The sequence below is a fragment of the Butyricimonas hominis genome (assembly GCF_014287455.1).
In the GTDB taxonomy this organism is placed as follows: Bacteria; Bacteroidota; Bacteroidia; order Bacteroidales; family Marinifilaceae; genus Butyricimonas; species Butyricimonas muris.
The window spans coordinates 519,044-562,550 of sequence record NZ_JACOOH010000003.1 but is presented as its reverse complement, the minus strand read 5'-3'; the positions used below and the strand labels follow the sequence as shown (position 1 = coordinate 562,550).

Annotated in this window: 37 protein-coding genes and 1 tRNA gene (1 of these 38 only partly in view); 25 read left to right on the top strand and 13 right to left on the bottom strand. The window is 46.4% G+C overall.

Annotated features, from left to right (window positions below):
* Positions 1-84: 84 nt before the first annotated feature.
* Positions 85-169: transfer RNA gene (locus H8S64_RS09155), tRNA-Ser, on the bottom strand.
* 214 nt (positions 170-383) lie between these two features.
* On the opposite strand from H8S64_RS09155, the gene H8S64_RS09150 reads away from it, so the two are divergent.
* The 5 genes from H8S64_RS09150 (at position 384) to H8S64_RS09130 (ending at position 6,763) form a co-directional block, all read left to right on the top strand.
* Positions 384-2,492 (top strand): heavy metal translocating P-type ATPase, encoded by a 2,109-nt coding sequence (locus H8S64_RS09150; protein WP_222621165.1) that lies wholly within the window; start codon positions 384-386, stop codon positions 2,490-2,492.
* A 71-nt stretch (positions 2,493-2,563) separates the two neighbouring features.
* Positions 2,564-4,042: an amino acid adenylation domain-containing protein gene (locus tag H8S64_RS09145; protein WP_186975809.1), complete on the top strand. Its 1,479-nt coding sequence runs from the start codon at positions 2,564-2,566 to the stop codon at positions 4,040-4,042.
* 10 nt (positions 4,043-4,052) lie between these two features.
* Positions 4,053-4,295, top strand: coding sequence for an acyl carrier protein (locus tag H8S64_RS09140; protein ID WP_099293168.1), 243 nt, complete (start codon positions 4,053-4,055; stop codon positions 4,293-4,295).
* Between the two features lie 3 nt (positions 4,296-4,298).
* Positions 4,299-5,738 (top strand): MBOAT family O-acyltransferase, encoded by a 1,440-nt coding sequence (locus H8S64_RS09135; RefSeq protein WP_186975808.1) that lies wholly within the window; start codon positions 4,299-4,301, stop codon positions 5,736-5,738.
* 2 nt (positions 5,739-5,740) lie between these two features.
* Positions 5,741-6,763: a histidine kinase gene (locus tag H8S64_RS09130; protein WP_186975807.1), complete on the top strand. Its 1,023-nt coding sequence runs from the start codon at positions 5,741-5,743 to the stop codon at positions 6,761-6,763.
* 169 nt (positions 6,764-6,932) lie between these two features.
* Here H8S64_RS09130 and H8S64_RS09125 read toward each other — a convergent pair whose 3' ends face one another.
* The 4 genes from H8S64_RS09125 to H8S64_RS09110 form a co-directional block, all read right to left on the bottom strand.
* A complete protein-coding gene (locus tag H8S64_RS09125; RefSeq protein WP_186975806.1) occupies positions 6,933-8,129 on the bottom strand; it encodes an FprA family A-type flavoprotein in 1,197 nt (398 codons plus the stop codon).
* Between the two features lie 120 nt (positions 8,130-8,249).
* A complete protein-coding gene (locus H8S64_RS09120) occupies positions 8,250-9,455 on the bottom strand; it encodes a C1 family peptidase (protein ID WP_176555106.1) in 1,206 nt (401 codons plus the stop codon).
* A 113-nt stretch (positions 9,456-9,568) separates the two neighbouring features.
* A complete protein-coding gene (locus H8S64_RS09115; protein WP_186975805.1) occupies positions 9,569-10,501 on the bottom strand; it encodes a CPBP family intramembrane glutamic endopeptidase in 933 nt (310 codons plus the stop codon).
* A 79-nt stretch (positions 10,502-10,580) separates the two neighbouring features.
* Entirely contained in the window at positions 10,581-13,097 is a 2,517-nt protein-coding gene (locus H8S64_RS09110; RefSeq protein WP_186975804.1) for an FtsK/SpoIIIE family DNA translocase, read from the bottom strand.
* 308 nt (positions 13,098-13,405) lie between these two features.
* On the opposite strand from H8S64_RS09110, the gene H8S64_RS09105 reads away from it, so the two are divergent.
* The 4 genes from H8S64_RS09105 (at position 13,406) to H8S64_RS09090 (ending at position 17,332) form a co-directional block, all read left to right on the top strand.
* Positions 13,406-14,875 carry a trypsin-like peptidase domain-containing protein gene (locus H8S64_RS09105; RefSeq protein ID WP_227215556.1) on the top strand — a complete coding sequence of 490 codons (1,470 nt, stop codon included), beginning with the start codon at positions 13,406-13,408 and terminating at the stop codon, positions 14,873-14,875.
* 99 nt (positions 14,876-14,974) lie between these two features.
* A complete protein-coding gene (locus H8S64_RS09100) occupies positions 14,975-15,835 on the top strand; it encodes a sigma-70 family RNA polymerase sigma factor (protein WP_026207779.1) in 861 nt (286 codons plus the stop codon).
* A gap of 144 nt (positions 15,836-15,979) precedes the next feature.
* Positions 15,980-16,531, top strand: a complete 552-nt coding sequence (locus tag H8S64_RS09095) for a DJ-1 family glyoxalase III (protein ID WP_186975802.1) — start codon at positions 15,980-15,982, stop codon at positions 16,529-16,531.
* On the top strand, positions 16,532-17,332 hold the full coding sequence (locus tag H8S64_RS09090) for a DUF4846 domain-containing protein (protein WP_186975801.1): 801 nt from the start codon (positions 16,532-16,534) through the stop codon (positions 17,330-17,332).
* Here the strand turns inward: H8S64_RS09090 and H8S64_RS09085 are convergent.
* The 8 genes from H8S64_RS09085 to mce all read right to left on the bottom strand — a co-directional run bounded on the left by H8S64_RS09085 (position 17,322) and on the right by mce (position 24,013).
* Positions 17,322-18,110, bottom strand: coding sequence for a TIGR02757 family protein (locus H8S64_RS09085; protein WP_366482567.1), 789 nt, complete (start codon positions 18,108-18,110; stop codon positions 17,322-17,324). The two genes, H8S64_RS09090 and H8S64_RS09085, sit on opposite strands and share 11 nt — an antisense overlap.
* Positions 18,111-18,121: 11 nt before the next feature.
* The gene (gene mnmC2, locus H8S64_RS09080; RefSeq protein WP_366482566.1) at positions 18,122-18,784 is read right to left on the bottom strand and encodes a tRNA (5-methylaminomethyl-2-thiouridine)(34)-methyltransferase MnmC2; all 663 of its coding nucleotides are present in this window, start codon (positions 18,782-18,784) and stop codon (positions 18,122-18,124) included.
* Positions 18,784-19,806, bottom strand: a complete 1,023-nt coding sequence (locus H8S64_RS09075; RefSeq protein ID WP_366482574.1) for a threonine aldolase family protein — start codon at positions 19,804-19,806, stop codon at positions 18,784-18,786. The genes mnmC2 and H8S64_RS09075 overlap by 1 nt, the downstream gene beginning before the upstream one ends.
* A gap of 130 nt (positions 19,807-19,936) precedes the next feature.
* Positions 19,937-21,202, bottom strand: a complete 1,266-nt coding sequence (locus H8S64_RS09070; RefSeq protein WP_186975799.1) for a sodium ion-translocating decarboxylase subunit beta — start codon at positions 21,200-21,202, stop codon at positions 19,937-19,939.
* 21 nt (positions 21,203-21,223) lie between these two features.
* Complete coding sequence (locus tag H8S64_RS09065) at positions 21,224-21,649, bottom strand: acyl-CoA carboxylase biotin carboxyl carrier protein subunit (RefSeq protein ID WP_099293105.1); 426 nt, start codon at positions 21,647-21,649, stop codon at positions 21,224-21,226.
* A gap of 12 nt (positions 21,650-21,661) precedes the next feature.
* Positions 21,662-22,000 carry an OadG family protein gene (locus H8S64_RS09060; RefSeq protein ID WP_186975798.1) on the bottom strand — a complete coding sequence of 113 codons (339 nt, stop codon included), beginning with the start codon at positions 21,998-22,000 and terminating at the stop codon, positions 21,662-21,664.
* Between the two features lie 14 nt (positions 22,001-22,014).
* On the bottom strand, positions 22,015-23,574 hold the full coding sequence (locus H8S64_RS09055) for an acyl-CoA carboxylase subunit beta (RefSeq protein ID WP_099293101.1): 1,560 nt from the start codon (positions 23,572-23,574) through the stop codon (positions 22,015-22,017).
* A 34-nt stretch (positions 23,575-23,608) separates the two neighbouring features.
* Complete coding sequence (mce, locus tag H8S64_RS09050) at positions 23,609-24,013, bottom strand: methylmalonyl-CoA epimerase (protein WP_099294652.1); 405 nt, start codon at positions 24,011-24,013, stop codon at positions 23,609-23,611.
* A gap of 267 nt (positions 24,014-24,280) precedes the next feature.
* On the opposite strand from mce, the gene H8S64_RS09045 reads away from it, so the two are divergent.
* The 16 genes from H8S64_RS09045 to H8S64_RS08970 form a co-directional block, all read left to right on the top strand.
* The gene (locus tag H8S64_RS09045) at positions 24,281-24,697 is read left to right on the top strand and encodes a hypothetical protein (RefSeq protein ID WP_186975797.1); all 417 of its coding nucleotides are present in this window, start codon (positions 24,281-24,283) and stop codon (positions 24,695-24,697) included.
* A 473-nt stretch (positions 24,698-25,170) separates the two neighbouring features.
* Complete coding sequence (locus H8S64_RS09040) at positions 25,171-26,562, top strand: aminopeptidase P family protein (protein ID WP_186975796.1); 1,392 nt, start codon at positions 25,171-25,173, stop codon at positions 26,560-26,562.
* A 19-nt stretch (positions 26,563-26,581) separates the two neighbouring features.
* Positions 26,582-27,706 (top strand): DNA polymerase III subunit beta, encoded by a 1,125-nt coding sequence (gene dnaN, locus H8S64_RS09035; RefSeq protein WP_099293095.1) that lies wholly within the window; start codon positions 26,582-26,584, stop codon positions 27,704-27,706.
* A 116-nt stretch (positions 27,707-27,822) separates the two neighbouring features.
* Positions 27,823-28,599 (top strand): 3'-5' exonuclease, encoded by a 777-nt coding sequence (locus H8S64_RS09030; RefSeq protein WP_099293093.1) that lies wholly within the window; start codon positions 27,823-27,825, stop codon positions 28,597-28,599.
* Between the two features lie 258 nt (positions 28,600-28,857).
* Positions 28,858-29,904 carry an efflux RND transporter periplasmic adaptor subunit gene (locus tag H8S64_RS09025; protein ID WP_255469486.1) on the top strand — a complete coding sequence of 349 codons (1,047 nt, stop codon included), beginning with the start codon at positions 28,858-28,860 and terminating at the stop codon, positions 29,902-29,904.
* Positions 29,905-29,913: 9 nt separating this feature from the next.
* Positions 29,914-32,949, top strand: a complete 3,036-nt coding sequence (locus H8S64_RS09020) for an efflux RND transporter permease subunit (RefSeq protein ID WP_186975795.1) — start codon at positions 29,914-29,916, stop codon at positions 32,947-32,949.
* A gap of 48 nt (positions 32,950-32,997) precedes the next feature.
* A complete protein-coding gene (locus tag H8S64_RS09015) occupies positions 32,998-34,254 on the top strand; it encodes a TolC family protein (protein ID WP_255469485.1) in 1,257 nt (418 codons plus the stop codon).
* Positions 34,255-34,481: 227 nt separating this feature from the next.
* Positions 34,482-36,269: an arginine--tRNA ligase gene (argS, locus tag H8S64_RS09010; protein ID WP_099293089.1), complete on the top strand. Its 1,788-nt coding sequence runs from the start codon at positions 34,482-34,484 to the stop codon at positions 36,267-36,269.
* A 49-nt stretch (positions 36,270-36,318) separates the two neighbouring features.
* Positions 36,319-36,822 carry a flavin reductase family protein gene (locus H8S64_RS09005; protein WP_099293087.1) on the top strand — a complete coding sequence of 168 codons (504 nt, stop codon included), beginning with the start codon at positions 36,319-36,321 and terminating at the stop codon, positions 36,820-36,822.
* Positions 36,823-36,825: 3 nt separating this feature from the next.
* A complete protein-coding gene (locus H8S64_RS09000; protein ID WP_186975793.1) occupies positions 36,826-37,677 on the top strand; it encodes a histidinol-phosphatase in 852 nt (283 codons plus the stop codon).
* A 3-nt stretch (positions 37,678-37,680) separates the two neighbouring features.
* The gene (locus H8S64_RS08995; RefSeq protein WP_099293083.1) at positions 37,681-38,688 is read left to right on the top strand and encodes an FKBP-type peptidyl-prolyl cis-trans isomerase; all 1,008 of its coding nucleotides are present in this window, start codon (positions 37,681-37,683) and stop codon (positions 38,686-38,688) included.
* A 31-nt stretch (positions 38,689-38,719) separates the two neighbouring features.
* Positions 38,720-39,721 carry an FKBP-type peptidyl-prolyl cis-trans isomerase gene (locus H8S64_RS08990; RefSeq protein ID WP_186975792.1) on the top strand — a complete coding sequence of 334 codons (1,002 nt, stop codon included), beginning with the start codon at positions 38,720-38,722 and terminating at the stop codon, positions 39,719-39,721.
* A gap of 10 nt (positions 39,722-39,731) precedes the next feature.
* Positions 39,732-40,505, top strand: a complete 774-nt coding sequence (locus H8S64_RS08985) for an inositol monophosphatase family protein (RefSeq protein ID WP_186975791.1) — start codon at positions 39,732-39,734, stop codon at positions 40,503-40,505.
* Between the two features lie 130 nt (positions 40,506-40,635).
* Positions 40,636-41,205 (top strand): RNA polymerase sigma factor, encoded by a 570-nt coding sequence (locus H8S64_RS08980; RefSeq protein WP_186975790.1) that lies wholly within the window; start codon positions 40,636-40,638, stop codon positions 41,203-41,205.
* 89 nt (positions 41,206-41,294) lie between these two features.
* A complete protein-coding gene (locus H8S64_RS08975; protein ID WP_186975789.1) occupies positions 41,295-42,425 on the top strand; it encodes a FecR family protein in 1,131 nt (376 codons plus the stop codon).
* A gap of 141 nt (positions 42,426-42,566) precedes the next feature.
* A protein-coding gene (locus tag H8S64_RS08970; protein WP_227215572.1) for a SusC/RagA family TonB-linked outer membrane protein crosses the window boundary here: on the top strand, positions 42,567-43,507 show its 5' end (the start). Its footprint extends 2,641 nt past the window's final position; 941 of the gene's 3,582 nt are visible here — the first part of the coding sequence; the start codon lies at positions 42,567-42,569; the stop codon falls past the right edge of the window.

Here is a 43,507-nt window from a genome sequence, read left to right as displayed (position 1 = left end):
ACTTTCGGGCAATAAAAAAAGCCACAAATCATTGATTTGTAGCTTTTTGTCCGTTTGCTGACCATTTCTGTCCAGCACGTTCAGCGGAGAGGGAGGGATTCGAACCCCCGGTACCTCGCAGTACAACGGTTTTCAAGACCGCCGCAATCGACCACTCTGCCACCTCTCCAAATGCGGATGCAAAGATAGAGGAAATTTTGAATCTGCAAAAAGAAATAAAAGGCTTTTTTCAAAAAAGATCTATTTGTGGTCAGTAAAGTCTATAGACTGTAGGTATTCTTCAGACAGTGTTTACGGACTTTACGGACTAAAGAGCCTTCGACTCGAACAAAATAACCTCTTTATTCGTTAAAATTATTAGTGAAACAATTAAGTAGAAAGTCATGAAAAAACAAGATATAAACACGGAACACGGGGGACAGATGCCGGGAATGGATATGTCTGCCGGGCATGGGACGATGGAGCACATGCAACAAACGGATATGAAAGATGGTCATAGCAAGCAAATGAATATGGCGGGTGGGCACATGATGCACATGGGGAATTTGCGGCGGAAATTTTGGGTATCGTTGGTGATAACGATCCCGATCTTGTTGCTTTCCCCGATGATGGGGATGCACACGTCGTTTCAGATCACGTTCCCCGGCTCGGAATGGGTGGTGCTGGCGTTGGCGACTTTTCTGTTCTTTTATGGCGGACGCCCTTTTCTGTCCGGTGCGGCGATGGAGTTGCGGATGAAGAGGCCGGCAATGATGACATTGATTGCTATGGGGATAGCGGTGTCATACGTGTATAGTCTTTACGCTTTTATCGCCAATAACCTCGTACATGCTTCTGGACACAAGATGGATTTCTTTTGGGAACTGGCAACGCTGATAGTGATCATGTTGCTGGGGCATTGGATTGAAATGCGGGCGGTCGGGAACGCGGGGAACGCTTTGCAGAAGATGGCGGAGTTGTTACCCGGCAGTGCGCATCTCGTGGGGGCGGATGGTGAAACAAAGGATGTTCCTCTCCAACAAGTGGAAGTCGGGCAGCAGGTTATGGTGAAGCCGGGAGAGAAAGTGCCTGCTGACGGGACGGTGGTATCGGGAGAAACGACGGTCAACGAGGCCATGGTAACGGGTGAGGCGAAGGACGTGGAGAAGAAGGCGGGGACACGGGTGATAGGCGGTTCGATCAACGGCAACGGAACGATAGTGGTGAAAATCACGGGTACGGGTGAGTCCGGTTATCTGGCACAAGTGATGAAACTTGTCGGCGAAGCGCAACAAGAAAAATCACGGGCGGAATCCGTTTCCGACAAGGTGGCAAAGGCATTGTTCTACGTTGCCTTGTCGGCAGGTATTATCGCTTTCGTCGTGTGGCTGATCGCGGATGGTAGTCTGAATATCGCTCTTGAACGTATGGTGACGGTTTTTATTATTGCTTGTCCTCACGCTCTGGGGTTGGCAATCCCGTTGGTGGTAGCGCGTTCTACTTCGTTGGGTGCGGCACGCGGGTTGCTTATCCGGAATCGTAATGCGCTGGAAAAGGCACGGCGGATAACCGTGGTGACGATGGATAAGACGGGGACACTGACCGAGGGAAACTTCCGGGTATCCGCCGTGCAGGCATTGACGGAGGGTTGGAATGAAGCGAGAGTGTTACGGGTTATGGCGGCGCTGGAAACGGGTTCGAATCACCCTCTGGCGGCAAGTATTATTGCCGAGGCGAAGGAGAGAGGGATTCCGATGCCGCGTGTCGAGAACGTGACGTTGATAAGCGGTACGGGCTTGATCGGTGTGGTTGACGGGGTGACCGTGGAGATCGTGACGGCGGCATTCCTCGACAGACGGAAAATACCCTATGACACGGAATTGTTTGCTCGTTTGGCAGGCGAGGGAAATTCGGTGAGTTTTCTCGTGGTGGAAGATACTGTTGTCGGGCTTGTCGCTCAAGGCGACCGGATAAAACCGGAGGCTGAAGCTGTCGTGGCGGAATTGCAGAAGGAACACGTTCGCCCGGTGATGCTGACGGGAGATAACGAGGCAGCCGCCTCTGCAATAGCTGCCCGCTTGGGAATTACGGACGTGCATGCCTCACTTTTGCCGGAAAACAAAGATCAGGTTGTGATCGCGTACCAGCAACAAGGAGAGAAAGTCATGATGGTCGGTGACGGGGTGAATGATGCCCCGGCGCTTGCCCGCGCGGATATAGGGGTTGCTATCGGGGCGGGTACCGATGTGGCGATAGATTCTGCCGACGTGGTACTGGTGCGCAGTAATCCTTATGATATAGTTACTTTCCTTGCTCTTGCCAAGAGTACTACCCGTAAAATGGTACAAAATCTGTGGTGGGGTGCGGGATATAATATTCTTGCCATTCCTTTGGCGGCGGGAGTGCTTGCCCCGGTGGGGATTATCCTCAGTCCGGCGATAGGAGCGGTGCTGATGTCATTGAGTACGGTGATCGTGGCAATAAACGCCATGATGTTGAGAGTGAAAAAATAATGTCTATTTTGTAGAGTATTGCGAAAGGTTTTACTTAAATTTGTCACCGCGTTAGTAAATAGCGAAATTTTATGGATGGGATGAATATATTAAAGGATATAGTCCGGAGTGCCGGAATGTATCCCGGTAAAACGGCTTTTGTGATTGACGGCATAGCGTATTCTTACAAGGAATTGTTCGCTTGTGTCAACGGTATTCACGCTTTTTTGGACGGGCGGGAGGAAGAGGTTATCGGGGTTGTGGCGGAAAACCGGATAGAAACGTATGCAGCCATCCTTGCGGTGTTGCTGTCCGGGAAAACGTATGTCATACTGCACCCGCATTACCCGGACAACCGGAATAACAAGATTCGGGAAGCGGGAGATATAGGGGTGGTGTTGTACGCTGACGAATGTGATATGGCGAAGGCGATGCCGGAAAGTATGGCTTTTGTTTCTACCCGGGAACTTCGGGGTGAAGAACACGCCGAGTACAATTACGGGAGCGGGGACACGAAAGCGTATATTATTTTCACTTCCGGCAGTACCGGAGAGCCGAAAGGAGTGCCGATTACCCGGGACAACCTCAACGCGTTCTATACGGCTTATTCCGCTTTGGGATGGAACCTTGGGGCGGATGACCGGATGTTGCAGATGTTCGAGTTGACATTTGACGTTTCGGTGGTTTCGACGTTGTTCCCGTTGACGGTGGGTGCGGCTATCTACACGGTGGGACCGGGTGAGATGAAGTACACGAAAGTGTACGAGTTGCTGGAGGATGAGCGATTGACATTCGCGGCGATAGCTCCCTCGTTACTTCAGTTTTTGTCCCCTTATTTTGACGAGATCCGTTTACCGGATTTAAAATACCTGATCGTCACGGCAGAGGCAGCGCAGGCAGACGTGCTGGCTCGTTTCCGGGCGTGTGCCCCGAATGCTGAATTTGTGAACCTGTATGGTCCCACGGAAGCAACGATATATTGCACGGCTTATCGTATCCCTCGTGAAGAATGCAAGCATTATCACGGGATGATCGCGATCGGCAGACCTTTTGAAGAAATGGAAGTCGTTATTGCCGACGAGGACGGGCAGGCGTTGAATACCGGAGAGAAGGGAGAATTGTGGGTGAGCGGACCGCAGGTGATGGCGGGATACTGGAAAGACCGGGAAAAGTCCGAACAGGTGCTGGTGCGTCATAACGGGCGTGTGTTCTATAAAACGGGTGACTTGTGTTACATGGATGCCGACGGGGATATCATCTATTGCGGCAGAAAAGATTACCAAGTAAAAGTGCAGGGCTTCCGGGTGGAGTTGAACGAGATCGAGTACACGGCGAGAAAATTCTACCGGGAGGAGAAGAATGTTGTTGTCGTGGCGAAAAAAGACGATGACGGGGGATGCCGGTTACACTTGTTTATCGAGGCGGCAGAGTGCGACACTCCCTCGTTGCTCGAATTTATGAAAATGCATTTGCCCGTGTACATGTTGCCCGCTCGCGTGCATTGTCTGGAGGTCTTCCCGTTGGGGACGAGTAATAAGATTGATAGGAAAAAATTATTGTCACTTGTATAAATATAAAGCTATGGAAATTCAGGAGATATTGGACGAGATTAGTGTTATTTTTCGGGATATACTGAAAAACAATGACATCGTGTTGAAAGAAGAAACGGTGGCGTCGGACGTGCAGGGATGGGATTCTTTGACGAATATGCGGTTAATCACGGCCGTGGAGAAGCATTACGGGATACGGTTTTCATTGCGGGAAGTGTTGAAGTTTAAAAACGTGGGTGACCTGTGTCGTGTCATTCAAAATAAGGTCGGGTAGCGTATGATGTTTACTTCATGGGAGTTCGTTCTCCTGTTCGTGTGTAGTGTCGTGTTGTATTACACGCTGCCCCGGAAATTCCAGAAGAGCGTGCTGTTGCTGGCGAGTTTTTGTTTTGCCGCTTACTTTAACCTGATGTTCTTGGTTATCGCTTTGGCGATAACCGGGGTAACCTTTTACCTTGGAAAATTTATCGGCAGACAGGAGAATGACGTCACCCGGAAACGGATATTCTGCGCGGGTATGGTCTTTCTGATTCTTTTTCTGGCGGTGTTCAAATATTTGGGATTTATCGAGAGTAACCTGCAATGGTTGCTGGGCTTGGTCAGGATTTCGGTTGAATTTTCTACTAAAGGCTTCCTGTTCCCCTTGGGCATCTCGTTCTACACGTTTCAAGCACTGTCCTATTTGGTAGATGTGTACTGGGGTGATGAGAATCCGGAGAGAAGCCTGCCGGATTTCACGCTGTACATGTTATTCTTCATGAAATTCCTGTCGGGCCCGATCGAAAGGGCAGGGGATTTTCTGCCGCAGTCGAAGGAGGGAAAGGCTTTTGACTACGAGGGCGTGACCTACGGGGTGAAGCTGATGTGTATCGGTCTGATGAAGAAAATGATTATTGCCGATCGGTTGGCTCCTTACCTGAACGATATATTGGGTTCCGTGGAGAGTACCAGCGGCGTGCAGTTGCTGTTGGCGGGATTGCTTTACCCGATAGAACTTTACGCGGACTTTTCCGGTTACACGGATATAGCGATAGGGGGTGCGATGGTATTTGGTTACAAGCTGTCGCCTAATTTTAATCGACCTTTCACGGCGAAAACGATTACGGATTTTTGGCGGAGATGGCACATGACCTTATCCTTTTGGGTGAGGGATTATCTCTACCAGCCGATTGCCGCCAGTAAACGCTATTGGGGGCAGTGGGGGATTGTCTACGCATTGATTATCACTTTCGTTCTGTTGGGATTGTGGCACGGCGGGGGATGGAATTTCGTTATCTACGGTTTGATACAGGGACTATATATCAGTTACGAGATGCTTGCCGCCGGATTCCGGGGAAAGTTGGAGAAATTCACGGGTAAGAGCGTGTTCGGGGTATATTCCGTGGTGAGGACTTACCTGTTGTTCGCTATCTCGCTCGTGTTTTTCAGGTTGGATACGCTGTCGGAAGTATGGTACATGTTCAGTCATTTATCGTTGAGCCTGCCGCACGGGATAAAAGAACTTCGCATGGGAATGCCGGATCATGATATTATCGTGCTGGTTGCCGCCATTGTTCTTTTGTTCGTGTACGAGTATTTTATGTCGAAACGGGATTTGTTGAAAGCTGTCAGTCGGCAACGGGCAGTGGTTCGCTGGGGAATCTATTATTTATTTATATTCCTTTTCCTTGTGTTCGGCGAGTTCGGGAGTAAAGATTTTATCTATTTGCAATTTTAGCCATGAAGAAGACGTTTGCCTTATTTTTGTTGAAATGTGTATTGCTGATTTTGCCCTTTCTTACTTTATTGGGATTGTATTTCTATGACGATCCCTTCGAGGTCTTGCACGAGTATAAAGATTATTATAAATCCCCGGTGGCGGTGAACGAGGGATACGTGGGATGGCAATATTACCGGATGCAAAGGGATTCCGTGAAATATAATTCTTTCCTTTTAGGGAACTCCTGCACGATGGCTTTTCAAGCCAAGGATTGGGAGAAGTATATACCGGGAGGGCGTGCTATCCGTCTTTACGGTAGTGCCGAGCGATTGGGGAATATATATAGAAAAGTGCGGGCGTTGGATGCGGTGCAGGATTCTATCGCGAATATGATTATCCTGTTGGATTACGCGACATTGAAACAAACACAAATAGGTAATATATCCACCCATGTCCTGCACCCGGAAGTGACGGGGCAAAGTAACTGGGAGTTTCAGATGTGTTTCTTGCAAACGTTTTTTAATCCGGATTTTTGGGTGCCTTACGTGGATTATCGTGTTACCGGACGGTATAAACGTTACATGAGAGGAGTGATCAACAGGGAAGAGGTGGAACGGAATTGCAGGTCGAATGACGTGTACAATCCGCGGGAAAAGGAGATAGCGGATTATGGTGAGTTGTACTGGGAAAGACACAAGAAAGAATTTCCCGAGCGGGATACGGTACGGAAAGTTTCTCCGCCGATTATCATGAAAAAACAATTTGATATGCTTTCGGAGATGAGGGATATTTTCGTGAAACACGGTACGAATTGCAAGATTTTAATCAACCCGAAATATGACCAAGTCCGATTGAATCCGAGCGATTTGAAACAACTGCAAGATATATTCGGTGCAGCGAACGTGTTTGACTTCTCCGGGGTGAACGAATTTACTTCAGATGTTCACAATTATTACGAGAAAGGACATTATCGTCCCTTGTTGGGAAGAAAGATTCTCGAAGCGATGTACGGGAAAAGGGATACAATAGGGATTATCCCATGATTGGTGATGATTGCTCGCCAGCATAATCTTTTTATCTTCGAAGCATGAACGTAGCAAAAACGCTCCCGAGCGTCTTTGCTACGTTCATGCTTCGAAGATGCTACGTTCTTGGTATAGGGAAACGTGGAAGAAGGTAGCAAAAAGGAGTAGCTCATGGGCTACTCGTCTTTTAATAAAGCTCGTCCAACTTGTCAGCCATCGCGTAAGCGATATTGCGGCAAGTTTCGAGATCATCGTCTTTCGGGGAGCCGCATGCTTCACAAGCGGGAGCGACTACTTCCCATTTGATCTTTTCGGCAAACTGGTTGAAACGGGGCATTGCACCGCCTGCCCATGCTTTTCCGGCGAAGAATGCCGTTACATGGTTTTTCACGCCCATGTGTTCGAGTTCCGTCAAAAGGGTTTCCATTGTCGGGAAAGCGTTGCCGTTATACGCGCAGCTTCCGAAGATTACCCCGCGATAACGGAAAATATCGTTGATAATATATGACGGGTGTGTTTTGGAAGCGTCATGGATACGGATTTTCTTGATACCTCTCTCCGCAAGGAAACGGGCGATGACATCCGCCATCTTTTCGGTATTCCCGTACATGGAACTGAAGACGATAACAACACCTTTGTCTGTTTCGTATTTGCTCCACTTGTCGTATTTGGCTACAATTTCTGCAATATGCGAACGGCGGATGGGACCGTGGGTGGCACAAACCATGTTGATAGGAAGTCCGCCCAGTTTCTTTAAGGCTGTCTGCGCGGGTTGACCGTATTTACCAACGATGTTGGAGTAATAACGGCTAATTTCTTCTTCAAGGTAATCCAAATCCAGTTCATCGTCAAAGATACCGCCGTCAAGAGTCCCGAATGCCCCGAAAATATCGCCACTGAACAAGATGCCTTCCGTGGATTCGAAAGTTACCATTGTTTCCGGCCAGTGGAGCATGGGCGCCATGTAGAAGTTCAATTTATGTTTGCCCAAATCAAGAGAGTCACCTTCTTTTACCTCTATAAGATTCTCGTGTACGCCGTAGAAGTTTTTCAGCATGGGGAACGTTTTCGCGTTGCCGATGATTTTCACGTCCGGGTAGCAGCATAACAGGGCTTTGATAGCTCCCGTGTGGTCCGGTTCCATGTGGTTTATCACCAGATAATCCACTTTCCGCCCGTTAAGGAGTTTCTCGATATTCTCGACGTAATCGTCCATTTTGCTTCTTTCGATCGTGTCGATAACAACCACTTTTTCATCCACGATAATATAGGAGTTGTAAGCGACACCTTTGGGAAGCGGCCAATAATTCTCGAAAATATGAGTTCTACGGTCATTGACTCCAATCCAATAAATGTCTTTCTTGATCTCTCTTGCTAAATTCATAGTATATTTTAATTTATGTGATTTACTTTGATTTTCGCGAAAATATGAAAAAAGGCTGTCAATCACTAGGGATGACAGCCTTTTTTTTATAGGTTTTCTCTACCGTGTGATAGAAAGGATTTATTTGATTCCAAGTTTCTTTTTAATATCCTTCGGAATAGAGTTTTTATGCACGATGATGTTCATCGTTTTGTATTTCATGAAGGGATAAGAAGCGTAGAAATATCCCCCGAATTTATTGTACTTGTTCCAAGAGTTCTTTACGATAAAGTAAACTGTACCGTTTTGATCTTTTGCCTTACCGATCACGTGCATACCGTGGTCATCCGTCGTCAGATAGTTGTCAAACTCTTTTTGTCTTAATTCTTGGGTGATTTCTTTTTCCGGGGCAGGTCCTTGTTTGAATGCGTCTGCCGTTTGTTGTCCTTTAGGCATAGCTTCCCATTTGGCAATCTCGGCACCGCTCATCTCTTTCGTGTCGTTGGTCGGTACTACGGCAACTCCCGGGTTAACGGTTTGGAATCCTTTCTCGCTCACGTCGGAAGCCCACGCGAAAGTGTACCCGTTATCGATAGCGTTGTCCATAACTTTGATTAGTTCATCCAACGGCAAGTTGTATGACAATCCCCACAACCAGTTGTCGGGTACTTCGATAGCGAATTGGGTATAGAACGGGTGGTGAGTGAATGAAGTCAAGCTCACGTAGTCGTCCATGTTCAAACCTACTACCTCGTCAGCGAAGGTTCTCGGGGTATATTCTTTTCCTTTGTATTCGAATTTTTCAGGTTCCGGACCGAGATACGCGTCCAAAATACCTTCATATCCGTTTTTCCACGCGGTACTCAATTTTTTGTTTGAATTTTTGATCACGGCATTGATATATCCGGCAAGAACGTCGTCGATTTCACCGAAAGCGTGATTCGGTTCGCCGTAATTCAATCCCATGTACACGTCCATCGGAACGATACCGTAATTTTTGATCACGTGCATCACGTCGCAAAAAGCTCCACCCACGGCAAAGTTCATGTTACCATGCAAGCGAACGAATTTGTCGGCCTTGTCGCTATACGCGTGTCTTACGATGTACATGGCAGAAAGATCGATAGGCTCTTTACCCATGCGAATCATTTCAGACTCGAAGAAAGAAATTCCTGACCATGACCAGCAAGTACCTGCACGAGCTTGATCTTTTACTGAAGTTGTCGGTAATCTTTTGATATCCGTGAATTGATATCCTTTCGGTTGGTCTTGTTTCGTGTTTTGCGCGTTACCCAAGAAAGATAATGCAAAGACGAAAACAAACATGAATGATGTAATTTTTCTCATTTTGTTGAAGCTTCGATTTATTTGATTAATTAATTATTTCTATTTTTTGAACGCTGCCAAAGATACTATTTTATTGGCAATGTAATCAATCCCTCTCGAGTATTAAGAAAATTTTAAGAGTTGAAAGATTCATCCGGTTGCTCCACTTTTCCCCACAGGTTGATTTTCGAGAGGAATTTATATTTCCGGTTACATACCCAAATGAAAATGATTCCGCACGCAAGCATCACGAGGGTATCCATGTGCGAGGCTTGCGGGTTGATATCCCGGAACAGGGCGTGAGTTTGCAGGGCGGAAGATTCGTGCGTTACGACGATGGATGAAATGACATTGTTTGATAAATGTAATCCCAAGGCGAGTTCAAGACCGTCGTCCATGATGGCCACGAATCCCAGAATCAGTCCCATGAGGATATATTGCGGCATGGCAATCCAGAACCCGAAACGTTCCACCTCGGGATTGCTGGCATGAAGCAGTCCGAATATGCAACCCGTGATCAGTAAGGCTACCCACCTGTATTTGAAAAGTAGCACGCTGCCTTGCATGAGGTATCCCCGGAAGATAAATTCTTCAAAGGCGACTTGAAAGGGTATGAATATCAGGATTACGATGCACATCATGAAGAAATTGAACGGTTCGAATTGGAAAACCAAGTTGGAGGTATCACCGAAACCGTATTGCGCACCCAGTAACACGAATGACAGTATCCCCCAAATCAAGGCGCCGAAAAGAGTACGTTTTATATCAAAGCGGTTGCGTCCCGTGAGAATATCCAAGGGTTGTTTGTGATGAAGCCACTTTACGCAAAGAAGTAGAGCGATAACTCCCGCCGTGAAAGTAAACAGCATGAGAGCTAACCCGAGGTTCGTGTTCGTGATGGCTAACAGGTTATTGGCATTTCCCGATAAGGCCGCTTGCGGGTCTTTGAGAATGTAATACAACGCGAGCGGTAAGGATGCCAATTGCACTGCCGCGAAAACGATAATCAACGTGAGCAGGTAAAAATACCATTTGTTGTTTCCTCTGTACGCTTTCTCTAAAAACATAACGTGTTAATTTTGGATTTTAAATTTTAGATTTTAAATTGTATGATTCCCGAAGCAAGATAGTATTCATTCTAAATTTTTAAAATTGTTCTTGGACGGTTTTAAGTATATGTTCCAGACTGTACTCGTCGGGAATCAGTACTTGACGGGCTTTGCTGCCTTCGAAGGGACCCACGATTCCGGCGGCTTCCAGTTGGTCGATAATTCGTCCGGCACGGTTGTAGCCGATCGAGAAACGACGCTGTATGGATGAAGTCGAGCCTTGCTGTGTGTTCACAACCAGACGGGCAGCTTCCTCGAACAAGGGGTCTTTCATGCCTAGATCTACGTCACTGTTGATACCGTTCTCCGTGTCGGAAACGTACTCGGGAAGCATGTAGGCTTCCGGGTATCCCTGTTGGTCGGCGATAAATTTCGTGACTGCATCCACTTCCGGCGTGTCGACAAAAGCACATTGCACGCGTACCATCTCGCTATCCTTGGAGATCAACATATCTCCCCGACCGATAAGTTGGTTCGCTCCTGGTGAGTCGAGAATCGTGCGCGAGTCTATCATGGAGGCAACCTTAAAGGCTACACGCGCGGGGAAGTTTGCCTTGATCACACCCGTGATGATATTTGTCGAGGGACGTTGCGTAGCGATAATCATGTGTATTCCCACGGCACGGGCTAATTGTGCTATACGGGCAATCGGTTGTTCCACCTCTTTTCCGGCGGTCATGATCAAGTCGGCAAACTCGTCGACCACGACCACGATATAAGGTAGATAGCGGTGTCCGTTGTTCGGGTTCAGTTGCCGTTTCACGAACTTCTCGTTGTATTCCTTGATATTTCTCACGTGAGCCAGTTTCAACAAGTCGTAACGGCTGTCCATCTCGATACACAAAGAGTTGAGCGTGGCGACCACCTTGTCGTTGTCCGTGATGATAGCTTCTTCCGCATCCGGGAGTTTGGCAAGAAAATGTTTCTCGATGACCGAGTAGATACTTAATTCTACTTTTTTCGGGTCTACCATGACAAACTTCAATTGTGACGGGTGTTTTTTGTACAATAACGAGGTGATAATCGCGTTCAAGCCGACGGACTTACCTTGTCCCGTTGCCCCGGCAACCAAAAGGTGGGGCATTTTAGCCAAGTCGAAAGTGTAAGGCTCGTTCGAGATGGTACGGCCTAAGGCGACGGGAAGGGCGTATTTGGATTCTTGGAACTTCTTGGAAGCGATAACACCTCGCATGGAAACGATTTCCGGCTTTTGGTTGGGAACCTCGATGCCGATTGTTCCCGCCCCGGGGATCGGGGCGATAATGCGGATACCTAATGCCGCCAAACTTAAGGCGATGTCATCTTCAAGGTTTTTGATTTTGGAGATCTTGATACCGGGGGCGGGTACAATCTCGTAGAGAGTGACCGTGGGACCGATCGTTGCCTTGATTTTAGTGATTTCTATTTTATATTGCCGTAAGGTTTCGACAATGGTGTTCTTGTTTTCTTCCAGTTCCTCGGCGGTTACCTTGGAGGCATTGGAGGCATATTCTTCCAGCAAATCCAGTGGCGGGTACTGGTAATTGGATAAATCCAATGTCGGATCGTATTCCGTGTCCGGCATCAGGTTTTTGGTCAATTGCTCTTCCAGTTTGTCCGCCATGACGGTTAATTCGATATCGTCGGTCGCCGGTGGGGTAATCGTTTCCGTGTCTTGCCTGATGTCCTCGCGGTCTTCGTCGTTCAACGGTAATTCCACTTGATTGTTGACGGTTACAAGAGAGGTGATTTCTTCCGTGTCGTCCTCTTCGATGGACTCTTTTTCCGTGACATAGGAATAGAACTCGTCTTCTGTCGGGGCTTCCGTGATGATTTCATTTTCCGGAGACAAGTTTGTGTCCTCGGTTTCGTTTTCCGGCTGTTCCGTTTTCATTTCCCGTTGGGCTGCTGCGGCCTCTCTGGCCATCCTTCTCTCTTCTTTGCGTTGTGCCTTGCGGGCGAAATAAGCCTTGACCATTGTCACGCATTTATTAAAAGCATTTTCAAACCCGAAGAACAGGATAACGGCAAACGATACCAGTAAAAGGAAAAGAGTCCCGATTTCACCGATAAACGAATTTAACCAGAAACACACGAAATAACCGTGCGCCCCGCCGGGGAAGACATAACCGGATGGAACGAAATTGAAGATATATCCTAGTAATAAAGAGATCCAGATGACAAGCACGAAGCTAAGGATGATTTTCTTCCCGAGGCTTTTCAACGGACGTCCCATGATGCCCAGACCGATGATAAACAGCAGGTAGCAGAATATAAATGAAGACACGCCGAACCAGCGGTTCACGAGCAAGTCGGAGAGATAAGCTCCCAGCTTCCTGCCGGGATTCCCCACGACAATATCGGGATTCGTGACGAGTTCCCGCGTTTCTTTGTCTATCAGGCTTTGATCCATGCCGCCCGTGAAGAAAAAGCCCGCGAGTGACACGAAAAGATAGACGGAAAATAACATGAATATCAACCCTACAACTACACGGGTCCGGGGATCTCTGAGGAAACCAAGGGAAAGCGAACCGCGCGTCTTTTCGTTCTTTTTACTGTTTATACGTGTTATCATTTTGAATAGAAATTAATCGAATATCGCAGGTACAAATGTATCTATTTTAGATTTTAGATTTTAGATTTTAGATTTTAAATTTTAGATTTTAGATTGAAATGATAAAAGAATCGACAAATCGGACAGATGAGGATAACTTGCAACTTGTGAACCTGTAACTTGCAACTCGCCGCGGGCGAAACAAGGTTAAGGTATCTTAATTAAGAATTTCTTAATATAGAGTTGGCAAGGATATTGCTAATATTGTAGTATCCAAACAAATTGAATAGTATTTACGTTTAATGAATAAAGGAGATAAAGATATGACCATGAAGAAATCATTAGCGAATTTAGGCTTGGGAGTCATTGGCGGTTGTCTCGCTTTCGTGGCGATAGATGCCTTCCGTGGAGAGAGTGAAAATACGGTTCCGCGAATGGAGATTGCTTCTCCGGCGGCAGTGCGCCCCGTGGCGTTGACTTCCGAAGCCGCGCTTCCCGCGGGAGGTGCCGGTAGCGTCGATCTGAGGGAGGCTGCCAAAAAGACAGTCCCGGCTGTTGTTCATGTCAAAACGGTACAAATGGGACGAGAATATATAGGTAATCCTTTCTGGGATTTTATATACGGGAATGCACCGCGTACACGCGAGGCTCCCCAGAGAATGGGTATAGGTTCGGGTGTAATCGTTTCTGCAGACGGGTATATTATCACGAACAATCACGTGATTGATAATAGCGATAAGATTGTAGTGACCTTGAATGATAAAAAGGAGTATGAGGCACAGGTTGTCGGTACCGATCCGAACACGGATATCGCTTTGTTGAAAGTCGAGGCAACCGGATTGCCTTACCTCGAGTACGCCAATTCGGACGACGTAGAGTTGGGCGAATGGGTGCTGGCGGTAGGTAACCCGTATAATCTGACTTCAACCGTTACGGCGGGTATTATCAGTGCCAAGGCGAGAGAATTGGGTATCAACCGAAACCGGATGAGCCTCGAGTCATTCTTGCAGACGGATGCCGCCGTGAACCCGGGTAATAGCGGGGGAGCGTTGGTGAACGCCAAGGGGGAACTGATCGGTATCAATACGGCGATAGAATCGCCCACGGGTTCCTATTCCGGGTACGCTTTCGCGGTGCCCTCGAATATAGCGAGAAAGATAGTGGGTGACTTGAAAGATTTCGGTACGGTACAACGGGCTATGCTGGGAATTTCAATGCCGAACGAGGAATTGTCACCTTCTGTGGCGAAGAAGCTGGGAATAGAGGAAACGAGCGGTATTTACGTTTTCGAGGCAATCCCTGACGGGGCAGCCGCCAAAGCCGGGATGAAGAAAGGTGACGTGATTAAGGCTATTAATGGTATCGAGGTGAAGACTCGTCCGGAATTTCAGGGACAGTTGGCTAAATACCACCCGGGAGCCACGGTGAAAGTTACCGTGAGTCGGGGAGGCAAGTTGAAGGACCTTGACGTGGTATTGCAGAACACGTATGGCGATGTATCTCTCGTGGATAAGAACTACACGGGTATTTTGGGTGCAACTGTCGAACCGCTGAGCCGTGAAACGCGTTACCGTTACGGTTTGAACGGCGGCGTGCAGATTACCGATATCAAGAACGGTCCGTTTAAAGCGATCGGGCTGGATAAAGGGTATATTATCCTGAAAATTAATAACACGGTTATTTATGATAAGGATGACTTGGTACGGGCACTTAAAACGGCCGAAAACGAGGGTGTTCTTGTGACAACTGTTTCGCCGAGAGGACGCATCGAGTACTATGCTTTACCGCCACAAGATTAAAAAAAGTTAATAATAGAAAGGTGTCGATTTTAACATATTGGTATATGGATAAATTGTTCTACCTTTGCGACATATTTGGGGGAGAATTTAAGAACGACTATGAGACAGCTAAAGATAACGAAATCTATAACGAACAGAGAGAGTGCTTCTCTCGACAAGTACTTGCAGGAGATTGGTAAGGAGGATTTGATTACCGTGGAGGAAGAAGTTGAGTTAGCTCAACGAATCCGCAAGGGTGATCAGAGAGCGTTGGAGAAATTGACGAGGGCGAACTTGAGGTTCGTGGTTTCCGTTGCAAAACAGTACCAGAATCAAGGGTTGAGTTTGCCTGACCTTATCAACGAGGGGAACTTAGGTTTAATCAAAGCAGCTGAGAAATTTGATGAGACGAGGGGATTTAAATTTATCTCCTATGCCGTATGGTGGATTCGTCAGTCTATTTTGCAAGCGTTAGCGGAACAATCGCGTATTGTACGTCTGCCGTTGAACCAAGTAGGCTCACTGAACAAGATCAACAAGGCATTTTCCCGCTTCGAGCAGGAACATGAACGCCGTCCGTCGCCGGAAGAGTTGGCGGAGACATTGGATTTGCCGGCAGAGAAGGTGGCAGATACCCTACGTGTTTCCGGACGCCATATTTCCGTGGACGCTCCTTTCGTGGAAGGAGAGGACAACAGTTTGCTTGACGTGCTGGTAAACGACGACTCGCCTGTTGCCGACAAAACGTTGATCAACGAATCTCTATCCACTGAAGTGGAACGTGCTTTAGCAACATTGACTGAACGTGAACGCGATATCATTCGTCTTTTCTTCGGTATCAACTGCCAAGAGATGACCTTGGAGGAAATCGGCGAGAAGTTCGGTTTAACCCGCGAACGTGTTCGCCAGATTAAAGAAAAGGCTATCCGCCGCTTGAGACATTCGTCAAGAAGTAAATTGCTGAAGACTTATCTGGGATAAAAGAAAGGTATCCTTTTTTAGACAAGTTTATAAAAGCATAAAGAAGCCATTCGGGAAGTAAAATCCGGATGGCTTTTTTCATTCTCATAGACATTCTGTAATTTTTTTCTTAACTTTGGAGAATCAATTAAAACTAGAAGAATTATGAAGAAATCATTTTTATTTTTGGCAGATGGATTTGAGGAAGTGGAAGCACTTGGAACGGTAGATGTATTGCGTCGGGGGACGGTAGAGGTAAAGACGGTTTCGATTTCCGGGAAGAAAGAAGTAACGGGAGCGCATGGAGTTCCTGTATTTGCCGATCTTTTGATAGATGAGGTGAAGGAGGAAGAGGCTGAATTTTTGATTTGTCCGGGAGGGATGCCGGGTGCGAAGAATCTGGGTGACTGTCCGGCTTTAGTGCAATTGATACAAAAGCATTTTGATAAAGGGGGATACGTGGCTGCAATCTGTGCCGCTCCGGCTTTGGTGTTGAGTAAGATCAAAATGGACAGGAAACGGCAGGTGACTTGTTACCCGGGATTCGAGGAGTATTTGCCGGAGGCGGATATACAACCTCATGGAGTGGTTGTGGACGGAAACCTGATTACAGGCAGAGGTCCGGCGTATACCTTTAAATTCGGTTTGGCAATCCTTGAACAATTGACTTCGAAGAAAGTCGCGGAGGATGTGGCTGCCGGAATGTTACTTGACTAGATGAAGTATTTTATACTTTTCGGGATATGCTGTTTATTTGCCCTGCAAGGGGTGGGACAGGGAACAACACTTGGAACCCGGATCGCACCACCTTCGGGGTATACTAGAATAAACGCGGGGGAAGATTCTTTCGGGGCTTATCTGAGGAATCTTCCTTTGCGTCCTCGTGGAACCAAGGTCCGTTATTTTGATGGGCGGGAAAAACGGGACACGGGGGTATATTGTGCCGTGGTCGATATGGAGATCGGCAAGCGGGATTTGCAGCAATGCGCGGATGCCGTGATTCGTTTGCGGGCAGAATATCTTTACAAGCAAAAAGCGTATGATAAGATACATTTCAATTTCACGAACGGTTTCCGTGCGGACTATGCCAAGTGGGCGGAAGGATATCGGATAAGCGTGAAAGGAAATCAGGTTTCGTGGTACAAGGCGAAAGAAAAGGATTATTCTTGCAAGACTTTCCGGGCTTATCTGGATATCGTGTTTGCTTATGCCGGAACATTATCTCTTTCCAAGGAATTGCAGCCCGTACCGGTTTCTTCCATGCGGATCGGGGATGTTCTTATTCAAGGCGGTTCGCCCGGTCATGCCGTGGTTGTGGTGGATATGGCGGAAAACCCTTCTACCGGGGAAAAGCTGTATCTGTTGGCACAGAGTTATATGCCGGCACAGGATATACAGGTATTGAAGAACCCGAGAGAACCCAAAATCTCACCTTGGTATTCTTTGAAATCCACGGGGAATATCATCACTCCCGAGTGGGGATTCACGTCTTCCGATTTGAAACGATTTAAGGAATAATGTGATTATATTTTTCAAAAGCCCCCAATCCGAATAAGGAAAAATCATAGCGTATCGGGTCTATCGGGTCCAGTTCCCGAAGGCGGGCGGTAAGTTCTTCCACGGCTTTGCGGTCGTTCTGGTTGCGGGTGAGCAGACCGAGTTGACGACTGACGTTGCCGGTATGGAGATCCAGCGGGATGAGTAGGGCAGAGGTGGGAATGTTTTTCCATAACCCGAAGTCGACTTCCCCATCGCGACGAACCATCCAGCGCAGGAACATGTTTACTCTTTTGGCGGCGGAACCTTTGTCCACGTTGGCAATATGGCGTAGTACACGTGGTTCGGCGGGGAGAGAGGTAAAGACGGTATGCCATTCCCGCAAAACGTCGAACATATCCCCGTGTTTCCGGTAGGCTTCCGTGAAGACGTTCTCCAGTCCCCCGCGGTTACGATAGATGTTGGCAAGAGATTGAAGAAAATAGACACAATCATAGCTGTTGAACGTGCGATGTTTGAAGTTACGGAATCGTTCGTAATCAGCGGCGTCGGCGTGCATCACGAAATCGTACGGGGCGTAGTCCATGAGTTGCATGAGTTCCTTGCATTTCTTGATAATCGTGGGGCGTTGTCCCCACGCGAGAGAGGCGGCAAGGAAGCCCGCTATTTCAATATCTTCTTTCTCTTCAAAGCATTTGGGAATCTGGATCGGGTCAGTCTCGATAAAAAATTCCGACTTGTTGTATTCCACGTATTTTTCGTCCAGTAACTGTTTTAATTCCTTGGAAAACATAATCATCAATCGTAAATCTAAAATTTCCCGGCTCTCAGCATCTCCCTTTTTCCCGGTGGTCCCGGAAGACGTTTCAAGCTGAACCCGACTTCCCGTAAGGCTTGTTTAACGATTCCTTTCACGCAATATGTCACTAGAATCCCGTTAGGTTTAAGAGCTTGATAGAATTTGGACAGGATATCCGCGCTCCACAAATGAGGTTGGACATCCGGCGCGAAAGCATCAAAAAATACGATATCGAATTGTTCGGTGAAACAGACATCTGAAAAGTCGGCCTCGTGTTTATGCAACGTGAAGTAAGGGGTGATTTCAACTTCTTTTTCCCAAGGCGAGCTATGTATCTGTTTGAATAAGGATGCATCTTCCGCGGGGGAAAAAGTCGTGTAGTTCAAATTAGCCAGTTCTTCTTTGGTTAGCGGGTATTTCTCGAAGCTGTGGAACACGACATTCCGTTGGTTATCCTTCGCGTTCAGCAGGGTTAAAAAAGCATTTAACCCGGTACCGAACCCTGCTTCAAGAATGTGGATGCTGTTTTGCCCGTAATACTCGATTCCGGCTTGGATAAAGATATGGCGGGATTCTTGTATCGCGCCGTGGACGGAATGGTAGTGTTCATTCAGTTCCGGTACGTGTAACGTGGTACTCCCGTCTTCCGTTGTGATAATCTCGCGGTGCATCATCAGCACAATTCCTGACGTAATAGGTTGGCAAATTCGACGATATCGTTTTCCGTCGTGTCGAACGAGCATACCCATCTCACTTCGGCGGCATCTTCATCCCAAACGTAGAAGAAACATTCATCTTGCAGTTTTTGGATTTTATCTCTTGGGATAATGGCAAATACTTCGTTGGCTTCCACTTTTTGAGTGAGAGTCACGGAAGGTATTTGTTCCGCTGCGTTTGCGAGGTTCTTGGCCATGGCATTGGAGTGGGCAGCGGCTTTCAACCAAAGGTCATTTTTCAGCACGGCAGAAAATTGTGCGGCGATGAATCTCGTTTTGGAATGCAGTTGCATCAATTGCTTGCGGATATACTTCACCTCTTTCGATATTCTCGTGTTAAAGAAGATTACTGCTTCCCCGAACATCATCCCGTTTTTCGTGCCCCCGAAACTCATGACGTCGATACCGACTTCTTTCGTTATGCTTGCCGGGGAACATCCCAAGTGAGCGATGGCATTTGCCACGCGTGCCCCGTCCATGTGGACGTACATGTCGTGGGCGTGAGCGAAGTCACATATCTCTTTTAATTCGTCACGTGAATAAACGGTTCCTAATTCCGTGCATTGCGTGAGTGAAATCACTTTGGGTTGCACGTGATGTTGGTCACCGAAGTGGTGCATGTGGTTCTGGATTAACCCGACATTCAATTTCCCGTCGAACGTGGGCACGGTCAGTAATTTGCTTCCTGTTTGTTTTTCGATAGCTCCGCATTCGTCCACGTTGATATGTGCTGTTTCGGCACAGATGATGGCGTTGTATGAATTCGTGAAGGCGGACAGGCTCAAGATGTTTGCCCCGGTACCGTTGTACACGAAATATACATCGATGTCTTCCCCGAATATCTCTTTGAAGTCGGCAACAGCCTTTTCCGTGTAAGAGTCTTCTCCATAGGAGTGAGCGTGCCCGTATGCGGATTCTTCCAGTGCTTTGAAAACCTCCGGTAGTACACCTGAAAAGTTGTCGCTACCGAAACCTCTAATACCCATAATTGAACTAATTTATTTATAATTGTTTGGACAAAAATAGTGATTATTTATATTATCGGGAAATAAAATGAGGCTATCTCATTTTTATTTGAGATAGCCTCTGTTATTTTGAATATTGATTGTCTTATCCCAAGAACGATAACAGGATACCGGCGGCAACGGCAGAACCGATAACTCCCGCCACGTTTGGTCCCATGGCATGCATCAGCAGGAAGTTGCCGGGGTTGGCTTCTTGTCCCACGTTTTGTGACACGCGGGCAGCCATCGGAACGGCAGAAACTCCGGCAGAACCGATCAACGGGTTAATCTTGTTTTTGGTAAACAAGTTCATGAATTTTGCCAGTAATACACCACCGGCACTACCCATGCTGAACGCCAAAATACCGATTACCAGAATTGCCAACGTCTGGAAATTCAAGAATGCCGCCGCGGTAGTAGTCGCTCCCACGGAAATACCGAGGAATATGGTAGTGATATTCATTAACTCGTTTTGAACGGTTTTACTCAATCGATCCACGACACCGCTTTCACGCATCAGGTTACCCAACATTAAACAACCGATTAGCGGGGCTGCCGATGGCAATAACAAGGACACGAAGATAGTTACCACGATAGGGAACACGATTTTCTCTTTCTTGGAAACTTTACGCAATTGTTGCATCACGATTTCCCGTTCCTTTTGGGTTGTTAACGCTCTCATGATGGGCGGTTGAATCACGGGTACCAGCGCCATGTACGAGTAGGCCGCAACTGCGATAGGACCAAGCAATCCCGGTGCCAGTTTCGAGGTCAGGTAAATTGCCGTCGGTCCGTCAGCACCTCCGATAATCCCGATGGAACCTGCTTCTGCGTAAGTGAATCCTAACGCCAAAGCTCCAAGGAAAGTAGCAAAGATACCGATCTGTGCAGCTGCCCCTAGAAGAAAACTCTTCGGGTTTGCTAACAGCGGTCCGAAATCGGTCATGGCACCTACACCGATAAAAATAATACAAGGATATATACCCAATTTAACACCCAAATAGATGTAGTCCAATAGCCCGACATTATTAGCATCCGCGAAATCTGCCCAATGTACATGCCCACCACCGAATAGTTCCGGGTGATATAATCCGGCTCCGGGTAGGTTGGTCAACAACATACCGAAAGCTATAGGTAATAATAACAAGGGCTCGAATTTTTTCACGATTGCTAGGTAAAATAGTACGCATGACACTAGTATCATTATGATACATAACCAGTTCCCGTTCGCGAAATGAGCGAATCCCGTGTCATTTATAAACTTCATTACCTTTTCTCCCATATCAATCTCTTCCGCGCTCGCGCTAAACGGAAGAATGAATAACCCGAGTAATGTCGCTATGCTTAAAAGATATTTCTTTAATTGTTTCATTGTTAACAAGTTTACGATGAATTAAGCCAAATCAACAAGCGAATCCTCTTGGGAAACAGACTGTCCGACAGTCACATGGATAGCCTTCACCTGTCCATCGTTGTTAGCCATGATGTTGTTTTCCATCTTCATCGCTTCCATCACGAGTAAAGTATCACCGCGTTTCACGCGGTCGCCTACTTTCACGTTAATGGCAGAAATCGTACCGGGAAGCGGGGCTTTGATTGAAGTTTTGTTAGATGAAGTGTTGGAGGATGAATGATGTACCAGTGTGGCGGCAGGGATGGCTGCAGCTTTACGAGCAACGGGTGTTGACGTTGTGTTCTTGCTCTCGTAAAGTACATCATATGAAATCCCGTTTACCTCAACAGTAGCCTTGTTATGATCTGTTACGCTCACGGTGACATCGAAATTATTCTCGTCTATAGTGATTTTAAATTTGTTCATAATCTTTAATTGTTACTTGGTAAGATTTCTCATGCTATAAATTTTAGAACTCCACGGGGAATAGCGTCTTTCTACCTCCTGTATCGTGATGACGTGGGGTTCTTCATCATGCGAGTCAAAGTACAGGTGCATAGCCATGGCAATGGCAGCCTGTTCATGTGGCGTCGGATGAGCATCGGTTGTTACCGCGGGTGCCGTAACACTGGGTTGGGGTTTCACTTGGTCTTCCAAACGATCCGTGATTTTTGTTTGTAAATTAATGATCCAAATCAAAATAATCAACAACAAAAACACGGTACCCATCCCTATCCCGGTAACGAGGAGCGCGTAGCCCCAATTGATAGCTAACATGGTCATATCTTAAATTATAAAGGTATATTAGAATGTTTCTTCATCGGGTTGGTAACACGTTTGGTCTGCAACGACTGGAAGGCTCTAATCACGCGGAAGCGAGTGTTACGCGGCTCGATAACATCATCAATATACCCGTAAGAAGCAGCCTTGTACGGGTTGGCAAACGCCGTGTTGTACTCTTCTTCTTTTGTCGCGATGAATTTGGCTTTCTCTTCGGCGTCAGTGATAGCCGCCAACTCCTTACCGTACAACACCTCGATAGCACCCTTGGCTCCCATAACGGCGATTTGTGCCGTCGGCCAAGCGTAGTTGAAGTCACCTCGCAATTGCTTGCATGACATCACGTCGTGAGCCCCACCGTAAGATTTACGCAAAGTCACGGTTACTTTAGGAACGGTAGCTTCCCCGTAAGCGAACATCAGTTTCGCGCCGTGAGTGATGATTCCACCATACTCTTGCACGCGTCCGGGCAAGAATCCCGGCACGTCAACCAACGTTAATACAGGAATATTGAAACAGTCGCAGAAACGCACGAAACGTGCAGCCTTGCGTGATGATTCTATATCAAGCACCCCGGCATAGAAGTTCGGTTGATTGGCGATAACCCCGACAGAACGTCCTCCCATGCGGCAGAAACCGACAATAATATTGCGGGCATAACGTTTGTGTACTTCAAGGAATTTGCCGTTATCCACGATAGCCTCGATAACTTCCATCATGTTGTACGGGTGGTTCGGGTTGTCCGGTATCAAGCTGTTCAGCTTGTCTTCCAAACGGTCGATAGGATCATTGCATATCACCATGGGAGCCTCTTCCAAGTTGTTGGAAGGTAAATAAGACAATAAATCGCGAATAGTAGCGATCCCTTCTTCTTCGTTCTCCGCCAAGAAGTGAGAAACACCGGATTTGGTAGAATGAACTTCAGCACCTCCCAGTTCTTCCGTACTGATGTCTTCTCCCGTTACGGTTTTTACTACTTTAGGTCCGGTCACGAACATGTAGGACGATTGATCGGTCATCAGGATGAAGTCCGTCAACGCGGGAGAATACACCGCACCTCCGGCGCAAGGACCGAAAATGGCGGATATCTGGGGAATTACTCCCGAGGCCAAAATATTGCGTTCAAAAATTTCAGCATACCCGGCCAAAGAGTTTACCCCCTCTTGAATACGGGCTCCGCCGGAATCGTTCAACCCGATAATCGGGGCTCCCACGGTCATGGCTTTATCCATAACCTTACAGATTTTTTGTGCCAACATTTCGGAAAGGGCACCGCCGAATACCGTGAAATCTTGGGCAAACACAAACACGAGGCGTCCGTCGATAGTACCTTGTCCGGTAACGACACCGTCGCCCAAGAATTTGGTTTTCTCCATGCCGAAGTTGTAACAACGGTGTGTTACGAACATGTCAAACTCCTCGAAACTATCTTCATCCAGCAACATGGCGATTCTTTCCCGCGCGGTATATTTCCCTTTTTTGTGTTGGGATTCGATACGCTTTTCACCCCCTCCAAGTTTTGCCTGAACTCGTAAGTCGATTAATTCTTTGACTTTATCTTGATTTGTCATATTGTCATGATTTATGTGAGGCCGTTCATTAAAATTATTTTGTTCCGCAAAGTTCAGTCAATACTCTGAACGTGGATTTCGGGTGAAGGAATCCGATTCTCAATCCTTCAGCACCCCCGCGCGGAGCTTTATCGATCAGTTGACAGCCGGCGGCTTGAGCGTCATTTAATGCCGCTTGAACATCTTCTACTGCAAACGCGATGTGATGCATACCACCACCGTTTTTTTCCACGAATTTACCGATAGGACCCTCTGGGTCTGTAGATTCGAGTAATTCGATCTTAGTTTGTCCTACCTTGAAGAAAGCGGTTTTAACTTTTTGATCTTTTACTTCTTCGATAGCGTAACATTCCAATCCTAAAACGTTTTCATAATACGGGATTGCTTCATCTAAGCTGGCAACTGCGATGCCGATGTGTTCAATATGTGTCGGTTTCATAACAAAAAAAACATTAAAGTTATATATTATATTATAATCATTTAGCATATAATTGACGCAACTTCCGCAAGGATATTCCTTGTTAAATAATTAAAGCGCGAAACTACTCATTGTTATTGCGATTTTCAAGTAAAAGCGATAAATAATTTCAAAAAAAAGGAGTTTATATTTGTTTTAAATAAAGAGGGGATAACCTATGTGGTCGAATTGCGTAAAACTTGTAGTTTTTTGAACGAATATTAGGGATAAATCTAAAATATTGAAGTTATGAGCAAGCAAAAATTAGTAGTTTTTATTATCGCGATTATCGGTATGAGCGCCACTTTTTTACCGTGGTACGAGATGGGAAATTCGGGTATGATTATGGGATACCGGACATCCGGTTGGTTCACGTTTATTATGTTCGCTTTGGCATTCCTGTTCGGGCTGCGCGGAAAGCAAAAAAACGATATGACCGGGGGATTGTTATATTTGGCTTCGATATTTTCCTTGCTTGCCGCTTTCGCGGTGATGTGGCAATTGATTGCTCTCGGGTTGAACAAGGAAGGAGCCCAGATGACTGTTGCCGGAAATATGATGGCACAACAGACACGGGTCCTTTACGGTGCTTATCAGGTATTGATCGCCGGAATATGTTTGCCGTTCGGGGCATTTTTGTTCAGGAATAAAAAAGTGGCACGTTAAATTGATTTTAAATACAGCTACCCGTGGGGCGAAGTCTTATACTTGATTGTGCAATGTACTACCCATGATTATAGGGTATATCCCATATAAGTGGTTCTTTAAATATACTTTATAGGGTAAATCTTCTATTATACTCCCATGAAACTTCCATCTATACTCTATCGCGATAAAAAATGGATGGTGTTTTATTTGGAATTGTATGAAATTTGTGGTATGAAAAGTACCTGTTGTATTTATTCACGATAATTATTCGGGATTGTAATTCCTTGTGTACACACCGAGTCTTGAAGATATACTCCCTCGGTTTACGACAAATGAGAATATCAATAGATTCAGGGATTTAAAAGATTGCCGAACGGGTAATTAAATTTTAAATTTAAAATCTAAAATTAGTAGGTTGTGACATTGAAAAAAAATTTCTACCTTGTCAACTCGTTTTTGCAGGAAAAAATTAATAATTAAATAATACAGATATGTTTGATAAAAACGTGTATATCAATAGAAGAAAGAGACTTATCGAGAAGATGAGCGGTGGTTTAGTGTTAATACTCGGCAACGAGGAAGCGCCGGCAAATTATCCGTCGAACACGTATAAATTTCGTCAGGATAGTTCTTTCCTTTATTTCTTCGGTTTGAATCACCCGGGGTTTGCCGGGTTGATGGACGTGGATTCCGGGGAAACCTGTCTGTTCGGGAATGACGTGGATATGGACGACATCATCTGGATGGGACCGCAACCGAGCGTGAAGGAACTGGCCGCCGGAGTCGGCGTCACTCAATCGGCTCCTTTCGCTAAATTGGCTGATGTGCTGAAGGAAGCGATCGGGAAAGGTCGTAAAATTCATTTCCTGCCGCCTTATCGCTATCATAATATGTTGTTGCTCGAGGATTTGTTGGGCATCAATCATTCTCTATTGAAAAGTTACGCGTCGTTGGAATTGATCAAGGCTGTCGTGTCTTTGCGTTCCGTGAAGGAAGAGTGCGAGATAGAGCAGATAAATCTGGCCTGTAACATCGGTTACGAGATGCACGTCGCTGCCATGAAACACGCTTTGGCGGGACAGAAAGAGCAGTATATCGCCGGGTTGATCGAGGGAATTGCCGCTTCGTACGGGAGTATGGTTTCTTTCCCCGTGATTCTTTCCCAGAATGGCGAAACGTTGCACAATCACGATCATAGTAAAACGTTGACCGTGGGACGGATGATGCTGACGGATGCCGGCGCGGAGAACAACATGAATTATTGTTCGGACTTTACGCGTACGGTTCCCGTGGGTGGCAGATTTGACCAACGGCAGAAGGACGTGTACAATATCGTGTTGGCTTGTAACAACAAAGCGATGGAAATTGCCCGTCCGGGAGTAACTTACCAACACGTGCATCTTGAAGTTTGTAAAGTGTTGGCTCAAGGTTTGAAGGATTTGGGATTGATGAAGGGTGACGTGAATGCCGCTGTTGCCGCGGGGGCGCACGCTTTGTTTATGCCCCACGGTTTGGGACACATGATGGGATTGGATGTTCATGACATGGAAGATTTGGGACAGATTTATGTCGGGTACGATGATGTAACCCGTCCGATTGACCAGTTCGGTACTTCTTCTTTGCGCATGGGACGGGAGTTGCAACCGGGATTCGTGGTAACGGACGAGCCGGGGTGTTATTTTATTCCCGCTTTGATAGACCAATGGAGAGAACAGGGATTGCATCAAGAGTTCCTCGTGTATGATAAGATCGAAACGTATAAAGATTTCGGCGGTATCCGTTTGGAGGATGATATTCTGATCACGAAGGACGGGTGCAAATGCATGGGTGACCGTCGTGCCCCGATCACGGTAGAGGAAGTTGAGAACACGATTAATGGGTAATGGATAAAAAAGTAAGATAATGAGATTTGTAGTATCAAGTAGTAGTTTTTTGACGAGGTTGCAGGCGGTGAGCAAGGTGATTAGTGGAAAGCCCGCGCAACCGATTTTGGATAATATTTTATTGGTCGCTAAAGACGATACGCTTTACGCGACGGCTTCCGACAAGGAAACCACGATGGAGGCGAAGGTGGAGTTGGAGAATCTGGAAACCCCGGGGAGTATCACTATTCCTGCCAAGTTGTTGCTGGATATCTTAAAAGAGTTCCCCGAACAACCTTTGACGTTCGATATTAATACCGGAACGAACGAGGTGAAGATTATCTCGGACAAAGGAGAATTTTCAGTTCCGGGCGAGAGTGCCGAGGATTACCCGGTGCAGTCTGCCATGAGCGAGGGGGTGACCTCGATTAATACCAATTGCGGTATGTTGCTGGAGGGTATTACCCGCACGGTTTTCGCCACCGCTAATGATGACCTGCGTCCGGTGATGAATTGTATTCTGGTCGAGATGAACGCGGATAATTTCACGTTCGTGGCTTCGGACGCTCACAAGCTGGTACGTTACAAACGGTTTGACGCCAAGACGGACGGGGATCAATTCTCTTTGATATTGCCGAAGAAACCGTCTTTGCTGTTGAAGAATATCTTGCCGAAGGACGAGAGTGAATTGCAATTGCAGTTCAACGAGAAGATGGCTTGCTTCACGTTCGGGAATTACAAGATGGTTTGTACGCTGGTAGAGGGACGTTTCCCGAACTACAATTCCGTGATCCCGCAGAATAACCCGAAGAAGATTATTATCGAGAAGAAAGAGTTGTATAATTCGTTGAGACGGGTATCCGTGATGGCTAATCAGGCAAGCAATCTCGTGAAGTTGGATTTGAGTAACAACACGATCGTGATTTCCGCGCAGGATGTGGATTACGCTATGTCCGGACACGAGACGATCACTTGCCAGTACGAGGGCGACGAGATGGCTATCGGCTTTAAATCTCCTTTCGTGCAGGAAATCCTGTCCAATTTGAACACGGAGTCTTTGGTACTTGAATTGTCCGATCCGAGTCGTCCCGGTTTGTTCTTGCCTTACGAGAATGATAACGAGAACGAGGATTTGTTGATGTTGTTGATGCCGATGATGGTTTAATAATTTTAGATTTTAGATTTTAGATTTTAGATTTCCCCTTGTGCGGGCTTGCGCTTTGGACGTTGTGGTGAGATTTATAATCTGAAATCTTAAATTTTAAATCAAAAATTGATAACTTGGAATTAAAATTGAATAACCCGATCGTGTTCTTTGATTTGGAAACGACGGGTATTAATATCGCGAAGGACAGGATCGTGGAGATTTCTGTTCTGAAAGTGATGCCGAACGGGAAAGAGGAGCAGAAGACGGTACGCGTGAACCCGGGGATGCACATTCCGGAACAGGCTTCAGCTATTCACGGGATATATGACGAGGACGTGAAGGATTGCCCGACATTTAAGGAGATTGCCAAGGATTTGGCTCGCTTTATCGAGGGGTGTGATTTGGGTGGATACAATTCAAATCGTTTTGATATTCCTTTGTTGGCGGAGGAGTTCTTGCGTGTGGACGTGGATTTCGATATGCGGAAACGCAAGTTCGTTGACGTGCAGACAATTTTCCACAAGATGGAACAGCGTACGTTGAGTGCGGCATACCGTTTCTATTGCGATAAAAATTTGGACGACGCGCATACGGCTGCCGCCGATACGACAGCTACTTACGAGGTGTTGAAAGCCCAGTTGGACCGGTATCAGGACACGTTGGAGAATGATATCGCTTTCTTGAGTAAGTTTTCGACGCAGAATAACACGGCGGATTTTGCCGGGTTTATCGTGTATAACGAGGATGGGGTAGAGGTCTTTAATTTCGGTAAAAATAAAGGCGTACCCGTGGTTCAAGTCTTGAAAGAGCAACCCGGTTATTTCGCGTGGATGCTGAACGGGGAGTTTCCGTTGTACACGAAAAAGATTCTGACGGAGATTCGGTTGAGGACGGCGGGGTTGGTGAAGTAATGTCCATATAATTATTAGTATAAAAAAGAAGGCTATTTTTATAGTCTTCTTTTTTTTGGGGCAGGGCTATTTTTATTGTATTTGCGGTTCTCGTGAAATAGTCGTGTTGCTTGATGAACCTTGTCCGCTTTTTTCCGTATATGTGTCAGGTAAAGTGATTAATAGGTGGGGTTAGATTGTGGGGTTGGGGATTTTGGCATAATCCTTGCTGTATAGCCTATTGTTGGAATGATTTATAATTAAATAGTCAATGGATTTATGAGATTTACATGGATGGTTTGCATGATACCTGCTTTTTTGTGGGCGGGGTGTAAAGGGAAAAAGGAGACGTATCAGGATATTGTTCGTCCCGTGAGAGTTGTGAACGTGGAGTCGTTGGGGGCGATTAATAAGTTGTACACGGGAGTGGTGGAAGCCGAGGAATATAGTAATCTGGCATTTAAGTTATCGGGGCCGCTGGTGGCAATGAACGTGGACGAGGGGCAGAAGGTGAAGAAAGGACAAGTGATTGCCGCGGTAGACCCGTTGGATTACAAGTTGCAATACGAGGCGAATAAGGCGGCTTATTTGACGGCAAAATCCCAGTTGGAGCGGAACAAGAGGTTGTTGTCCATGCAGGCTATTTCCAAGCAGGAATACGAGATCGCGGAAGCGAATTATATAAAAGGGAAGTCCGCTTACGAGACTTCTGCCAATACATTAGAGGATACCAAATTGCGGGCTCCTTTTGACGGGTTCGTGGAGAAGAAGTTCGTGGAGAATTACCAGAAAGTGATGCCCGGCGAGTCGATTATCAAGCTGGTGAACCCGAATAAGTTGGCAGTAGGTTTTACATTGCCGGAAACGAGTGTCGATTTGACTCGCACGCCGATGACGGTAACCGTGGAGTTTGACACGTACAAGGGGATTTGGTTCAAGGCGAAGGTGAAGGAATTTATAGACGCTTCTCCCGACGGGACGGGTATTCCCGTGAAACTGGTGATTGATGACAGTCGTTTTTCTCGTGACATTCATAATATTTATCCCGGTTTCTCTTGCAAGGTGAACTTGAAGATCGAAACGGCGGAGGGCGATGGTTATATCGTGCCGATGAGTGCGTTGTTCAAGAATCCGACGACGAACGCGACTTCCGTGTGGGTGTATGATCCTAAAACCGAAACGGTGAAGAGCAAGACGGTTGAGATCGGACAATTGTTCGGGAGTGACAAGATAATGGTACAGAAGGGACTCGCGAACGAGGATATTATTGTCGTTGCCGGGGTGAATTATATCACGGAAGGACAGAAAGTAAAGCTGTTAAAATAAAGGGAAGTTATGAATATAGCAAGATATTCGCTGGATAACACGAAAGTGATTTATTTCTTTTTGGCTATTTTGTTGGTCGGGGGAGTGCTTTCCTTTGATTTGTTGGGCAAGAAGGAAGATTCGCCTTTCGTGATAAAGACGGCAGTTATTATAACGAAATACCCGGGGGCGACGCCTGCCGAGGTGGAACAATTAATCACGGAGCCTATCGAGCGGGAAATACAGTCGATGCGGCGGGTGAAGAAGATTAAATCGGATTCTTATTACGGGATGTCGAAGATTCAGATTGAATTGAATCCGGCAACCCCACCGGACGAGATGCCGCAGATGTGGGACGAGTTGCGGCGCAAGGTGTTGAATATTCAACCGGCTTTGCCGCAAGGGGCATCGACGATCAGCGTTTCGGACGATTTCGGTGACGTGTTTGGTATTTATTACGGGTTGACTGCCGCGGAAGGATTTTCTTATCACGATTTGAGGGAGTGGGGGCAGAAGTTGAAAACTCAACTGGTGTCGGTTGACGGGGTGCAGAAAGTCGCCTTGTACGGGGAGCAGACGGAAGTGGTAAACGTGTATATCACGATGTCGAAGTTGGCGAACTCGGGAGTGGATCTGAACTCGTTGATGCAGACGATCAAGTCGCAAAATTCATTGATAAACACGGGCGAGAAGCGCGCGGGAAATCTGGAATTGAAGATATTGGCGGACGGGACGTACAAGACATTGGATGATATCCGCAACCAGTTGATTGTGACACAAACGGGACAACAGGTGCGGTTGGGGGATATTACCACGATCGAGAAGGGATATCTCGATCCGCCGGGTAGCCTTATGCGGGTTAATGGAAAGCGGGCTATCGGGATTGGTGTTTCGACTGATCCGGAGCGGGATGTGGTGAAGACGGGGGATAAGGTGAAAGAACGTTTGAGCCAGTTGGAAGAGTTGATGCCCGTGGGAATAGAACTGGTGACGCTTTACCCGGAAAACGAGATCGCGCGGGAGGCGAATAACGGGTTCCTGTTGAATCTGGTGGAATCTGTCGTGATCGTGATTTTTATTATTTTGTTGGTGATGGGGTCCCGTGCCGGATTGTTGATCGGTTCCTCGTTGATCTTTTCTATCGGGGGCACGATGCTGATCATGCAGTTTATGGGTGTCGGGTTGAACCGGACGTCGTTGGCGGCATTTATTATCGCGATGGGTATGTTGGTGGACAACGCTATCGTGGTGACGGATAATGCCCAGATACTAATCAAGAAAGGGATGCGACGGCGGGACGCGTTGATACGGGGGGCTACTGTCCCGCAATGGGGATTGTTGGGTGCCACGTTGATTGCCATATTTTCATTCTTGCCTTTGTATTTGGCTCCTTCTTCGGTGGCGGAGATGGTGAAGCCGTTGTTTATCGTGTTGGCGATATCCCTGTCCTTGAGTTGGATTCTGGCATTGACGCAGACGACGGTTTTCGGTAATTTTATTTTGAAAGAAAATTCCGGGGGCGAGGGGAAAGACCCGTATGACACGAAGTTTTATAACAGGTTCGTGTCCGTGTTGCGGGGCTTGATTCGTTACAAGGTGGTGACGATCGTGTCGGTTGTCTGTTTGTTTCTGGCTTCGATGTATATCATGGGGGTGATGCCGCAGAATTTCTTCCCGAGTATGGATAAACCTTATTTCCGCGCGGATTGTTTCCTGCCGGAAGGTTTCAGTATCCGGGAGTCCGAGAAGATGATGTCGGATATCGAATCTTACTTGATGAAGCAGGAGGAAGTGACGAATGTTTCCGTGACGATCGGGGGGTCGCCGTTGCGGTATTATCTGGCAAGTACTTCTTTCGGTCCGAAAGCGAATTTCGGCAACTTGTTGATCGAGGTGGAGAAAAAAGAGCAATCCCCGGTGGTTGAAGCGCGGTTGAATACTTACGTGCGGGAGAATTACCCGGATATGCTGATCCGTTCCTCGTTGTTCAAGTTGTCGCCGGCGGTGGAAGCGGCTATCGAGATAGGGTTTATCGGGGAGAATATAGATACACTGGCAGCATTGACGGAGCGGGCAATGGGCATGATGCGGGAATGTGACATGGTGACGGATGTACGCGGTAGCTGGGGAAATAAAGTGCCCGTGTGGGAGCCTGCCTATTCGCAGGAACGGGGACAACGTTTGGGTATTACCCGTCAATCCGTGGCTTATGCTTTGAAAATAGCGACGAACGGGTTGGCTCTCGGTGATTTCCGCGAGAAGGATTTGTTTATGCCTATCCTGTTGAAAGAGGACGGGTTCGATAGCAAGAATCTGGATAACATGAAGACCTTGCCCGTGTTTGCCACGCGGGGGTTCACGGTCCCTTTGGCACAAGTCGTGGATAGTTTTGCCTATAATTATCATTATAACGTGATTAAACGGTACAATCGCGACCGGGTGATGATGGCACAATGTGATCCGAAACGGGGAGCTAATGCGAAAGCCGCTTCCGCACAGGTATGGGATAAGGTGAAGAAGATGGATTTGCCGGAAGGGTACACGATGAAGATATTCGGGGAGGACGAGAGTCAGGCGGAATCCAACGAGGCGTTGGCAGCCAATATGCCGTTGACGTTTATACTGATGTTTATCGTGTTGCTGTTGCTTTTCAGGACTTACCGGAAACCGACGATTATTTTGTTGATGGTGCCGTTGATTTTTATCGGTGTCGTGTTCGGGCTTCTGGTGATGGGCAAGATGTTTGACTTCTTCGCTTTGCTGGGAGTGTTGGGATTGGTCGGAATGAATATCAAGAACGCGATTGTGCTGGTCGATCAGATCGGTATAGAGCAGGAGAACGGGTTGGCTCCGCTGGATGCGGTATTGCAAGCCACGAAGTCGAGAATCGTTCCGGTGGCAATGGCATCGGGGACAACGATATTGGGTATGTTGCCTTTGTTGTTTGACGCGATGTTCGGGGGAATGGCGGCTTGTATCATGGGCGGTTTGCTCGTGGCGAGTTTGTTGACGATTGTCGTTCTTCCGGTGACGTATTGTTTGATATTTAGAATTAAAGCCGATTAATTTTAGATTTGATGATTTTAGATTTTAGATTTTAGATTGATGAAAAAGATGCTTTTAATAATAGGGGTTTTGCTGGTATTGGCGGGTGCGGTGACGGGACAGACGTTGACCGTGGAGCAATACCGGGCGAAGGTGTTGGAGTATAATCAGGATATAAAACAGGCGAAGGAGGCGGTGAATGCTGCCATGTTTGCCTTGAAAGGGATTAAGACGGGATTCTTTCCCAAGTTGCAGGTCGGGGGAAATTATTCGTACCAGATCGAAGACGTGGAGTTTATGCAGGGGGTGAATATGAAGCACGATAATTACACGGCGGAGGCTACGCTCTCGCAAAATGTGTATGCCGGAAGTGCGGTTCGGAAGCAGAAGGACGCGGCGGTTTTGCAGGAAGCGATAGCTCGTTTGGGCGAGGATTTGACCACGGATAATATTGTCTATGCTGCCGACGTGAATTACTGGACGGTGGCGGCGAACGAGAGCCAGTTTTATATAGCCCAAGAATTTGTATTGATAGTGAACGAGTTGGACGGTATCGTGCAGAAGCGTTTTGACGAGGGGGCAATCAGTAAGACGGACTTGTTGATGGTGAAAACCCGTTTGAAAGAAGCCGAATTGCAATTGTCCACGGCGACGATGAATTACCGGATGGCGATGCAATCTTTGAAAATCATGATGGGTACGCCGTTGGAGGAAAACGTGGTGCTTGTGGATTCTATCCAGAAGCCCGTGATTGTGCCTGCCTTACAACCGTTGGATGTCGCTTTGCAGCGTCGGGCGGATTATCAGATCGCGACACAGAATCTGACTTTGGCACAGCAGCAGACGAAAATCATTCGTTCAAAATATTTACCTCAGTTTGCCGTGGGGCTGAAAGAATCGTGGGGAACCCCCTTGATTAACGTGGACGGGAAAGAGAAATTCGCGACAACGGCTTTTGCCAAATTGAGTATGCCTGTCTTTAATTGGGGTGAAAAGCGTCAATATGTTCGTCAAAATAAAGCCATGGAAACGAGCAAGGAATTGGAGATAAGTAAGATGCAGGATCAGGTGAAGCAGGAGTTGGCTAACGCATGGGTGAAGCTCAACGAAACGTGGAAACGAGTGGAAATTGCCAATTCCACGCTGGAAATAGCCAAGGAGAATCTGAAATTGAACACGTTCAGTTATAACGAGGGGAAATTGCCGATATTGGATGTACTTTCTTCTCAAGCCACGTGGTTGCAGGCGTACACGAGTGTGGTCGCGGCAAATTACCAGTATAAGGTGGCTTACGCGGAGTACGTGAAGATATTGGGAGGGTATTGATTTATGATTTACGATTTACGATTTTGGATTTTAGATTTATGATTTGGTGATTCGGGGATTATTGATTTTGCGGACTTAAGGAATTGGGGCGTGTTTTGGCACGCCTCGATTCGTTTTGTAAAAATGTATAATAAGCGGGTAAATTTTCAAGCTTTTACGGGTATTTCTTCCAATAAATTGTATTTTTGCAGACTAATGGATATTAGTATTTAAAAGATTAGAGCGATATGACGATAGAGAAGATGCTTACTCAGCAAGTGCTGGAAGCCGTAAAGGCTTGTTACGGGGTTGAATTAACAGAAAAGGACGTTCAATTGCAGGAAACCCGCAAGGAGTTTGCCGGAGATTTGACGGTTGTTGTTTTTCCGTTTACCCGATATTCCAGAAAGTCGCCGGAAGAGACGGCGAAAGAGTTGGGAGAGTATTTGAAACAAAATATTGAAGAGGTGGAAACCTACAACGTGATTAAGGGATTCTTGAACGTGGTGATTTCCGCCGCTTATTGGATTGAGGTGTTGAACGAGGTGGCACGGGAAGAGAAGTACGGGTACGCAAAAGAACCGAGCGGGAAAACGTACATGATCGAGTATTCTTCACCGAACACGAACAAGCCGTTGCATCTCGGGCATATCCGTAATAATTTCTTAGGTTGGTCGGTATCGGAGATACAGAAAGCGAACGGACATCATGTGATTATGGTGAATCTGGTGAACGACCGCGGTATCCATATCTGCAAGAGTATGATCGCTTGGGAGAAGTTTGCTAATGGTGCTACCCCGGAAAGCACGGGAACGAAAGGCGACCATTTCGTGGGGGATTATTACGTGCGTTTTGATAAAGAATATAAAGCCCAGACGAAGGAGTTGATGGAGAAGGGCATGACGGAGGAAGAGGCAAAGAAGCAAGCCCCGATATTGCTGGAAGCGCAGGAGATGTTGCGTAAATGGGAAGCCGGGGACGAGAAAACGGTTGCCTTGTGGCGGAAGATGAATGACTGGGTGCTGAAAGGATTCGAGGAAACTTACAAGATGATGGGTATCACGTTCGATAAGGTGTATTTTGAATCGGAGACCTACAAGAAAGGGCGTGATCTCGTGTTGAAAGGGCTTGCCGACGGCGTGCTTTACCGGAAGGACACGGGTAGCGTGTGGGCGGACTTGACGGGTGACGGGTTGGACCATAAACTGTTGTTGCGTGACGACGGGACTTCCGTGTACATGACTCAAGATATCGGTACGGCTTACGACCGCTTCAACGAGTTTAACATGGACCAAGAGATATACGTGGTGGGTAACGAGCAGAACTATCATTTTCAAGTGTTATCGTTGGTTTGCAAGAAACTCGGTTTCGATTGGGCGGATAAGATTAAGCATCTCTCTTACGGTATGGTGGAACTGCCGGAAGGTAAGATGAAATCACGAGAGGGAACGGTGGTGGATGCCGATGACCTGATTGCCGAAATGATTCACACGGCACGGACGACTTCCGAGGAACTGGGAAAATTGGACGGCTACTCGGAAGAGGAGGCGGAAGACGTGTACCGTAAAGTGGCTCTCGGGGCGTTGAAATATTTTATCTTGAAAGTAGACCCGAAAAAGACCATGATGTTTAACCCGAAGGAATCTATCGATTTTAACGGGAACACGGGACCTTTTATCCAATATACTTATACGCGTATCCGGTCGGTATTGCGCAAGGCGGAGGAAGCCGGAATACAAATCGTGCCGGGTGATATACATACCGGGTTGACGGAGAAGGAACAGAACTTGATTCGGTTTATCGCCAAGTTGCCCGCCGTGGTGAAAGAGGCGGGAGATAATTACAGTCCGGCTTTGCTTGGAAATTACGCTTACGATTTGGCGAAAGAATTTAATCAGTTCTACCACGATTATTCTATACTGAAAGAAGAGAACGAGCAGGTGCGGAACTTGCGTTTGTTGTTGGCTCAGCAGTGTAGCGTGGCTATCCGTAGCGCGATGGGAATGTTGGGGATTGAGATGCCGGAGAGGATGTAGACGGATTTTAGATTTACGATTTATGATTTAAGATTTACGATTTAAGATAATGGAGAAAATTGAGCCTAAAGATATAAACGAGAATGTAATCCGGTTAATCGGGGACGAGTGGATGCTGGTAACGGCAGGTGACCGGGAGAAGTTCAATATGATGACGGCGAGTTGGGGAAGCATGGGCTTTCTTTGGAATAAACCGGTGGTGATGGTGTTCGTGCGACCGCAGCGGTACACGTTCGAGTTCACGGAGAAACGCGATACATTCACGTTGTCGTTCTTTGACGAGAGGTATCGTCGGGCATTGAACGTGTGCGGTTCTGTTTCCGGTCGGGACACTGATAAGGTGAAGGAAAGCGGGTTGACACCTTATTTCACGGAAGCGGGGAATCCTGCTTTCGAGGAAGCATCTCTCGTGCTGGAGTGCCGGAAGTTGTATGCCGATTTCTTGAAGGAAGAGGCTTTCACGGAACGGAAGATCGCGGATGCCCAATACGGGCAAAAGGATTTCCACAAGATGTACGTGGCTGAAATTATTAATGCTTGGGTGAGGAAATAACGAATGGATTTATGTACATATCATAGTCATTGCACCTTTTGTGACGGTAAGGCTCCGGCGGAAGAGTTCGTGAAAGCGGCTATCGAAGCCGGGTTTCATAGTTATGGGGTATCTTCACATTCCCCGCTTCCGTTCGATACCCGGTGGTCGTTGAGTAAAGGAGATGTTGAGGCGTATTTGCAGGAAATGGAACGCTTGAAGAAACAATATGCCGGGCACATCGAATTGTACGTGGGGTTGGAGATTGATTACCTGAATGACGGCTGGGGACCCGCGAATGATTATTTCCAGCGGATGCCATTGGATTACCGTATCGGTTCCGTGCATTTGGTGACGAATGGGGAAACCGGTGAGATGATGGATATGGACGGTAGTTTCGATGATTTCCGGGAGAATTTCCGGAACGTCTATCACGATGACCTGAAACATCTCGTGCGGGATTATTTTCGTTCTTCAGCCCGTATGGTTGAACTGGGAGGTTTTGATTTCGTGGCGCACTTGGATAAGATTTCTATGAACGGTTCGTTGGTGGAGCCGATGCTCACGGAACAGGCGTGGTATAATGAATTGTTGAGGGAGTATTTGCAACTGATAGCCGAGAAAGGCGTTATGGTGGAAGTGAACACGAAAGCGTACACGAAAAAAGGATTGATGTTCCCGAATGTAAAATATTTCAAGTGGTTGAAGGAGTTGAATATTCCCGTGATGGTAAATTCGGATGCCCATTTGCCGCAATTGGTGAATGATAACCGGGAATTGGCATTCCGCTTGTTGCGGGATGCGGGAGTAAAGAGTACCATGCGCCTGCATCGCGGGGTATGGGAGGAAGTACCTATGTCGGAAATTAAAAATTGAAAGATGAATAAATGTCTGGTCATTTTAGGTTGTTTTTTGACCTTTGTGTTGTGTGGTTGTTCCGGGGAAGTAGAGGACGATTTGATAGATGTGTTGGCTAACGAGAAGCAAGCCATTCATGATTACCTGAATCAGCACGCAACCGGGGAGGTGCTGGCAATCCCTTATTACAGTCGTAAAGGGATGTTGATAGATTCTATTTTTATTTTTAATCATAACAGTAGCGGTGACGTGGCTAAGGATTCCGGATGGGTGGTGATGGATTATGACATGTATGATTTGAATGATAAGATATGGGATACCACGAATCCGGAAAAATGGAGTGAAGAGTTTACGCCGGGATATGCTTACGGCGGACCTGTGCTGCATCGGGTGGATACGGCGAGATATAATTTTTTAGGGGAGGCATTTCGGCATATCGGAGTGGGTGATGCCGGGGGTGAGGTGATTATCCCGTCGGTCTTGGGTGCGGTAGACGGGAGAACTTTGCGTTACAAGTTGACTTCTTATAATGTTTTCGATGATATCGCGGAGCATGAAAAAGAGTTGATGGATGCTTATATGGCTCCGTTTTCATCCGCCGACACTTTGCATGTTCTCCCGGGAGAGGTAAAATCGGATACGATTACCTATATTATATTTCTGGAAAGAGAGGGGGATACCCGGAAGTTGCAAACCGGGGATTCGGTTCTGCTGAATATGGTTTATGGGATACTGGATGAAAAAGGATTAAGTACTCGGACATTTAGGGCAATAAGGGAGGATACAACAAAGATATTGTTTAATGAACGGTGGCAAAGAGATATTCCCTCCGGGTTGACTAAAGGGTTGCAGCGATTGCAGCAAGGTGATTCGGCTCATATTCTTATCCCTTACGGGATGGCATACGGGGCAGCCGGGAGAACGCAGAGCGCACAAGGTGGTGGGAAGTATTATTTGGAACCTCCTTATTGTACATTGTGGTGTTGGGTAAGGGTAAAGGAGATATTCCCGCAAAATCAAGAAGAGTAGTATTTTTATAACAGCTAAATAAAAACGGAAAATGAAAAGAAATTATTGGATGATGATGCTTTGCTTGTTAGCAGGCGGTATTGCAGGTTGCTCGGATGATGACAATGGGCCGAGTTGGAAAGAGCTTTTTGATAAGGAGCAAGCCCTTATAAGGGAATTTATGAAAGATAAGAGTCCGAAGGATTCTGTTGTGTTTGATGTGGAATACAAGAAGAAAAAGTTTCAGGATGTAGCTTATGTGTTTAATTACAGTACGGATAATAGCAAGAAGAAACCTAAAGATGGGCAATTTATTCTTGTGAATTATACGGACAGAGCTCTAAATAAAGTGATTTTAGATGATACCAGATTATCGACTGTTGGAGGAGAAAAAATTGAATATCCCAAATATCCGACGGGAGGACCCGTTTACGAGCAGGTTATATCGGATGAGGAAGTTTATTCCCGCTTTTTCAAATATTTCTCGGAGGGAACTTCTGGCTCTATCATTTTGTCGAGTTTGCTTAGTGCTTCTTCGACTTACTTGTATCGTGAGTATAAGGTAGAGAAAATTATTGAGGGAAGTTTGTTGGATTATGAATACGAATTGATGGACGAATTCTTAAAGGCGAAAGGTTTTGATAGAAAGAATTCGATTGAAGTTCCTTCGAAAATGCTAAACGATACGGTTACTAGAATTGTAAAATTCGAAGAAATATCTAGTGCTTCTATTTTGCCCACGGACAGTGTTACCGTGCATTGTAATGGGTATATATTGGATGAATTCAGCGATAATTTTAACGAGGATAAACTTCGTGCAGTCCTGAAAATGGACGAGGAGAAGAAAGAAACATGGAAAGTTTCTGATTTGATAGAAGGATTGAAAGTCGGTTTGACTGAAATGAATGTAGGAGAGAAAGCGTATATTCTTATACCTTCCGGCAGGGCATACGGGAAAGGAATTTTAAACTATTACTATCAATATGTCATGCCGCCTTATGCAACTCTCGTGTACGAGATTGAAATTTTTAATAGAAAACCTAATGCCAAGTAGCGATTAGTTTATGAATATTTGTCTGGAAAGCACCTTGGAGCTTGCCGTGGCTTGGGCGAGAGAAGTGGGGGAAGTGCAACGTTCTAATTTCAGGAGTGGGCATTTGGATATAGAGACGAAATCGACCATACATGATGTGGTGACGAAAGTGGATAAGCTGAGTGAATCCATGTTGTTGGAGCGTATCGGGAAGCATTTCCCGGATCATAGTGTATTGGGAGAGGAGAGCGGTGAGCATGACTTGCATAGTGATTATCTGTGGGTGGTCGATCCTTTGGACGGAACGAATAATTATAGCCAAGGACTGCCCGTGTACACTGTTTCTATCGGCTTGCAATACAAGGGTGAAACGGTATTAGGTGTCGTTTATACTCCTTATACGGATGAGTTGTACACGGCTGTTCGGGGTAAAGGTGCTTTTCTGAATGGTAAACAGATTCATGTAGCTACTAAGACGGATTTGAATCAGAGTGTGTTAGCTACCGGGTTCCCGTATGATAAAGGGATAAATCCCGTTAATAATATTGATAATTTGAGCCGTATATTGCCGCATTTGCGAGGTATCCGGCGTATGGGTTCTGCCGCTTACGACCTTTGTAACGTGGCTGCCGGATTCTTGGACGGTTACTGGGAGCTCGGTCTGAAACTTTGGGATGTATGTGCCGGGGTTCTGATCGTACAGGAAGCCGGAGGAGTGGTAGAGCATTTCCGATATGATCGGGGAATAGCGATTATGACAGCGAATCCCAAGCTATTGGAAAAGATAGAAGATTATATACGATGAATGGGCTGTATAGCCCATTTTTCGTATCCAGATTTTATGATACAATTATCTCAAGCGATTTAATTTTTTCCCGGATAAGATAGAAAGTCTTTTTTTATTGTATAACTTTGCAACAAAGGAGTATTCTTTTATGGGAATAGATGTAACGCAAATCTTACATGGGGTGAATGATAAGAACGAGAAAGCATGGAAAAGTGTTTTCACGTATTATTATGCCGCGTTATGTTCTTATGCGGATCGAATTATTCGGGATGCTGTTGTGGCGGAGGATTTGGTGCAGGAGGTTTTGATGAATGTCTGGAAAAGTGAGCGTAAATTCCCTCAAGTAAATGATCTTACCTATTATCTTTATCGGTCGACTTACAATCAGGCAATGATGCATTTGCGCCGGGAGAAATTCCAAGAACGTTACGTGCAACAGGTCTTGCAGGAAGAAAGCGATTTCACGGATGAAGAATTTGCGGAAACGGTTCGGGAAGAGCTGGTACGGCAGCTTTATTTTTATATAGATGAACTTCCCGAGGAAAGAAGAAAAATAATCTTATTGAGTATAAAAGGATATTCCGGCAATCAAATTGCCGAAGAATTGGGTATTTCCATTAACACTATAAAGACTCAAAAGAATCGTGGGTTCAAGTATTTACGGGAGAAGATGAAAGATTCCGCTCATTTGTTCTGGTTGACCGTATTCCTTTCTTGATAAAGAAATCATTTTTTTGAAAAATAATTCTCGTTTTTGTCACACCAAATGAAATGTCGTGCATTTTATGAGTGTAATTAGGAAATAAGATGAAAAGAGATTTAAATAAGATTGTGGCATTAATGCGTAAAGCGTATTCCGATACATTGCAGGATGAGGAACAGAAAGAGTTTGGGCAATTGATGGAGGATAAGGCTTTGCACGATGTCTATTTTGATGTGGAGGATGATGTTTATCTGGAAAAGCATTTTGCCCGTTACGAGCGTTTTTCTCCTGAAAAGGCTTACGAGATTTTCAAGAAGCAGCAACAGAAAAACAAGATAAGGATTATCTTGCGGCGGGTGGCTGTAGCGGCTTGTTTTATTTTACCGTTGTTGGGTGCCGGGATGTGGATGATGTGGCAAGAAGAAAAACAAGAGCAGCCGGTGGTATTGGCAAAGCGGGAGAACGTGCAGTTGAAATTGTCGGACGGGCGTGTCGTGGACGTTTTGCAAGGAAACGAGATTCAGGAAAAAGGCGGTTCAACGATTCGGATGGAGGAAGGTTTGCTCTCGTACAAGCAAGATTCTGTTCATGGTGATGAATTAGTATATAATGAATTAAATGTACCGCTAGGGGGAGAGTGTAACGTGATTTTGGATGACGGGACGCGAGTGTGGGTGAATGCCGGGAGTAAAATAAAATATCCGGTTCGTTTCGCGAAAGAGAAGAGAGTGGTGTCCGTGAAAGGGGAAGTTTATTTCGATGTAACGAAAGACGGGCGTCCCTTTGTTGTGGAAACGGAATTGGGAAAAGTAAACGTGTTGGGAACTTCTTTCGGAGTGAGGGCATACAATGATGAAGCGGTGTTGACGACCTTGGTTTCCGGGAAAGTGATGTTCACGAGCAAGCAAGGCAAAAGCGTGACCCTATTGCCGAGAGAACAAGCGGTGGCTTCCCCGGGGGGAGCGTTGAGCAAGCGGGAAGTGAACGTGGAGGAGTATGTCGGGTGGAAAGACGGATGGTACATCTTCAAGGAGGAACGCCTTGAAGATGTGATGTGTACCTTGTCGAGATGGTATGGTATTACGATTTTCTATCAGAATCCCAAGGTGAAAGAGATTCGGTTCACGGGTAATCTGAAACGGTATGATTCTATCATAACTTTCTTGGAGGTGCTTGCCGCTTCGGAGGAGGTCAAATATAAAATAGATGGTGATGTAGTGTTCCTGTATGAATAAAAGAAAACACGGACAACAAATTTCCTAGGTCTGGAGTCCGTGCTCGATGTATTAATTTAAATACTTTACAAAGTTATGCAAAAAAACAAACGTTTTAGGTTTGGGGAGCTTTTTATGTACCAAAAAAAGATGTGGTGTATTATGAGATTAGCATGTATTCTAATTTTGGCGTTTAATTTGAGTGTTGCCGCTGCTGCATTTTCGCAGAGTAAGGTGTCACTGGAGTTGAAAGATGCGACTATGGAAGAGTTTATTGCCGCGATGAAAGAGCAGACCGGCACACAGTTTTTGTATAACTCTTCTTTGTTGAAAGTAAGTGAGTTGATCACGGTAAACGTGAAAGACGAAGATTTTAGAGCGGTTCTGGATAAAGTGTTGTCGCCGTTGAGGTTGACTTACAACGTTGTTAATGACGTGGTTGTAATCAAACGTTTGCCTTATGTGGCTCCCGACAAAACGTGGAAGCTGAAAGGGAAGGTGACGGATCAAGCGGGAGAAGCCCTACCCGGTGTTACGGTTCGTTTGAAGGGAACTACTATCGGGATATCGACGGATATCGACGGGGCTTTTACCATGGAGATGAAGAAGGATGTCGATACGTTGGTGGTTTCTTTCATCGGTATGAAGACTCAATTCGTGCCGGTGAAGCGTGAAAAGACGGAGTACGTGATCAAGCTGGAAGAGGATGTACAGGAGATGGACGAGGTGGTAGTGGTTTCAACCGGTTATCAGGATATTGACCGTCGTCGTTTGACGAGTGCCGTGACCACCTTGAAGATGGATGATATTAAGGTGGCGGGTATTGCTTCGATAGACAAGATGCTGGAGGGACACGTGCCGGGTATGATTTTCATGCAGAACTCCGGTCAGGCGGGTGCTGCCGCCCGAGTCAGAATCCGCGGTACTTCCACGGTGTTGGGTAATCAGGAACCGTTGTGGGTGTTGGACGGGGTGGTATTGGCTGATCCGGTGAACGTGGATCCGTCACAGTTGAACGACTTGGACTTCGTGAATTTGTTGGGGAACGCCATTTCCGGTTTAAACCCCGATGATATCGAGCAGATCGACGTGTTGAAAGATGC

What these genes read in the sequence shown, in the direction of transcription:
- H8S64_RS09150 (WP_222621165.1), top strand. Translation starts at nt 384, where the DNA reads ATGAAAAAACAAGATATAAACACGGAACACGGGGGACAGATGCCGGGA.
- H8S64_RS09145 (WP_186975809.1), top strand. Translation starts at nt 2,564, where the DNA reads ATGGATGGGATGAATATATTAAAGGATATAGTCCGGAGTGCCGGAATG.
- H8S64_RS09140 (WP_099293168.1), top strand. Translation starts at nt 4,053, where the DNA reads ATGGAAATTCAGGAGATATTGGACGAGATTAGTGTTATTTTTCGGGAT.
- H8S64_RS09135 (WP_186975808.1), top strand. Translation starts at nt 4,299, where the DNA reads ATGATGTTTACTTCATGGGAGTTCGTTCTCCTGTTCGTGTGTAGTGTC.
- H8S64_RS09130 (WP_186975807.1), top strand. Translation starts at nt 5,741, where the DNA reads ATGAAGAAGACGTTTGCCTTATTTTTGTTGAAATGTGTATTGCTGATT.
- H8S64_RS09125 (WP_186975806.1), bottom strand. Translation starts at nt 8,129, where the DNA reads ATGAATTTAGCAAGAGAGATCAAGAAAGACATTTATTGGATTGGAGTC.
- H8S64_RS09120 (WP_176555106.1), bottom strand. Translation starts at nt 9,455, where the DNA reads ATGAGAAAAATTACATCATTCATGTTTGTTTTCGTCTTTGCATTATCT.
- H8S64_RS09115 (WP_186975805.1), bottom strand. Translation starts at nt 10,501, where the DNA reads ATGTTTTTAGAGAAAGCGTACAGAGGAAACAACAAATGGTATTTTTAC.
- H8S64_RS09110 (WP_186975804.1), bottom strand. Translation starts at nt 13,097, where the DNA reads ATGATAACACGTATAAACAGTAAAAAGAACGAAAAGACGCGCGGTTCG.
- H8S64_RS09105 (WP_227215556.1), top strand. Translation starts at nt 13,406, where the DNA reads ATGAAGAAATCATTAGCGAATTTAGGCTTGGGAGTCATTGGCGGTTGT.
- H8S64_RS09100 (WP_026207779.1), top strand. Translation starts at nt 14,975, where the DNA reads ATGAGACAGCTAAAGATAACGAAATCTATAACGAACAGAGAGAGTGCT.
- H8S64_RS09095 (WP_186975802.1), top strand. Translation starts at nt 15,980, where the DNA reads ATGAAGAAATCATTTTTATTTTTGGCAGATGGATTTGAGGAAGTGGAA.
- H8S64_RS09090 (WP_186975801.1), top strand. Translation starts at nt 16,532, where the DNA reads ATGAAGTATTTTATACTTTTCGGGATATGCTGTTTATTTGCCCTGCAA.
- H8S64_RS09085 (WP_366482567.1), bottom strand. Translation starts at nt 18,110, where the DNA reads ATGATTATGTTTTCCAAGGAATTAAAACAGTTACTGGACGAAAAATAC.
- mnmC2 (WP_366482566.1), bottom strand. Translation starts at nt 18,784, where the DNA reads ATGATGCACCGCGAGATTATCACAACGGAAGACGGGAGTACCACGTTA.
- H8S64_RS09070 (WP_186975799.1), bottom strand. Translation starts at nt 21,202, where the DNA reads ATGAAACAATTAAAGAAATATCTTTTAAGCATAGCGACATTACTCGGG.
- H8S64_RS09065 (WP_099293105.1), bottom strand. Translation starts at nt 21,649, where the DNA reads ATGAACAAATTTAAAATCACTATAGACGAGAATAATTTCGATGTCACC.
- H8S64_RS09060 (WP_186975798.1), bottom strand. Translation starts at nt 22,000, where the DNA reads ATGTTAGCTATCAATTGGGGCTACGCGCTCCTCGTTACCGGGATAGGG.
- H8S64_RS09055 (WP_099293101.1), bottom strand. Translation starts at nt 23,574, where the DNA reads ATGACAAATCAAGATAAAGTCAAAGAATTAATCGACTTACGAGTTCAG.
- mce (WP_099294652.1), bottom strand. Translation starts at nt 24,013, where the DNA reads ATGAAACCGACACATATTGAACACATCGGCATCGCAGTTGCCAGCTTA.
- H8S64_RS09045 (WP_186975797.1), top strand. Translation starts at nt 24,281, where the DNA reads ATGAGCAAGCAAAAATTAGTAGTTTTTATTATCGCGATTATCGGTATG.
- H8S64_RS09040 (WP_186975796.1), top strand. Translation starts at nt 25,171, where the DNA reads ATGTTTGATAAAAACGTGTATATCAATAGAAGAAAGAGACTTATCGAG.
- dnaN (WP_099293095.1), top strand. Translation starts at nt 26,582, where the DNA reads ATGAGATTTGTAGTATCAAGTAGTAGTTTTTTGACGAGGTTGCAGGCG.
- H8S64_RS09025 (WP_255469486.1), top strand. Translation starts at nt 28,858, where the DNA reads ATGAGATTTACATGGATGGTTTGCATGATACCTGCTTTTTTGTGGGCG.
- H8S64_RS09020 (WP_186975795.1), top strand. Translation starts at nt 29,914, where the DNA reads ATGAATATAGCAAGATATTCGCTGGATAACACGAAAGTGATTTATTTC.
- H8S64_RS09015 (WP_255469485.1), top strand. Translation starts at nt 32,998, where the DNA reads ATGCTTTTAATAATAGGGGTTTTGCTGGTATTGGCGGGTGCGGTGACG.
- argS (WP_099293089.1), top strand. Translation starts at nt 34,482, where the DNA reads ATGACGATAGAGAAGATGCTTACTCAGCAAGTGCTGGAAGCCGTAAAG.
- H8S64_RS09005 (WP_099293087.1), top strand. Translation starts at nt 36,319, where the DNA reads ATGGAGAAAATTGAGCCTAAAGATATAAACGAGAATGTAATCCGGTTA.
- H8S64_RS09000 (WP_186975793.1), top strand. Translation starts at nt 36,826, where the DNA reads ATGGATTTATGTACATATCATAGTCATTGCACCTTTTGTGACGGTAAG.
- H8S64_RS08995 (WP_099293083.1), top strand. Translation starts at nt 37,681, where the DNA reads ATGAATAAATGTCTGGTCATTTTAGGTTGTTTTTTGACCTTTGTGTTG.
- H8S64_RS08990 (WP_186975792.1), top strand. Translation starts at nt 38,720, where the DNA reads ATGAAAAGAAATTATTGGATGATGATGCTTTGCTTGTTAGCAGGCGGT.
- H8S64_RS08985 (WP_186975791.1), top strand. Translation starts at nt 39,732, where the DNA reads ATGAATATTTGTCTGGAAAGCACCTTGGAGCTTGCCGTGGCTTGGGCG.
- H8S64_RS08980 (WP_186975790.1), top strand. Translation starts at nt 40,636, where the DNA reads ATGGGAATAGATGTAACGCAAATCTTACATGGGGTGAATGATAAGAAC.
- H8S64_RS08975 (WP_186975789.1), top strand. Translation starts at nt 41,295, where the DNA reads ATGAAAAGAGATTTAAATAAGATTGTGGCATTAATGCGTAAAGCGTAT.